This window comes from Shimia sp. (genome assembly GCF_039969785.1).
Taxonomy (GTDB): Bacteria; Pseudomonadota; Alphaproteobacteria; order Rhodobacterales; family Rhodobacteraceae; genus Shimia.
In genome coordinates this window covers 226,088-282,822 of sequence record NZ_JBDVNC010000016.1, presented here as the reverse complement: position 1 = coordinate 282,822, position 56,735 = coordinate 226,088, and the positions used below count along the sequence as shown (strand labels likewise).

56 protein-coding genes (1 of these 56 cut by a window edge) are annotated in these 56,735 nt (G+C 53.8%); 29 read left to right on the top strand and 27 right to left on the bottom strand.

From position 1 onward, the window contains the following. Positions 1-22: 22 nt before the first annotated feature. The 4 genes from ABJI08_RS08030 to ABJI08_RS08015 form a co-directional block, all read right to left on the bottom strand. Positions 23-1,300, bottom strand: coding sequence for a TRAP transporter large permease (locus tag ABJI08_RS08030; RefSeq protein WP_348401295.1), 1,278 nt, complete (start codon positions 1,298-1,300; stop codon positions 23-25). A 1-nt stretch (position 1,301) separates the two neighbouring features. Then, complete coding sequence (locus tag ABJI08_RS08025; RefSeq protein WP_348401294.1) at positions 1,302-1,832, bottom strand: TRAP transporter small permease; 531 nt, start codon at positions 1,830-1,832, stop codon at positions 1,302-1,304. A gap of 84 nt (positions 1,833-1,916) precedes the next feature. After that, complete coding sequence (locus ABJI08_RS08020; protein ID WP_348401293.1) at positions 1,917-2,900, bottom strand: TRAP transporter substrate-binding protein; 984 nt, start codon at positions 2,898-2,900, stop codon at positions 1,917-1,919. Between the two features lie 155 nt (positions 2,901-3,055). Then, a complete protein-coding gene (locus tag ABJI08_RS08015; RefSeq protein ID WP_348401292.1) occupies positions 3,056-3,574 on the bottom strand; it encodes a redoxin domain-containing protein in 519 nt (172 codons plus the stop codon). 156 nt (positions 3,575-3,730) lie between these two features. Here ABJI08_RS08015 and ABJI08_RS08010 point away from each other — a divergent pair, with 156 nt between their 5' ends. Next, positions 3,731-4,150: a heme-binding protein gene (locus ABJI08_RS08010; protein ID WP_348401324.1), complete on the top strand. Its 420-nt coding sequence runs from the start codon at positions 3,731-3,733 to the stop codon at positions 4,148-4,150. 35 nt (positions 4,151-4,185) lie between these two features. On the opposite strand, the gene ABJI08_RS08005 is transcribed toward ABJI08_RS08010, so the two are convergent. The 9 genes from ABJI08_RS08005 to ugpC (ABJI08_RS07965) all read right to left on the bottom strand — a co-directional run bounded on the left by ABJI08_RS08005 (position 4,186) and on the right by ugpC (ABJI08_RS07965) (position 14,571). Further along, positions 4,186-5,064 (bottom strand): NAD(P)-dependent oxidoreductase, encoded by an 879-nt coding sequence (locus ABJI08_RS08005; protein ID WP_348401291.1) that lies wholly within the window; start codon positions 5,062-5,064, stop codon positions 4,186-4,188. Positions 5,065-5,534: 470 nt separating this feature from the next. Further along, a complete protein-coding gene (locus ABJI08_RS08000; protein WP_348401290.1) occupies positions 5,535-6,446 on the bottom strand; it encodes a sugar kinase in 912 nt (303 codons plus the stop codon). A gap of 9 nt (positions 6,447-6,455) precedes the next feature. Then, positions 6,456-6,767, bottom strand: a complete 312-nt coding sequence (locus tag ABJI08_RS07995) for a cupin domain-containing protein (RefSeq protein WP_348401289.1) — start codon at positions 6,765-6,767, stop codon at positions 6,456-6,458. 21 nt (positions 6,768-6,788) lie between these two features. Further along, positions 6,789-7,532 carry a glucose 1-dehydrogenase gene (locus tag ABJI08_RS07990; RefSeq protein WP_348401288.1) on the bottom strand — a complete coding sequence of 248 codons (744 nt, stop codon included), beginning with the start codon at positions 7,530-7,532 and terminating at the stop codon, positions 6,789-6,791. A gap of 45 nt (positions 7,533-7,577) precedes the next feature. Further along, positions 7,578-9,899, bottom strand: a complete 2,322-nt coding sequence (locus ABJI08_RS07985; protein WP_348401287.1) for a DUF4962 domain-containing protein — start codon at positions 9,897-9,899, stop codon at positions 7,578-7,580. An 81-nt stretch (positions 9,900-9,980) separates the two neighbouring features. After that, complete coding sequence (locus ABJI08_RS07980; RefSeq protein ID WP_348401286.1) at positions 9,981-11,546, bottom strand: sugar ABC transporter permease; 1,566 nt, start codon at positions 11,544-11,546, stop codon at positions 9,981-9,983. Positions 11,547-11,580: 34 nt separating this feature from the next. Continuing rightward, on the bottom strand, positions 11,581-12,462 hold the full coding sequence (locus ABJI08_RS07975) for a carbohydrate ABC transporter permease (RefSeq protein WP_348401285.1): 882 nt from the start codon (positions 12,460-12,462) through the stop codon (positions 11,581-11,583). 13 nt (positions 12,463-12,475) lie between these two features. Further along, on the bottom strand, positions 12,476-13,471 hold the full coding sequence (locus ABJI08_RS07970) for an ABC transporter permease subunit (protein WP_348401284.1): 996 nt from the start codon (positions 13,469-13,471) through the stop codon (positions 12,476-12,478). Continuing rightward, positions 13,468-14,571: a sn-glycerol-3-phosphate ABC transporter ATP-binding protein UgpC gene (gene ugpC / locus ABJI08_RS07965; protein ID WP_348401283.1), complete on the bottom strand. Its 1,104-nt coding sequence runs from the start codon at positions 14,569-14,571 to the stop codon at positions 13,468-13,470. Before ugpC (ABJI08_RS07965) ends, ABJI08_RS07970 begins: the two co-directional genes overlap by 4 nt. Positions 14,572-14,826: 255 nt before the next feature. Here ugpC (ABJI08_RS07965) and ABJI08_RS07960 point away from each other — a divergent pair, with 255 nt between their 5' ends. Together ABJI08_RS07960 and ABJI08_RS07955 are read left to right on the top strand one after the other, a co-directional pair. After that, positions 14,827-15,519 (top strand): GntR family transcriptional regulator, encoded by a 693-nt coding sequence (locus ABJI08_RS07960; RefSeq protein WP_348401282.1) that lies wholly within the window; start codon positions 14,827-14,829, stop codon positions 15,517-15,519. A gap of 163 nt (positions 15,520-15,682) precedes the next feature. Beyond that, positions 15,683-16,981 carry an MATE family efflux transporter gene (locus ABJI08_RS07955; protein ID WP_348401281.1) on the top strand — a complete coding sequence of 433 codons (1,299 nt, stop codon included), beginning with the start codon at positions 15,683-15,685 and terminating at the stop codon, positions 16,979-16,981. Positions 16,982-17,023: 42 nt separating this feature from the next. On the opposite strand, the gene ABJI08_RS07950 is transcribed toward ABJI08_RS07955, so the two are convergent. The 5 genes from ABJI08_RS07950 to ABJI08_RS07930 all read right to left on the bottom strand — a co-directional run bounded on the left by ABJI08_RS07950 (position 17,024) and on the right by ABJI08_RS07930 (position 23,218). Continuing rightward, positions 17,024-18,889, bottom strand: a complete 1,866-nt coding sequence (locus ABJI08_RS07950; protein WP_348401280.1) for an ABC transporter ATP-binding protein — start codon at positions 18,887-18,889, stop codon at positions 17,024-17,026. 21 nt (positions 18,890-18,910) lie between these two features. After that, on the bottom strand, positions 18,911-20,137 hold the full coding sequence (gene manD, locus ABJI08_RS07945; protein WP_348401279.1) for a D-mannonate dehydratase ManD: 1,227 nt from the start codon (positions 20,135-20,137) through the stop codon (positions 18,911-18,913). A gap of 417 nt (positions 20,138-20,554) precedes the next feature. Further along, positions 20,555-21,400, bottom strand: a complete 846-nt coding sequence (locus tag ABJI08_RS07940) for an amidohydrolase family protein (RefSeq protein ID WP_348401278.1) — start codon at positions 21,398-21,400, stop codon at positions 20,555-20,557. A gap of 4 nt (positions 21,401-21,404) precedes the next feature. Further along, complete coding sequence (locus ABJI08_RS07935; protein ID WP_348401277.1) at positions 21,405-22,418, bottom strand: aldo/keto reductase; 1,014 nt, start codon at positions 22,416-22,418, stop codon at positions 21,405-21,407. After that, on the bottom strand, positions 22,415-23,218 hold the full coding sequence (locus ABJI08_RS07930) for an IclR family transcriptional regulator (protein ID WP_348401276.1): 804 nt from the start codon (positions 23,216-23,218) through the stop codon (positions 22,415-22,417). The genes ABJI08_RS07935 and ABJI08_RS07930 overlap by 4 nt, the downstream gene beginning before the upstream one ends. Positions 23,219-23,371: 153 nt before the next feature. On the opposite strand from ABJI08_RS07930, the gene ABJI08_RS07925 reads away from it, so the two are divergent. The 9 genes from ABJI08_RS07925 (at position 23,372) to ABJI08_RS07885 (ending at position 31,959) form a co-directional block, all read left to right on the top strand. Further along, positions 23,372-24,694 (top strand): extracellular solute-binding protein, encoded by a 1,323-nt coding sequence (locus ABJI08_RS07925; protein ID WP_348401275.1) that lies wholly within the window; start codon positions 23,372-23,374, stop codon positions 24,692-24,694. Between the two features lie 69 nt (positions 24,695-24,763). Then, entirely contained in the window at positions 24,764-25,657 is an 894-nt protein-coding gene (locus ABJI08_RS07920; protein ID WP_348401274.1) for a sugar ABC transporter permease, read from the top strand. 5 nt (positions 25,658-25,662) lie between these two features. Then, positions 25,663-26,526: a carbohydrate ABC transporter permease gene (locus ABJI08_RS07915; RefSeq protein WP_348401273.1), complete on the top strand. Its 864-nt coding sequence runs from the start codon at positions 25,663-25,665 to the stop codon at positions 26,524-26,526. A 5-nt stretch (positions 26,527-26,531) separates the two neighbouring features. Continuing rightward, entirely contained in the window at positions 26,532-27,626 is a 1,095-nt protein-coding gene (gene ugpC, locus ABJI08_RS07910; protein ID WP_348401272.1) for a sn-glycerol-3-phosphate ABC transporter ATP-binding protein UgpC, read from the top strand. A gap of 3 nt (positions 27,627-27,629) precedes the next feature. Next, positions 27,630-28,742 carry a mandelate racemase/muconate lactonizing enzyme family protein gene (locus ABJI08_RS07905; protein WP_348401271.1) on the top strand — a complete coding sequence of 371 codons (1,113 nt, stop codon included), beginning with the start codon at positions 27,630-27,632 and terminating at the stop codon, positions 28,740-28,742. Beyond that, positions 28,739-29,071: an L-rhamnose mutarotase gene (locus ABJI08_RS07900; protein WP_348401270.1), complete on the top strand. Its 333-nt coding sequence runs from the start codon at positions 28,739-28,741 to the stop codon at positions 29,069-29,071. The genes ABJI08_RS07905 and ABJI08_RS07900 overlap by 4 nt, the downstream gene beginning before the upstream one ends. 4 nt (positions 29,072-29,075) lie before the next feature. Next, positions 29,076-29,825: an SDR family oxidoreductase gene (locus ABJI08_RS07895; protein WP_348401269.1), complete on the top strand. Its 750-nt coding sequence runs from the start codon at positions 29,076-29,078 to the stop codon at positions 29,823-29,825. A 20-nt stretch (positions 29,826-29,845) separates the two neighbouring features. Then, complete coding sequence (locus ABJI08_RS07890; protein WP_348401268.1) at positions 29,846-30,691, top strand: fumarylacetoacetate hydrolase family protein; 846 nt, start codon at positions 29,846-29,848, stop codon at positions 30,689-30,691. Continuing rightward, the gene (locus ABJI08_RS07885; RefSeq protein ID WP_348401267.1) at positions 30,688-31,959 is read left to right on the top strand and encodes an L-fuconate dehydratase; all 1,272 of its coding nucleotides are present in this window, start codon (positions 30,688-30,690) and stop codon (positions 31,957-31,959) included. The genes ABJI08_RS07890 and ABJI08_RS07885 overlap by 4 nt, the downstream gene beginning before the upstream one ends. A gap of 146 nt (positions 31,960-32,105) precedes the next feature. Here the strand turns inward: ABJI08_RS07885 and ABJI08_RS07880 are convergent, their stop codons facing one another. Further along, positions 32,106-32,861, bottom strand: a complete 756-nt coding sequence (locus ABJI08_RS07880) for an IclR family transcriptional regulator (protein ID WP_348401266.1) — start codon at positions 32,859-32,861, stop codon at positions 32,106-32,108. A 215-nt stretch (positions 32,862-33,076) separates the two neighbouring features. On the opposite strand from ABJI08_RS07880, the gene ABJI08_RS07875 reads away from it, so the two are divergent. The 10 genes from ABJI08_RS07875 to ABJI08_RS07830 are packed head-to-tail and all read left to right on the top strand — an operon-like array spanning position 33,077 to position 41,664. Then, on the top strand, positions 33,077-33,913 hold the full coding sequence (locus ABJI08_RS07875) for a cyclase family protein (protein ID WP_348401265.1): 837 nt from the start codon (positions 33,077-33,079) through the stop codon (positions 33,911-33,913). A gap of 60 nt (positions 33,914-33,973) precedes the next feature. Next, positions 33,974-34,318, top strand: a complete 345-nt coding sequence (locus ABJI08_RS07870; protein WP_348401264.1) for a cupin domain-containing protein — start codon at positions 33,974-33,976, stop codon at positions 34,316-34,318. Between the two features lie 3 nt (positions 34,319-34,321). Further along, positions 34,322-35,104 carry an SDR family oxidoreductase gene (locus tag ABJI08_RS07865; protein ID WP_348401263.1) on the top strand — a complete coding sequence of 261 codons (783 nt, stop codon included), beginning with the start codon at positions 34,322-34,324 and terminating at the stop codon, positions 35,102-35,104. Beyond that, the gene (locus ABJI08_RS07860) at positions 35,082-36,032 is read left to right on the top strand and encodes a 3-hydroxyacyl-CoA dehydrogenase NAD-binding domain-containing protein (RefSeq protein ID WP_348401262.1); all 951 of its coding nucleotides are present in this window, start codon (positions 35,082-35,084) and stop codon (positions 36,030-36,032) included. Before ABJI08_RS07865 ends, ABJI08_RS07860 begins: the two co-directional genes overlap by 23 nt. Before the next feature lie 46 nt (positions 36,033-36,078). Next, positions 36,079-37,353, top strand: coding sequence for an ABC transporter substrate-binding protein (locus ABJI08_RS07855; protein WP_348401261.1), 1,275 nt, complete (start codon positions 36,079-36,081; stop codon positions 37,351-37,353). Between the two features lie 52 nt (positions 37,354-37,405). Beyond that, positions 37,406-38,134 carry an ABC transporter ATP-binding protein gene (locus ABJI08_RS07850; protein ID WP_348401260.1) on the top strand — a complete coding sequence of 243 codons (729 nt, stop codon included), beginning with the start codon at positions 37,406-37,408 and terminating at the stop codon, positions 38,132-38,134. Further along, complete coding sequence (locus ABJI08_RS07845; protein ID WP_348401259.1) at positions 38,127-38,834, top strand: ABC transporter ATP-binding protein; 708 nt, start codon at positions 38,127-38,129, stop codon at positions 38,832-38,834. The genes ABJI08_RS07850 and ABJI08_RS07845 overlap by 8 nt, the downstream gene beginning before the upstream one ends. A 1-nt stretch (position 38,835) precedes the next feature. Then, positions 38,836-39,699 (top strand): branched-chain amino acid ABC transporter permease, encoded by an 864-nt coding sequence (locus tag ABJI08_RS07840; protein ID WP_348401258.1) that lies wholly within the window; start codon positions 38,836-38,838, stop codon positions 39,697-39,699. Next, complete coding sequence (locus tag ABJI08_RS07835) at positions 39,696-40,724, top strand: branched-chain amino acid ABC transporter permease (RefSeq protein ID WP_348401257.1); 1,029 nt, start codon at positions 39,696-39,698, stop codon at positions 40,722-40,724. Before ABJI08_RS07840 ends, ABJI08_RS07835 begins: the two co-directional genes overlap by 4 nt. A 1-nt stretch (position 40,725) precedes the next feature. Beyond that, positions 40,726-41,664 (top strand): 3-keto-5-aminohexanoate cleavage protein, encoded by a 939-nt coding sequence (locus ABJI08_RS07830; protein ID WP_348401256.1) that lies wholly within the window; start codon positions 40,726-40,728, stop codon positions 41,662-41,664. 268 nt (positions 41,665-41,932) lie between these two features. Here the strand turns inward: ABJI08_RS07830 and ABJI08_RS07825 are convergent, their stop codons facing one another. Beyond that, on the bottom strand, positions 41,933-42,928 hold the full coding sequence (locus ABJI08_RS07825; RefSeq protein WP_348401255.1) for a LacI family transcriptional regulator: 996 nt from the start codon (positions 42,926-42,928) through the stop codon (positions 41,933-41,935). Between the two features lie 249 nt (positions 42,929-43,177). On the opposite strand from ABJI08_RS07825, the gene ABJI08_RS07820 reads away from it, so the two are divergent. The 6 genes from ABJI08_RS07820 (at position 43,178) to ABJI08_RS07795 (ending at position 49,273) form a co-directional block, all read left to right on the top strand. After that, positions 43,178-44,404 carry an ABC transporter substrate-binding protein gene (locus tag ABJI08_RS07820; RefSeq protein WP_348401254.1) on the top strand — a complete coding sequence of 409 codons (1,227 nt, stop codon included), beginning with the start codon at positions 43,178-43,180 and terminating at the stop codon, positions 44,402-44,404. A gap of 74 nt (positions 44,405-44,478) precedes the next feature. Then, the gene (locus tag ABJI08_RS07815) at positions 44,479-45,372 is read left to right on the top strand and encodes a sugar ABC transporter permease (RefSeq protein ID WP_348401253.1); all 894 of its coding nucleotides are present in this window, start codon (positions 44,479-44,481) and stop codon (positions 45,370-45,372) included. Continuing rightward, entirely contained in the window at positions 45,365-46,270 is a 906-nt protein-coding gene (locus tag ABJI08_RS07810; RefSeq protein ID WP_348401252.1) for a carbohydrate ABC transporter permease, read from the top strand. Before ABJI08_RS07815 ends, ABJI08_RS07810 begins: the two co-directional genes overlap by 8 nt. A gap of 4 nt (positions 46,271-46,274) precedes the next feature. Further along, positions 46,275-47,363, top strand: a complete 1,089-nt coding sequence (locus ABJI08_RS07805; protein WP_348401251.1) for an ABC transporter ATP-binding protein — start codon at positions 46,275-46,277, stop codon at positions 47,361-47,363. Positions 47,364-47,391: 28 nt separating this feature from the next. After that, on the top strand, positions 47,392-48,135 hold the full coding sequence (locus ABJI08_RS07800; RefSeq protein WP_348401250.1) for a sugar phosphate isomerase/epimerase: 744 nt from the start codon (positions 47,392-47,394) through the stop codon (positions 48,133-48,135). A gap of 7 nt (positions 48,136-48,142) precedes the next feature. Continuing rightward, complete coding sequence (locus tag ABJI08_RS07795) at positions 48,143-49,273, top strand: Gfo/Idh/MocA family oxidoreductase (protein ID WP_348401249.1); 1,131 nt, start codon at positions 48,143-48,145, stop codon at positions 49,271-49,273. A 107-nt stretch (positions 49,274-49,380) separates the two neighbouring features. On the opposite strand, the gene ABJI08_RS07790 is transcribed toward ABJI08_RS07795, so the two are convergent. Genes ABJI08_RS07790 through ABJI08_RS07760 form a run of 7 tightly spaced genes read right to left on the bottom strand, consistent with a single transcriptional unit; the run spans position 49,381 to position 56,318 of the window. Continuing rightward, positions 49,381-50,253 carry a sugar kinase gene (locus tag ABJI08_RS07790; RefSeq protein ID WP_348401248.1) on the bottom strand — a complete coding sequence of 291 codons (873 nt, stop codon included), beginning with the start codon at positions 50,251-50,253 and terminating at the stop codon, positions 49,381-49,383. Further along, positions 50,250-51,317: a sn-glycerol-3-phosphate ABC transporter ATP-binding protein UgpC gene (gene ugpC / locus ABJI08_RS07785; RefSeq protein ID WP_348401247.1), complete on the bottom strand. Its 1,068-nt coding sequence runs from the start codon at positions 51,315-51,317 to the stop codon at positions 50,250-50,252. Before ugpC (ABJI08_RS07785) ends, ABJI08_RS07790 begins: the two co-directional genes overlap by 4 nt. Positions 51,318-51,321: 4 nt before the next feature. Next, the gene (gene argH, locus ABJI08_RS07780) at positions 51,322-52,806 is read right to left on the bottom strand and encodes an argininosuccinate lyase (protein ID WP_348401246.1); all 1,485 of its coding nucleotides are present in this window, start codon (positions 52,804-52,806) and stop codon (positions 51,322-51,324) included. Beyond that, positions 52,803-53,237: a VOC family protein gene (locus tag ABJI08_RS07775; RefSeq protein ID WP_348401245.1), complete on the bottom strand. Its 435-nt coding sequence runs from the start codon at positions 53,235-53,237 to the stop codon at positions 52,803-52,805. The genes argH and ABJI08_RS07775 overlap by 4 nt, the downstream gene beginning before the upstream one ends. Further along, the gene (locus ABJI08_RS07770; RefSeq protein WP_348401244.1) at positions 53,234-54,112 is read right to left on the bottom strand and encodes a carbohydrate ABC transporter permease; all 879 of its coding nucleotides are present in this window, start codon (positions 54,110-54,112) and stop codon (positions 53,234-53,236) included. The genes ABJI08_RS07775 and ABJI08_RS07770 overlap by 4 nt, the downstream gene beginning before the upstream one ends. Continuing rightward, positions 54,112-55,005 carry a sugar ABC transporter permease gene (locus tag ABJI08_RS07765; protein ID WP_348401243.1) on the bottom strand — a complete coding sequence of 298 codons (894 nt, stop codon included), beginning with the start codon at positions 55,003-55,005 and terminating at the stop codon, positions 54,112-54,114. The genes ABJI08_RS07770 and ABJI08_RS07765 overlap by 1 nt, the downstream gene beginning before the upstream one ends. A gap of 50 nt (positions 55,006-55,055) precedes the next feature. Beyond that, entirely contained in the window at positions 55,056-56,318 is a 1,263-nt protein-coding gene (locus ABJI08_RS07760) for an extracellular solute-binding protein (protein ID WP_348401242.1), read from the bottom strand. A gap of 123 nt (positions 56,319-56,441) precedes the next feature. Here ABJI08_RS07760 and ABJI08_RS07755 point away from each other — a divergent pair, with 123 nt between their 5' ends. Further along, positions 56,442-56,735, top strand: the beginning of a protein-coding gene (locus ABJI08_RS07755; protein WP_348401241.1) for an ROK family transcriptional regulator. Its footprint extends 891 nt past the window's final position; 294 of the gene's 1,185 nt are visible here — the first part of the coding sequence; the start codon lies at positions 56,442-56,444; its stop codon lies beyond the right edge, outside the window.

The following is a 56,735-nucleotide window of genomic DNA, read 5'->3' as shown; positions in this document are numbered from 1 at the left end:
GCACAGCCCGCCCCACAAATTTTTAGAACAGTGACGGCAGCCAGAGCGAAACCGCAGGTACGTAAGTCACAAGGATCAACGCACCGAGGATGGCCAGATAGAAGGGCCAGATCGATTTCAACGCGTCTTCGATCTTGATCTTACCCACAGCGCAACCGACGAACAGGCAGGTTCCGACAGGTGGGGTACACAAGCCGATGCCGAGGTTCATGAGCATCATGATGCCGAACTGGGTTGGGTCCATGCCCAGACCTTTGGCGATTGGCAGGAAGATCGGCGTACAGATCAGGATCAGCGCGGCCATATCCATGATCATGCCAAGGATCAGCAAGATCACGTTGATCATGAGCAGGATGATGATCGGGTTGTCTGAGACCAGCACCAGCGCGTTGCTCAGGCGTTCAGGTACCTGGTAGAGCGCCAACAGGTACGCAAAAGAGCTGGCAAAGGCGATCAGGATCATCACCATCGCTGTGGTGCGCACGGTGCCTGTCAATGCTGTGATAAAGGATTTCCAAGTCAGGCTGCGATAAAAGAACGTCGTCAGCAAGATGGCATAGATGGCTCCAAACGCGCCGGACTCTGTGACCGTAAAAATACCGGACAGCGTGCCGCCAACAATGATCACGGCGGTGAAGAAGCCCGGAATTGCGTCGCCAGCCGCGCGGCCCACTTCGGCCCAGCCGGGGAACGGTTCGGCTGGGTAGTTATGTTTGACAGACAGAACATAGGCCGCAATCGCAAGGCTGAAGCACATGATCATGCCGGGGATCACACCCGCAAGGAACAGGCCAGACACTGAGATGCCGCCACCTGCGGCCACTGCAAAGATAATCATGTTGTGGCTTGGTGGAATGACGATACCGGCAATGGAGGATGTCACAGTAACATTCACCGCGAAATCAGGGCGATACCCGCGTTCTTTCATCACTGGTACTAGGATTGACCCAAGCGCTGAGATGTCGGCCACGGCTGAGCCGGAAATGCCGCCAAACAACATAGACGAGAAGATGTTGACCGTGGCAAGACCACCCTTGAGGTGCCCGACAAGCGCCGAGGCCAGTTTTACAAGTCGCACAGCAATTCCGCCGTGCAGCATGATTTCCCCGGCCAGAACAAAGAAGGGAATGGCAAGAAGTGAGAAGACAGATACCCCGGCAGTGGCCCGCTGGAAGGTGATCAGCATCGGAAAGCCTTCGTACCAGAAGGCAGAGGCGGCAGCGATGCCCATGGCGAAGGCAACCGGCATCCCGATTACCACACCCACGCCAAAGACAAGCAATAGAATAGTCAGGCCCATCTTAGGACTCCTGTGCTGAATGGGTAGGGTTCCAGGTGCGGAAGGTCAGTATACGGATCAATCCGCGTGACCCCGCGTGCAGGACGATCAGTCCGCCGCACAAAGTGATTGCAAGAGTTCGGAAGCTTTCGGGGATTTCAAGCATGGGCAGAAGCGAATCCCAGCCGAATTTCATCAATTCGATCCCGGCGAGGAGCATGATCACGCCAAAGGCCGCCAGAACGAAATCGATCACCACGATAATGATCTTTTGAATTGGAAGGGGCAGCATATCTCGAAACAGTGTGACCCCAAGATGTGTATCGTCGCGCACGCCGGCTGCTGCACCCAAGAACGCGATATAACAAACGAGCATCAGGGCGAGTTGTTCGACCCATGTTGGTGTTATGTTTAAAACGTAGCGGCCGAACACCAGCCATCCGAACGTAACGACCAGAATAACTAGGGCCATCGAGGCTGTGAATATACTGAGCCATTGAACGCCAGCGAGGAGAGTTTCGCACCGATCAAGCAGGGTTTTGCGTCCGCTCATTGTCGCCTCAAAAAATTATGGAGTGATATTGGAAAAACGGCCCATGCCCTTTTATGGGTCATGGGCCGCCGGGAGTTTGAAGGATTAGCCTGCGTCGCGGATCATGTTGACGAGATCAGCGAGGTCAGGATTGGCCTTCAAGAAACCTTCGTACACGGGTGCCATAGCATCCTGGAAAGGACCTTTGTCAGCGATAGTGTTTACAACAGTACCGCCTGCCTGAACGATCTCCATCGAAGCCGCCTCACGGGCCTGCCATAGTTCACGCTGCAAGTTGGCGCTTGCGCGACCAGCTTCCTTAACGATTTTCTGTTGGTCAGGTGTCAGCTTGTCCCAAGACTTTTTGGACATGCACAGGCACTCAGGAATAATCAGGTGCTCGGTCAGTGAGTAGTAGGACGCAACTTCGTAGTGCGACGTGGATTCGTAAGATGGTGGGTTGTTTTCCGCACCGTCCACAACACCCGTCTGGATCGACTGGTACACCTCGGCGAATGCCATTGGCGTGGCGTTACCGTCCATGGATTCAACCATCTGAACAAACAGATCATTGCTCATCACGCGAATTTTCAGACCTTCAACGTCAGCCGGTGTGTTGATTGGGCGTACAGAGTTGTAGAACGAACGTGCGCCAGCATCGTACCATCCGAGAGGTTCAACGCCACGAGCGCGCATACCTACAGAAATTGCTTCACCAACTTCACCGTCCATCATTTCGTACATCGCTGGGATGCTTGGGAAAATAAATGGCAGGGAAACAACGTTCGCTTCAGGAACAGAAGTCCCAAACGGGCCGAGGCTGAATTCACCAAAGTCGATGACGCCAAGGCGCAGTTGCTCGATGGCGTCAGGCTGGCTGCCTAGTACACCGTTGTGGAAAGTTTTGGCTGTTACTTCGCCATTTGTACGCTCTGCAACTTCAGCAGCGAAAGATTCCATTGCAATGGAAACAGGGTAATCTTCGACGTGGATGTTCCAGCCGCGAAGTTCACCGGCTGTAGCAGATGTAGCAGCAAGTGCCAGACAGCTGCCAAACAGCGCGCTGCGAAGTGTGAAACTTTTGGTCATGTTATCCTCCCAGATACATTTATGGATCGTTTGCCTGCCTGAAGTAAGATGAATCAGGTAGACGCCCTAACAGGTATACTAGTATTGTAGGAAAATCTTAAAGTCAATAAATCCTGATAACTCAATTGTGACCACGTTCGTCGCACGGGATCAGGTTAGACAGTTCCGCGATGCGGGCGGTCGTTTTTCTTGTTAAAAATCATACCATCAAGCAATTCCGCAAGCTCGGGCCGGGCCGCTGGTCCATTTGAAATCGCCGCAACAATCAGGCTCGAATCTCCGCGCAATACGAAAATTCCGGGCTCGGCAAAGCGGCCTTCAGCCTCTTCTGGCGACAAGGGCTCAGTCACATAAACACCGAGTGTCGCCATCTGGTCTTCGCTAAGGCCATAGCCCAAATCGAACCCCCAGTCGAATTCGGCCAGGTCTGCCTGTGCCCTTTCGAGCGAATCCGCTGAGACCACGGCGATGTCAAAACCGGCCTCGGTCCAATCCGTCCGCATTTCGTTGAGGATGTTTAGGTATTTTTTGCACCGTGGGCAATGCTTGCCGCGATAAACGACAAGAAGGGTCCAGTTTTCTTTCTGACCTCCAACGGTGATCTCGTCTCCGTTTACGCTTGGAAACGTCAAAGATGGCAGGATGCTTCCGGGGATCGGTTTGGGTGTCGGCATTTCGAGCTCCAGTGCGCGGCGGCATTGACAAAAGGTTAGTGACAGTCTTTATCTATCCTACTAGGATACTAGCCTTATATCTAGCGCAAATTGTTGCTGCTGCGGCCATTTTTGCATTTTCATTTCATTGCAGCTTATAAAATCAGGAAAGATCCGATGCTTACTCTCTGCCGCCTCGACAGCGCCGATGCTGACCGAATGATTAATGGCGCTCGGGCGAAAGCCGAAGAAATCGGCGTACCCATGTGTATCGCCATCACCGACGAAAGCTGCAATTTGTTGGCGTTCTTGCGGATGGATGGTGCCAAGATTCCTAGCATCACTTTGGCGATTGATAAAAGTTATACAGCCTCCGGTACGCGCAAGCCGACACACGACCTTGCTGAGCCTAGCATGCCAGGAAATCCGGTTTTTGGTCTTACTTCTACGATTGGCGGGCGGATTGTTGTGATTGCGGGCGGTTTGCCAGTTGTTTCTGAGGGCGAAGTCATCGGTGCAATCGGTGTAAGTTCCGGCACACCCGCGCAGGATCTGGCTGTCGCCGAAGCAGGTATGCAAGCGTACAGCGCGGCGTGACCAAAGCAAAGATTGTCGGTCACGCCGTGCGGGTTTTAATTTTTTAATTCAACGAAGTAGTCGAAAATTTCTGGGACATTACCCTGACCATTTCCTGTGTCTACGGCTGCCTGAAGGTTGAGTGACGTGCCTTCGCCAATCACCGATTTCGTTCCCAGATCTTCGAGCATTTTGAGAAAATAGCCGAGGTCTTTGTTGGCGTTTGCAAGGGAAAAGCCCAAATCGCTTACACCGTCGACCGCGTAGTTTTTGCAGAATCCCATGAAGGGCGAATTCGACGGGCCTGTCGACATGATGTCGTAAAGTTGCTGACGATCGACACCGGCGCGTTCAGCGACTGCAAATGCCTGGCTCATGGCGCTAACGGTTGTCATGCCCATAAAGTTATTGATCAGTTTTGTTGTGTGGCCAGCACCTAGATCTCCGAGGTAAAAAACGTTTTCACCCAGGATGTTCAGAACGGGCGTTACCTTGTCAAAGGTGTCTTTGTCGCCAGCGGCCATGATGTTGAGCAGACCGTCTTTTGCGTGAGCAGGTGTCCGACCAAGTGGCGCGTCAATCATGCCAGCGCCTTTGGCAGCAAGATCGGCGCCAATTTTTCGTGTTGAGGCCGGAATGGACGTCCCAAAATCAATAACCACAGCACCGTTTTTGATCCCTGCGAGAATGCCATTATCCCCGTAAACCAAGCCTTCGACCACGTCTGAAGTCGTCAGGCACAGCATGATTATGTCGCATTGTGATGCGAGGTCTTTACCAGAGGTCGCTTCGCTCGCACCCCGACTGACGACAGACGCAACGACGTCTTTGTTCAGATCCATGACAACGGGTTCAAACCCATTTTTTTGCAGGCATTCGACCATATTGCCGCCCATGAGGCCGAGGCCTACGAAGCCAATAACGGGTTGTTCCATGTCTTTTTCCTCCCAAACACGCGCCTTATTTTAGACTCACGATACTAGCCTACTAATTACTAGTATACTAGACTTAACTGTCAGATTGTGCGGGACTTTTAAGCTGATTGGGCAAAAAACAGCGCAACTTTTTGTTACTTCCGAACGCCCTCAGCTTGGGTCCCTGATAATTCTTTGTGGCTCTGTAATTCAGCGCCATTATTCCCGTAAATTGCAAAAAACCGTTTTGCCAGCGGGACTGTGAAAAAACCTCTTTAAGTGTCGGGCGTTTTTGGAGAGATGCCAGCTGCCTAAAACACATAGAGCAATCCGTGGAGACAATTTTGGCCGCGGCGATCTTCATCAACGTAGCCAGCGTTGAGAACTGTGGGCAAGCCACGTTAGGTGTCTCGCCGCCACAGCCCAAGTGCGGAACTTAGCTTAAAAAATCTCGTTGATTTCCGCAAACCAGAGATCAGAGCTTAAAAAGTTTAGACCGAGAAGTCCGTTTGACTGACAGGCACCAGTGCGCCACGTGCCTGAACGACCGCACCAGATAACTTACACGCGGCGGCAATGCTTTTTGGCAGCGAAATACCATCGCTCAACCCGGCAATGATTGCCGCATTAAAGCTGTCACCCGCGGCCGTTGTGTCGACTATTTTGGCAATAGGGGGCACAGAGACCGTGCCTCGTTCTTCAGGGGTGTGATAGTAAATTTCATCTGCGCCGTTTTTGACGACAACGGTTCTGGCTCCGGCAGACAAGTAACGCTGTGCAGTTGCTTCCGGGTTGGCGTCATCGAACCAGGTGGCCTCGTCTTCAAACGACGGCAAGACAATGTCAGACGCGTGTGCGCCTGCCATTGTTACCTTCAGCATGGTTTCCGTGTCGCTCCACAAACGGGGACGCAGGTTTGGATCAAAAGCAATTGTTTTGCCCGCGTCTCGGCCTTCGTGCAAAGCGGACAAAAGGGTCTGTCGTCCATCTGCATCCAGAATCGCAAGCGTTATGCCCGAAAAATAGATCAAATCATGTTCTTCAATCGCGCGCTTGAGAGCGCTTGGGTCGGATGCGAGGCGACGTGCCGCTGACTCCCCGCGCCAATAAGAAAAGCTGCGCTCGCCGTTATCCAGCGAAATCAGATAGAGACCGACGGTTCTGTCTGGCACCTGAACGCCGTATTGGTCGTTGATGCCGGCGTCTTTGATAACGGCCCGCAGCTGATCGGAAATCGTGTCAGTTCCCAAACCTGTAAAGTATGAAACGCTGATGTCGGGATTTATACGGCGCAGATACCACGCCGTATTAAAAGTATCGCCAGCGAAACCCAGGTGAAATGTCCCGGCTTCGTTTTGTGGGGACATTTCCGCCATGCACTCGCCGATAGAGAGGATTTTCATGATAGGAACCTATAGGAAATCATCACGGCGTGGCGTGAAACAGTCAATCAATGTTCCCGGCTCAAGACACACACACCCGTGGATCAATTCGCTTGGAATAACAAAGCTGTCACCCGGGCCAACTTCTTTTTCCTCATCTCCCAGTGTGAAGCGAAAACGCCCGTTCTCGACATAGGTCGATTGCACATGAGGGTGATTGTGCAATGCACCAATCGCCCCTTCAGCCGCAAAACGGAACGCAACGACCATCATCTCGGGATGATCAGAGAGAACCTGCCGCGTTACGTTTTCGCCGGTGGAAACAACAGGGAAGTTTGTCATTTTTAGTCCTTTGATGAGCGATTAGCTGAACAGCATTCCGCCGTTGAGATCGATATTGGTACCGGTGATAAACGCGCTGTCGTCACAAGCCAAGAACAACACCAAGTTTGCGGCGTCATCTACATGACCCTGCCGCTTTAACGGCGCATTGGCTTCGAAGCCACGGCGGCCTGCGTCAGGTGTGTGGATATTGTGAAAGTCCGTATCGATCATGCCGGGGCACAGCGCGTTGACGCGGATATCCGGACCCACTTCTTTGGCCAAACCACGTGTCATCGTCATCACGGCGCCTTTGGATGTGGCATAAGCAACCGCGCCCGGCCCGCCACCATCGCGACCTGCCTGGCTGGCAAGGTTGACGATTGCGCCGGTCTTGATGTGGGCGAGGCACGCTTTGGTCATCATGAACGTGCTTGTCAGGTTCAATGTCATGACCGCATTCCAATGGTCGACATCCATCTCGGCAATCGTTTTGCGCGCAATCAGACCGCCTGCGTTGTTAACAAGCACGTCGATACCTCCAAAAGCGTCGATTGTTTTTGAGATCAGCGTGTCGACATCTGCTTGCTTGTTCAGATCGCCTTGCACGGCAATCGCATTGCCGCCGTCCGCTTTGATCTTAGCAACTGTGGCGTCCGCGCCTGCAGAGCTAGCAAAATAGTTGATGGCGACATTTGCGCCCTCGGCGGCAAGTTTGGTGGCAATTGCGCTGCCGATGTCACGGCCGCCACCTGTCACGATGGCCGTCTTTCCCTTGAGTTTCATGGTTGTTCTCCATTTAGTTTTTGCCGGCCGTTGCCGGATGTTAGTTTACGTGTTGGCCAGTTTTTTCATGACGACCTTGAACGTGTTTTCGTCTGCGTCGGTAAAGTAGAGGTCGGCGTCATAGCCCTGATCGTCGAGGAAATTGAAAATCCGCTTCGGCGCATCAAGTTTATACGGCACCAGAAGGGTGGCGATCCGGTGGCGGGTCGACGCGGGGTAACGCGCCGTCAGAAAGGTGCTGACTGGAAGCCCGTCGTAATCCTCAGGATCGACATCTGGAAAGCCGGTTTCCTGCATCATTTCGGGCTTGCCCGCTTCGGACCAGACGACCTGCCCGTAAAAACCCGCTCGCTCGCCCGCATTGCGGAAGGATGTTTTGCCCAGTTCGAACGGATTGTTGGCGTGAAGGAGCCAGTCGATAGTCACAGGGGTTTGCGCGTCTATTTCATCGACGATGACAAAATAATCGTTGCGCACAAAGTAGATTTTGCGCTCTGCACGGGTCACTTCGGGAGACGTGCTTTGATAGGCCGGGGTCGCGTCGCCCTGAATAAAGATGTGATCCTCGTGCGTTTCGGCGGCAACGATTTTTCCTGTCGCGGCCATTGCTTTGGATTTGTCTTTTTCGGCGTACTGGCCTTTCCCATTGATCAGGATTGCGTTCTTTGACCGTGTCTGGCGCCGCCACTTACGGTGCATGGACGAATTAAACGCAACATAATGGCCCGACTGGATCGCGAGGTCTTCGCCGTAAGCGGACATGCAAAAAGCGTTTTGGTCACCATGGCTGTGGCTGATTGACCCAAAGGGTGAGGACTTGAACACGAATTGTATGTGATTGTCCGGATCGTCCATTGCGTGTTGAACGCCGACCCAGCCGATCCCCTTAAAGTGGCGCAATCCGCCTTCAGGTGCCGTCGGTTCAACCACAGGGAAATCGGTCTGAAATACCAATTCGTCGAAATTGGTGTCCCACCAGCCCCAGTTATAAAACGCCATCTCGGTGCCGGGGTTCAGCCGCATGTTTTCTTCGCAGTACCATTGGTATTCGCCCTTGCCGGTCGCACCGGCAAACTGGCGCATGTTCAGACCGGTTTTGATGCCCGGCAGATCGCCTTGGGTGCTGTCATCGCCAAACGTGGCGCGGCGCGTGTTGGGCGCTTTGCAGAAGAGTGCAAAATCGCCGGTATTCTGAAAGAATGGCCGCTTGTAGAGGTCAAGCCCGGTGTAAGATTTCAACCGGTTTGCGGCGTCGATCAGATAGGCCATGCCCATCATCCAGTAATTCGAGCCTTCGGCCCAACCGCCATCGCTGTCGCCCCAAGGGGAATAGACCGTAAACAGGAATTCGATGCTGTAATTGAGCCAGTCCAGAGCCTCGTTTTCGGGATCGTCACCCAACAGGGCAATACATGCAGGGATGATTGTCAGTGACACCGAACGCACGGCGTGGCTGTCATATGGGAACAGGTGAATTTTGGCATTGATGATCGCGTGTTCGGCAATGTCACGGGTTCGTTCCAGCAGCACTGCGCGCACAGTCTCGCGTTCATCCTCGGAAAGGTCGTTATAAAGCCAGTCATAGCCCCAAGCGAGCGCGTTGGTGACACGATAGGCCCATTCGTCCGTATAGGCGCGTGATGTCACCCCGTTTGGGTCCCATGATGCAACTTCCAGCAACCATTCTTTGGCGCGGGCGGTCATTTCCGCATTGCCGGTGACGCGGCCTCCGATGGCAAGATGACGAATGGCGTACCATGCTTCCTGCAAGTCGATGTAAGTTTGTCGCCAAACCGGTGCCACGCGGACGTTGTTGGGATACCCTGCCGGTTCTTTCATGACCTCGCGGTCCATCCATGGCAGCACAGATTTCTCGTAGAACGTTGACCAGGTGCAGTGGTCCGGGTTTGTCTTAACGGACTCACAAAACGCATCGAGCCGATCTGTCGTCATCCACAGGCGCGGATGTGTTTGCGCGGCGCCCTTAAGGCGGGTGTCACGTGCTGGCAGGGGCGTTTGTGGCAACCCGTCCTGAATGGAGAAGGTTCGGGAGCTGCTCCACGTGGTGACGGGCTTGCCCGTCGTCGGGTCGCACACGGCATAGGCCCAATGATACTCACCCGCGGCCAAGGCCACATCAGGGGTGAAAAAATTGAGCGCGATCGGGGCAAAGAGCTGAGTGTCTTTGACGGGAAATTTTGGGTCGGTTGAGATACGCACCACATAGGTGGCCTCATCCTCGATCACTGGAATCCACGAAAAACGCGGCGGGTTCTCAACAATTTGAGTGGTCGCAACAGGTGCGTACTGGATCGTCAAGCGCCCGGCCTTGGGTTCATCAAGTAATGGAAGTGGCGTAGCGGGCATCGGACATCCTTTGGTCGGTTATTCTGTTGAAAACGTGCTGATGGCCGAGACAAACCCGGCCATCAGTGTAGAGTTTGAGTGTCAGCCGTACTGTCGCTTGTAAGCCGAGTTGATGACTTCGATTACGTCCGAGTAGCCCATTTCGTTGAGCGTCTCGATATAGGCATCCCAGTCTTTCACAACATCGCCAGTGCCAAGGATCCAGGCTTGGTTGCGCTCCAGCATATAGGTGCGCAGCGATGGCCAGTACCGATCATAAACCGCCTGTTCGTCTTCGGTGAAAGCAACGCCAAGGAACTGGTCTACAAGCAAATCCTGAGTGTCATAGAGTTCAATGCCTTCGCGAGCCGCCTGTGCGGTCCACTGCCATTCATAGCGGTAATCCTGGAAGTACCCGCGCTGAATTTGCGCACCTTCAAGATACATCTGGCTATTGATCGCGGCATCCGCGTTCAGAACTTCGGGCTTAAAGATAGGTTCGCCGTCGACCATGTCCCAAGTTTTGCCTTCAACACCGAAGTTGGCCAGCAAGCGACCTTCTTCTGTGAACCAGAAGTCAAAATACTTGATCGTTTCGACCACGTTGTCGTTCGTGTGGCTGATTGCCCAACCGTCCGGCTTAACCGGAATGCGGCGGTGCTCTTCCATACGCACACCGTTTGTCGAGGCGGGCGGCAGGAAGGGGATAAAGTTGAACCCATCAATTTTATCCGCAAGTTTGCCGTTATAGCCGGAAGTCGACGCAAACCAGTCATGGGTCAGACCACCAAGGTTTTCCGACAGCAAGAAGTCACGAGAAGACGACCCACGTGTGAAGATTTCCGCATCAATGAGACCGGCTTCGTACCAGCGCGCAATATTTGAAATACCGTCGCGATAAGTATCCTGAGCATAAGGATGCGCAATCGATCCATCTGCCGTGATGTAGAAATCGTGATACGTGTCAGAGCCGGAAGAGCGTGCATCCCAAAGTGTCAGCAAGCGGTTCACTTCTTCCCACTGACGCGCAAAATACGGAACTTCATCCGCCGCGCCGTTCCCGTTCGGATCATTGTCACGGAAGGCAATAAGGGTTGCCTCCAGCTCTTCGACGTTTTGTGGCTGCTCCAGCCCCAACGCATCAAGCCAGTCCTGACGGATGAACCAAGCCCGGCCATATTTCCCGTCGGGCAGGTAGGGAATGTAGTAGTAATTGCCGTCATAGGCAGTAATGGACGCCAACACCTCAGGACGAGAATCCCAGTATGCCTGAATGTTGGGCGCATGTTCTGCAACGAGATCGTTCAGCGGTACAAATGCACCTTGCGGGCCGAATTCGTTGACCGGCTGTTTGATCAGGTGGCCGCCAACAATGTCGGGCATGTCGCCTTGGGCGATCAACAGGTTCATCGCTTCGGCGCTATCGGTGCTGTTACGACCGGCTGTCGCGTCTGTCAGCGAAATCCCTGTCATTGCGCGCGCGGCTTCTTCGACCGGGTAAATCTCGCTGGGGGAACCGCCAACTCCATAGCCCTGAGCGCGAGGCCAGTGCATGTGAATCGTCAGCTCCAGCGGGTCGTCAACAATTTTTAGGTGTCCGTCTGCAAAGGCCGGTGCCGTAATGGCGGTGGTCCCGAGCATGGCCAGTGTTAGTGTTAGTTTGCGCATAATATCCTCCCTGATTGCGACTTTCTTATTGTGGTCATTCCTTCACTCCGCCCAGCAAGATACCTTTGCTGAAGTACTTTTGAAGGAAGGGGTAAATGAGCAAGATCGGAATGATCGAGCATATGATAATTGCGGCGCTGACAGTCTCGAACGAATAAGCTGATGTCAGCAAAGAATTGGCAAATTCTTCGTCGTCAGAAAGCTCAACAATGACATGGCGCAGATAGACCTGGAGCGGGATTTTGTCTTCGTCCTGCAACAAGACCATGGCCCAAAAGAACCCGTTCCAGCGCGACACGATACAGAATAATGCGACCGTTGCGATGGCAGGCTTAGAAAGCGGCATGTAAACTTTCCAGAGTACCTGAAATTCATTGGCGCCATCCATTCGGGCGGCTTCCTCAAACGACTGTGGGATTGCTTCAAAAAAGTTGCGCAGCAAGATGATGTTAAAGCCGTTGACCGCGAACCCGATGATGATGCCGATGTAGCTGTCCAACAGGCCCAGATCGCGCATGTTGAGAAAGAACGGGATCAGACCGGCGTTAAACCACATGGTAAAGGCAACCATCAGGTTCCAGAACCGGCGGCCGTATAGTTGTGGGCGCGACAATGCGTAGGCGCCGGGAATGATGAACACGAGGCTCATCAATGTGCCAAAGAACGTATAGATGAAGGTGTTCTTGTAGCTGGTCCAGAATTGGGCCTCGCTCAGCACCTGTTTGTAGGCTTCAAGTGTAAAGCCCACAGGTGTCAGGATGACGTTGCCTGCGCGGGCCTCAAAGCCGGTGCTCATTGAAAGTGACGCGATATAGATGAAGGGATAAAGCGTTGAGATCGTAAAGATCCCAAGCAATATCATGTTCACTATGACGAAGAGCTTATCACCACGAGAATAGAGATTCATATTAGCCATTGCTTCAATTCCCCTACCAAAGTGACGTGCGCGAGTAGCGCTTTGAGATTGTGTTGGCCGTCATCACCAGGATGAAGGCGACGACTGCATTGAACAGGCCCGCTGCCGCAGCGAAATCATATTGCCCACCCTGAAGACCCTGACGGTAAATGAAGGTGTTCACGACGTCGGCAGTTTCGTAAGTGGCGGGCTGATACAGCAGGATGATCATCTCGAACGAGATCTCGAGGATGTTGCCGATACGAATGATCAACATGATGATGATCGTGGCCATGATCGATGGGATTGTGATCTTCCACATCATCTGCCAGCGCGATGCCCCGTCCACCACGGCAGATTCATACAGCGTAGGTGAGACACCGGCGATCGCCGCAAGATAGACGATGGATTGGAACCCGGCCTCTTGCCAGATGCCCGTGCCGATAAAAATCGGTCGGAACCATTCTGGTTTCGTCAGAAAGTAGATCGCGTCGATCCCAAACCATCCCAGCATGGTATTTACGATACCTGCCGAAGGCGAGAAGGACGTGATGACGATACCCGCGATGATCACCGACGAAATGAAGTGCGGCAAGTACACGATGGTCTGAGCGGATTTCTTGAAGGTCTGGTTCAGAACTTCGTTGAACATCAGCGCCAGAAAGATTGGCACAGGAAAGCCAAACAGCAGACCATAGGCGCTCATGATGATGGTGTTTTTCAACGCGCGTAGAAACTGATCATTGTTGAACAGGTTTTCGAAATGTTCCAAGCCAATCCAGGCGCTTCCCGCGACTCCGCGGAAGATCGAGTAGTCTTTGAACGCGATCTGCAGTCCGTACATCGGCTTGTAAAGAAAGACCAAAAGCCAGATTATTGTGGGGAGCAGCATCGCGTATAGCTGCCATTCCCGTTTCAGGTGATCGATAACGCGGCCAACTTTGCTTGGGTGGCGCTTACGTTGGGCTTCGGCTGCATCAAAAACCAACTGCTCGGTTTTTGGGCCGGTAAAGTTGGGATCGTTTGTCATTGCACTGTCACCTGATCAGGTAGTGCTGACCCGGTTTCGGCGTCAAAGACGCGGATCAGATCCGGTTTGATTTTGAAGCCGGATATGCCGTCCAGTACATCCATCTGACCAACAGTTTCGGTGCGGATGACAAAAGGTTCTTTCTGCAGGCTGCCGTGGATCAAAGCTTCGGAACCAAGCGTTTCAATCAGGTCAACATCGACGGGAATAGCTCCATCGTCTTTTGTGCGTGACACAGTGACAAATTCCGGTCGGATACCCAGAATTACGTCTTTGCCAACGGCGTTTTGCAGGGACGGAAGCTGTGCAAGAGGCAGTTTATTTCCGTCAAATTCTGCTACCGGTCCGGTATCGCCAGAGCCGATGCGGGCTTTGACCATATTCATCGGGGGCGATCCGAGAAATCCCGCAACAAATGTGTTAACCGGATTGAGGAACAGTTCCATCGGAGTTCCGACTTGTTCGATCCGTCCGTCATGCATAACGACAATCCGGTCCGCGAGGGTCATCGCCTCAACCTGATCGTGTGTTACGTAAATTGACGTTACGCCAAGCCGTTTGTGGAGTCTCTTGATCTCGGCGCGCATCTGAGTACGCAGCTTAGCATCAAGATTGGACAGGGGCTCATCGAACAAAAAGACCTTTGGGCGACGGACAATCGCGCGCCCCATAGCGACGCGCTGGCGCTGACCACCAGAAAGATCGGCAGGGCGACGCTCAAGGTAGGGTGTCAGCCCCAAAATCTCGCCAACTTCCTGAACCGAAGAGGCGATGACATCTTTGCTTTCCTTGCGAATACGCAGGCCAAAGGCAATGTTTTCAGCGACATCAAGGTGAGGGTAAAGGGCGTAGTTCTGGAAGACCATCGCGACATCGCGATCTTTGGGGGCCACTCGGTTCACAAGTCGACCATCGATTGTCAGATCGCCATCGCTGATCTCTTCAAGGCCGGCAATCATGCGAAGCGTCGTTGACTTACCACAACCCGATGGGCCAACTAGGACGACAAATTCCTTTTCTTGAACTTCCAGGTCAATCCCGTGGACAACCTGTACAGCGCCGTAGGCCTTAACGAGCCTTTGTAAGCTGACACCTGACATTCTTACCCTCCCGTGCTTTTAGCGACTGACTATGTCGAATGGCCGTGACTCCGACGATTCGATAGCGGTCTATACTAGAATACTAGTTATTTTGCTGGCATACTAGTTAAAAGTTCAGTAGAACGAATGAAGCGAGCCTGTTGTCCAGTATGCAACTTGTGTATTGGGTAGCGTTTGTAAGGCTTTATCGACAACGCACTGCGTTTTGGGAGCAGCCTAATTGACGTTGCAACCATCTTAAGAGGAGATGATGACATGGCAAATTTAGTCCGAACAACCGAGCGACGCACAAGTGTTGATGAGGTTTTTGACTATCTTCACGACCAGATAGTCTCTTTGGGATTGCGTCCTGGTGACAAGATTTCCGAGGCTGATATGGCCTCTCGATTTGGCATTTCACGCCAGCCTGTCCGTGACGCCTTTAGCCGATTGGCAAACCTTGATTTGCTGTTGATCCGGCCTCAGCGTGCGACGGAAGTCAAAAAATTCTCTATGCGTGAGATCGAGAAATCGCGCTTTGTGCGCGCTGCGGTTGAAATGGAAGCTCTGCGCCGTGCGGCCAAAAAATGTGATGATGACGGTGCCGCGCGTTTAGATGCGGCGATTGAGGATCAGGCCAAGGCCATTCAAGATCGCGATGTCGATGGCTTTGGGAATCTGGATTATGAGTTCCACAGAACATTGTGTGAGATTGCCGAAGCCGATTTTGCGTTTGATGTGATTATGGCGGAAAAGGCCAAGGTTGATCGCCTTTGCCGGCTGGGCTTGTCAAAAGAGCAACGCATGCCGGACCTGATGGCCGATCACAAAAATATTGCTGACGCCGTCAAAGCGCATGATGGCGATCTGGCTGTGGAAGTCGGGATGTTCCACCTGTCACGGCTGGACGAAACGATCGAGAGAATTACGGAAACAAACGCGAACTATTTCGAAGCGGCAGACGGCTAAGCGCCTTCGCTTTTTTTTATCGCCCTTTCTACGTTGCGCGCCAAACGTACAGCCTACCGGTAAGGAAATCGGTTCTATTCGCATGTCTAAATTTTCGCCAGATTCAGTAAAGACTACTGCGCTCCAACACAACTGGAGAAGCGTCCTTGGATTGGCGTGGCCGATGACGCTCAAGGCTATTATCCTTCATGGTACAGTGGTCATTGACGCCTACCTGGTTTCGTCTTTGGGCGAGGCAGCGCTTGCGGCCATGGGGCTTGCGGCCGCAATTGCCGGGTTTATTTTGGGGGCGATATTAGCATTTTCCAACGCCATGCAGATCAGAACAGCGCAGGCGTTTGGCACAAAAAATGCGGTTTTCTTGAAATCGGCGCTGGTATCGGGCCTGACGGTAAGTCTGGTTGTTGGCGGCGTTGGTTTGGCCGTGCTCGCAGTTTTCGGCGGGTCGTTGATTGGTGCAATGGCGCCATCGGCGGAGGTGGCCGAGATGGCAAAAGGCTATCTGGCGGTCTTTTCAATTGTCATATTGGGCGAAGCTATCGGGCAATGCCTGTCGAGCTATTTTAACGGTTGTGGCCGAACGAGATTGCCACTCTACAGTTTTTGTCTGTCGCTCCCGATTAATGTGTTCACAAGTATTGTGTTTATTCATGGATATCTGGGGTTGCCTGCCTTTGGTGTCACTGGTGCTGCCATGGGGAGCGCGCTTGCAATATGTGTTCAGGTAGGGTTTCTGATCTATCAATTGGCGCGTGTGGACGGACATCTGGCACGAATACCGGGTTGGCGTCAGGTGACGTTTGCCAAAACACTGTTTCGTCATATCAGCTTTTCGTTGCCAATCGCGGCGACCTTCATCAGCGCGACCTTTGCGGCCCATTTTTGCACGCTGATTTATGCCAAGCTGAGCTTGAATGAGTTTGCGGCGATGACTCTTATTGCGCCGTGGATCATGGTCGCGGGCACAATCGGAATGCAATGGGCGCAGGCGACAGGGATTATCGTCGCCCAATTGTTGGGGCAAAACCCGTCCGAACACGTACTTGACCGTTTCCTGAGCAGTGCGTGGCGAGGGGCATTTGTCGCCGCCAGCATCGTTGCTGTTATCTACCTTATTATTTGCGTGTCAGCGACGTATCTTTACACCGATCTCAGCATCGAGACGCGCGCGATCCTGTTTGGTTTTCTGCCTATTTTGCTTGTGTTGCCGTTTCCAAAGCAATCGAACGCGATCTGTGGGAACACGTTGCGCGCCAGCGGCGACACTATCTATGTGATGCACATTTTTGTCTGGTCTCAATGGCTTTTCCGAGTTCCGGCAACGGCACTGGCCGTGATGTATTTTGATGTGCCTGCGTTTTGGGTGCTCTCGATCCTGTTTTTTGAAGAAGTAATCAAATTCCCGCTGTTTCATCGGCGGTTGTTTCAGGGTGCGTGGAAAAGGGCCGAAGTCGCGAGCTGACTCTGCTCAGGTCGTGTGGCGGCGTCTTTCCTTTGTGCAGGGTTAAGTGTCCGACGACTGAACGTCGCCTATAAAGCCGCCAGACTGACGTTCCCACAAACGGGCATAAAGCGCGCCGTGTTTAAGTAAGTTCTGATGGGTTCCACTTTCCACAATCGCACCGTCATCCATAACGATAATGCGGTCCATCTCGGCAATGGTCGAAAGCCGGTGCGCAATTGCGATCACTGTTTTGCCTTCGATAATGGTTCTCAGCGCTGTGTGAATGTCTGCCTCGACTTCACTGTCCAGCGCGCTTGTGGCTTCATCCAGGATCAAAATTGGCGCGTCCTTTAAGATCACTCTCGCAATGGAAATACGCTGGCGTTGCCCGCCCGAAAGCTTGACCCCGCGTTCGCCGACATGCGCGTCATAGCCCGTGCGCCCGTTGCTGTCTTTTAAGTCGAGAATAAAATCATGGGCCTGTGCTTCGCGCGCCGCCGCTTCGATTTGCTCTTGCGTGACCTTGCTGTGGCCAAGCGAGATATTGTCCCTGACGGATCGATTCAAAAGCGCTGCTTGTTGGCTGACCATACCGATGGCATGACGCAGGCTCTCTTGTTCAACCGTGCAGATATCCTGATGATCAATCAGAATTTGACCCTCTTCCGGGTCATAGAACCGCAATATCAAATTAACCAAGGTTGATTTTCCGGCACCTGATGGTCCAACCAATCCGACCTTTTCGCCGGGTTCGATGGTCAGGTCGATCCCCTCAAGCCCGCCCTGTCCTTTGCCGTAATGATGCCGAATACCTTTGATTGCGATACCGCCTCCGTTCAATTCGAGCTTAGCCTCGTTGCCCGTCATCGGGATCGTCAGGGGCTGTGAAATTGTGCGCAGTGCTTCGCGGACCGAGCCCACTTGCTGAAAGATCGACCAAATAGATTCTGATACCCAATCGGCCATTGTGGTAATGCGCAAGCTCATCGCAACGGCGGCGCTTACAAGGCCTATCGATGCAGCCCCCTGTGACCAGAGCCAGACACCGTACCCGACAAAGCCCACTATAATCACGCCTTCAAGCCAGACCGTCAAAGTGCGCATCCCGACGCTGATCTGGCGCGACCGAAACAACATCTCGCGCGTGTTTTCCAACCACGTCCGGTGATCGTTTTCGATGTCTTTGCGGCGGGCAAACAGGCTTATTGTGTCGAAGTTTGAAAATGTATCGACAACCCCACCCAACAGCGCGGATTTTGACGCCATGAACGTCTCCATCGCGTTAACCATGCGTGGAACAATCAGCACCATAATCGTGATGTAAAGCACGAGCCATACCAGCAATGGCAACGCAAGTCGGATGTCTATTCCAGCCATAAAGGTCACAACGCCGATCATGTAGACCAGCCCAAACGCAACCGCATTTAACGAGTGATAGATCACGTCGGTGGCGTAGTTGCCCATCAGAACCAGGCGAGAGGCTGTGCGACCGGCAAGGTCTTCCTGAAACCATCCGACGGATTGCCTGGTCAAATGGGCGTGCGCGCGCCAGCGAAACAGGTTGGCGGCATTGCATTGCAGGGCGATGTCATTTGTTGCGTGGCGCAGAAACTGCGACAGAGGTCGAAACAGGATTACCATCAAGGCAGCCCCCAGCAGGCCGCCGATGTGACGATGCCAGATTTCTTCGCGCGGGGTGTCGGCGAGCATGTCGATCAATCGGCCCGCGTAGCTAATGAGCCAGACTTCGACGCTGGCTGACAACACGGTGACGCATAAGCTGAGGACCAGAACCCATCGCAGAGGCTTGAGGTGCGATCTCAGGTATGGCCAGACGTGACCGGAAGGTTGTCCGCCTGTCCCGTCCACATAAGGGTCGGCCAGATTAAGCGCGAGCCGTGTTACCCGATTGTACAATTTAAACATGGTGTACCCGGTTGGAGGTGCCTAGTAGTCCCATAGAGTGCCATCTTCCAGTCTGACAACTGGATGGCTTCCCGGCTTGTAGCTGTAGTTTTGGGCCTCGGATTCATCAAAATCCACACCCAACCCCGGGGCGTCGCTGACATAGACCATCCCGTTTTTCATTCGATGCTCCGACGGAAACAACGCGTCGCATTCGGGCGTGTCTAACACCAAATATTCTTGAATGCCGAAATTTGGCGCCCATGCGTTCAGGTGATGTTGCGCTGCCATACTGATAGGGGAATGGCTTGGCGCTCCATGAAACCCGGTGCGGACGTGATGCAGACCGGCGAGATCAACGATGCGTTTCACATGTGTGATGCCCCCGGCATAGGTCACAGCCACGCGGATAAAATCAATCAGCTCCTGTTCAATGAGCTTGTTGCATTCCCAGATCGAATTGAACACTTCGCCGATGGCGACAGGCACGGTTGAATGCTGACGCAAAAGTTTAAGCGCGCTCTGATCTTCGGCAGGTGTAGGGTCCTCTAACCAGTATAGGCCAACCGGCTCAACAGCCCTGGCAAATTCTGCGGCCTCGCGCGGGGTCAGACGGTGGTGAACATCGTGCAAAAGTTTGAGTTCTGGTCCAAACCGCGCGCGTATTTCGGCCAGCGCGCCGGGCATGTAGCGCAAGTAGCGATCCGAATTCCAGATCTCGACTTTGGGTCGTATGCCGCTGAAATCGCTCATGTAGTGTTCATTCTCACCGGGCTTATCCGGTACCGCATAGCTGGCGGTAGGCATGCCCGGAATGCCGCATTGCACCCGCACGGCGCGATACCCCTGTTCGACATATTGTGAGATGCTGTCCATCAGGTCTTCTAAATCGGCGCCGGTTGCATGTGCATAGACCATGGCCCCGTCACGGCTCTTGCCGCCAAAAAGCTGGTAGAGAGGCATGTTCGCCAATTTGCCTTTGATATCCCAAAGCGCCATATCGATGGCGCCAAAGGCCGCCATAGCGATCGGTCCACGTCTGAAATACGCGCCGCGATAGAAAAACTGCCAGATATCTTCGCTATTGCGGGGATCCATACCAATCAGGTTTGGGATGAGGTAGTCCTGCAAGTATTTTGCTGGCAACGTTTCGCGATTGTTCAGCGTCGCATCACCAAGTCCATATATGCCTTGATCCGTGATGATCTTTAGCGTGACGTAGTTTTTCCCCGGGCCCCCGACAAATACTTTTGCGTCAGTAATTTTCATATCAGGTTCTCCTGTGAGCGGGTGGTCGCGTAGTTTGGAGCGATGCGAAATCTGTGGGCAAAACTGCTTAGACCGACTCTGAAAACATGTTTTGATCCCGACAAGACATACCGCTTAGTTCAGATTTTACATCATCGCGTCTCATTTGGATGACTAGTATACTAAGATGAAAGAAGGAGATTCGCAACTGGCTTCACGCATTTGAAAATACAAAACCGTAACCAAAATAAGGCCACATGCAGAAAGTTAGGCTTCAGATCTTGTACGGAGTGCGACGTGAATTTTGCGAGATGTTGCAGAGTCTTAAGGACAGAATACGATACGTGCACAATCAAACTGGCATTTTCCAATCCCAAGTGTAATCAAAAGACCGACCTGAAGTTCCATTTTGTCGGGCGGCCGGGAAGCTGATTCAGTTTAGGACGATTTGACTTCTCGAAGGCGCGGATAGGCTTTGATTGCTGCTCGTGCGGAGAATGACCGCTGGTCGGTTTGAGAAATATCCGCAAGGACAGATTCAAATGCGCTGTTCCATTGGGAATAGTCAGATGCAAGGTTCACGACGGGCCAATCGCTCCCAAACATTGTGCGGTCGGGGCCGAACATGGTTTGGACATGGTGGATGTAGGGCGCAAGATCGGTGATGTCCCAATCATGACTGGCCTCTGTTGCAAGTCCCGAAATTTTGCAAAACACATTTGAAAACGCGGCAATGACGGCGATTTCATCAGCCCAAGGTTGGAATAGGTTGTTGCGGATTTCCGGTTTGGCGCAATGATCGACCACCGTCGTTAAATTGGGGTGTCGTTCCAAAAAGGTTTTCAGGTGAACAAGGTGTTTTGGCAGGACCAGCGCGTCAAATGTCAGATTGTGAGCTTGCATTGCCTCTATTGCAGGGAGGATTTCCCTTTTCAACATCCAGTCGTCTTCAGGAATGCTTTGGATCATTGGGCGCAGACCAACAAGGCGAGAGTGCTGAGCAAGCCGCTCAATGGATTGAACTGCGTGAGGAGCCTCCATATCGACCCAACCTACAACACCTAAGATCCAGTCATACTGATCCGTCAAAGACAGAAGATATTCTGTTTCGGCTTCGGTTTCGGCCGCTTGCACGACGATTGTACCGTCAACACCGTTCGCCTTTAGCAGCGGGGCAAGGTCGTCGGGAAGAAAATCTCTGAAAATCGGCGCCAGATCGGGGGTGAGCCAGTCATAATCGCCACGGTCCAGTTTCCAGAAATGTTGGTGTGCATCTATTTTCATTTTCTCAGCCCAGTTTGAATGGGTTTTTTGGGGGTGTCGGCGCATCGCCATGCAGCAGGTTTTGATCCCTGAGAGCCTGCCAAAACTCATCCGGAATTGTGTGTGAAGCCCATTGCAACGTTTGCGTAAGCTCTTTGCGACTGCGAAGACCCGGAATTACAGAAGCTACACATTCATGTCCCAACGGGAATTGCAGCGCGGCTGCGGGTAACGGCACTCCAAAGGATGAACAGATATTCTTCAACTGACGAACCTTGTTGACGATTTCATCTGGCGCAGCGCCATAATTCCATGTGTCACCGCCAACCAGAATGCCCGAATTGTATGGCCCACCAACCACAATGGACACGTTGTTGGCCACGCATTGTGGCAGTAGATCGTCGAGCGGATCTTGTTCAAGCAATGTATAGCGCCCAGCCAAGAGAAAAACGTCCCATTGTCCGTGATTTAAAGCTGCGCTGCAGACGTCTGCCTCATTTACTCCCAGACCGATGGCTTTGATCAGACCGGCGGTCCGAAGCTCGTCAAGTGCGCGGTAGCCGCCCGTCATCAATGCGTTAAAATGCGCTTTGTTGTCTGACCCATGTGTCACTTCTCCAATGTCGTGCACATAGAGAATGTCAATTCGATCCAGACCCAGCCGCTGCAAGCTGTCTTCAAAGGACCGCATGATCCCATCGTACCCATAGTCATACTCCGGGTGGAAGGGCAATGGATCGGGCCAGCCCATACCGGCAGGGTCGGCTGGAAGACCGGGCTTCAAAAGCCGCCCAACCTTGGTGGACAAAACATAGTCTTTGCCACGGAGTTCATTTCCGACGACGTGTTCGGACTTGCCGAACCCATAGAATGGCGCTGTATCGACATAGGTCATACCGCTCGAAAGCGCATCACCCAAGGTTGCGAGCGTTTCTTCGCTGTCTACAGCTTCCAGAAGCCCCCCCAACGGTGCACCGCCAAAGCCCAGTGTCGGAATCTTAAGTTGCGTCTTTCCGACGACCCGTTTCGTAAACGTCATTGGTTTTGTCCCTTGCCTTCGCTTGGTGATTTTCCGCAGTACAAATCAGTCAGTTCCTGGGCGAGAGATTTGAATAATGTGACAACTTCTTCCTGTGACGGAACTTTCAGGTCATCAACGCGTTTGAGATAGGGACAGCTGAGAACGGCGGCGACGTTGCCGGAAGGGCCGAAAATCGGGAATGCCAAATTGGTCACCCCGATCAGAGTCGCCGAAGGCATCAGTTCGAAACCTTCGTTGCGAATTCGCTCCAGATGTCCCTCAAACTCGGCGCGATCCAGCTCGGGCTCTCCAATGGCTCGACGATGTTGGTCAATTAAGTCGTCAACTTCTTCATTGGATCTAAAGGCGGCCAAAACCCGCCCGGTTCCTGTGTTCCAAAGCCCGACCACCGTACCGGTCCTAAGCGCCAGTCCCCAATTTCCGGGAGATTCTGCGGATGCAACCACGACAATGTCTCCGCTGCTTTCCATGCCCATGTGGCAGGACTGCCAGGCAACCCGTGTGATTGCCCGCATCCGGGGCAAGGCGGCCTCGATAACGCGCCCTATCGGGGGGTGGCGCTGGCTTAACGAGAACATTTTCAGGCTCAGTGAATACCGATCACCAGACGCTGAACGCACAACATAACCGCGACGCACAAGTGTCGACAACATCCTGTAGATCTCACTTTGTGAGCGTTCCAGCGATTTTGCGATTTCCCCCTGCGGCAACCCCTCTCCATGACCAGCCAAAAGTTCAATTATGTCCAGCCCTTTTTCCAGTGCGGGGGCTCTGTATTTGTCGTTTGCGCTGTCCATTTCTCTCCGCCGGGTGGTTTTCTATCCGTTTCACCAAGTCTCTCAATGATGCCCCCATTGTCAAGCTTGATTTATTTATGAATAAATGTTTTACATACAAATGTTGCTGCACGTTAGATACGCGATGCTGTCATCGCACCAAGGGAGGAAATGATGAAAAACACTAAGGTTTTAAGGGCTTTGTTTGCCAGCGCCGCAATTGTTGCTGTTGGCGAATCAGCTCTTGCTTCGGATTGGGGGAGCTATGAAGGCATCACCGTCGAGGCTAAATTGATCGGTGGCCAACAGTATGAAGGTCTGTACGGCCGGATCGCGGATTGGGAGGCCGCCACCGGTGCCAAAGTCGACATCATTTCCAAGAAAAGCCACTTTGAAATCGACAAGGAAATCAAGTCGGACATGGCTGCGGGCACAACGAAATGGTGTGTGGGCTCCAACCACTCATCCTTTGCGCCTCAGTATGAGGGACTGTACGTAAATCTGAACGATCACGTGTCGAAAGACGACGTCGCCGGATTCGTTGGGGGCAACATCAATGCCTCGACAGTAGGTGGTGAGCTGCTGATGCTGCCACGTGCGCAATTCGACGTCTCTGTTTTGTATTATCTGAAGTCAAACTACGAAGACGCAGATAAAGCCGCGGCTTTTAAAGCAGAGTATGGTTATGATCTCGCCGTGCCGGACACCTGGGACCAGGTCAAGGATCAGGCAATCTTTTTTGCAGACCCTCCAAATTTCTATGGCACGCAATATGCCGGTAAAGACGAAGCCATTGTAGGCCGTTTTTATGAGATGGTTGTTGCCGAAGGTGGGAATTATTTGGACGAAAACAACAAGCCGATCTTTAACTCTGACGCCGGCCAGCGTGCGTTACAGTGGTTTGTCGACCTGTATGCGGCCAAGGCGGTTCCAGCCGGGACCACCAGCTATGTTTGGGACGATTTGGGTCAGGGCTTTGCCTCTGGTACGATCGCGCTGAATTTGGATTGGCCAGGTTGGGCCGGGTTCTTCAATGACCCTGAATCGTCCAAAGCTGCAGGAAACGTAGGTGTTGCGGTGCAACCAAAAGGAACTGCAACGCGCACTGGCTGGTCGGGTCACCACGGTTTCTCGGTTACCAATGACTGCGCCAACAAAGACGCGGCCGTTTCCTTGGTTCAGTTCCTGACAAGTGAAGAAAGTCAGCTGGCTGAATCTGCTGGTGGGTCGCTGCCAACGCGGACGTCAGTTTGGGAAGCGAATGTGGCCGCTGCCAAAGCCGGCGACGATCCATTCCGTGCCGAATCTTTGGCAGCCTTCGCTGAAGGTGCGAAATACGCATTCGCTGTGCCGCCAATCCCGGAATGGGGCGAAACCACCAACATCGTCTTCCCAGAATTGCAGGCCGCAATCGTCGGTGACAAAACTGTTAAGGAAGCCCTTGATGACGCCGCGGCTGAAGTCGACGAACTGATGCGCGAATCCGGTTACTACTAAGTTCAAGAAAATGTCTGGGGCGGGTTCTTCCGCCTCAGCCTCCCAAGTCAACTCCCCGATAGGTGTAAAATGAGCCGTCGCCGCTTGCCCGAGTGGTTTGTCCTTCTGTTGCCTGCATTCATCGTAATTGCGGCAGTCGTGCTGATCCCTCTTATATTTTCGCTGTATTCCAGCTTTACGCCGTACAAGCTGACCCGCCCGTCGACGCTCTGGAAATGGGTCGGAACCTACAATTACGAAAAGATATTGACCGACGCGAAGTTCTGGGCCGCGTTTGGCCGGACCGTGTTGTTCCTGACTATCGTTTTGAACCTGGAATTGCTCCTGGGCCTTGGCATTGCGTTGATGGTCAACAAGGTCACGTGGGGTCAGCGCAGCCTGCGGACTGTGTTGATGTTCCCGATGATGTTTTCGCCTATCCTGGTGGGCTTTCAGTTCAAATTCATCTTCAATGATAACATCGGACTTGTGAATAATGTGCTCCAGTCAATGGGCTTCAATGCTGCCTTGCCTTGGTTGGTTGATGGCAAACTGGCAATGTTTTCAATTATGTTTGCGGAAATCTGGATGAGTACATCGGTGTTCGCAATCCTGATCCTTGCAGGTTTGTTTGCGATGCCACGTGACCCGCTTGAAGCGGCCAAGGTTGACGGGTGTACAGCATGGCAAACGTTCCGTCACATCACGCTGCCGTTTTTGATGCCCTTTATCTATATCGCGATGACGATCCGGTCGCTGGATGTGGCCCGTGCTTATGACATCGTACAGATCATGACTGGCGGCGGGCCAGCAAGACGTACCGAGCTGTTGTGGACCTTGATGAGCCGGACGGGATACGTCGATGCGCGCATGGGGCTCGCGAATGCGATGGGCTATGTGTCGATCCTTTTGTCGATCCTGTTCACCGTCTACTTCTTCAAAAAACTCAGCGCGGCACGTGCTGAAATTGGCATGGCAGGGTGACTGAGATGGATCGAAATCAAAGCCATCGCAACCGCAAACGTATGCTTAAGGCGCTGCATTTCGCAGCCCTGTTTATGACGATGTCGATCATCTGCATTCCCGGTTTGTGGATCGTGCTGAACTCTTTCCGCCCCACGGTTGAGATTATGGCAAAACCGCCGGTCTGGACACCATCGTTTACGTTGGAACACTACCGCGCCATGTTTGGCGGTGCGGGCGAGGGCGGCGTTCCCGTGTTCAGTTATTTCCGAAACTCGATTATCGTTTCCGTGGTGTCGACCTTGATAGCTATTCTAATAGGTATGTCAGGTGGCTATGCGTTCGCGCGGTATCGCTTTAAGGGTAAAGCGGGTTATTTTGTCGGGCTGATGTTGTTCCGTGCCGTGCCCGGTGTGGCTCTCTCTTTGCCGCTGTTCATCGTTTTTGCCCGAGTTGGTATCATTGACACGCATCTTGGTCTGATCCTCGCTTATGTGGCGATGAACGTGCCATTTACAATTTGGCTGACCGACGGATTTTTCCGACAAATCCCCAAGGAATTGCATGAAGCTGCCGAAATCGACGGGTGCAATCGCTGGCAGGCATTCTGGCGGGTGGAATTCCCTGTCGCTCGCTCGGGCGTTGCCTCTGCTGCGATCTTTGCCTTCCTGACATCATGGAATGAGTTTGCTCTGGCCTCACAGCTGACACGCTCTGTTGGCTCCAAGACAATGCCGGTTGGATTGCTCGATTTCACAGCTGAATTCACCATCAACTGGGGTGGCATGTGCGCGTTGGCAGTGCTGATGATTGTGCCCGCCTTAATTCTGACCTTCCTGGTTCAGAAACACCTGATTGCCGGCCTCACGTTCGGTGGCGTCAAAGGATAAATGAGATGACCGAAGTTACCCTTTCAAACGTAGTCAAACGCTATGGTAAGCATCAGGCCGTGCACGGTATTGATCTGGGCATCGCGGACGGCGAATTTGTTGTTCTGGTTGGCCCTTCGGGCTGCGGCAAGTCGACGACGCTGCGCATGATTGCCGGCCTGGAAGACATTTCCGGAGGCGAAATCTCGATCGGGGGGCGGGTCGTAAATGACCTCCCGCCGCGCGAGCGCAATATCTCGATGGTGTTCCAGAATTACGCGCTTTATCCGCATATGACAGTGCGCGAGAACCTGGGGTTTTCTTTGTCTATTGCCAAGAAACCCGTGGCAGAAATTGAAAGCGCGGTCAGGCAAGCAGCGGAAATTTTGGGTCTTGATGAGCTAATGGAACGCAAGCCTGCGGAATTGTCTGGGGGTCAACGCCAGCGGGTCGCGATGGGGCGGGCCATTGTGCGCCACCCGGATGTGTTTCTGTTTGACGAACCGCTCTCAAATCTGGACGCAAAACTACGCACTCAGATGCGCGTGGAAATCAAAAAGCTGCATCAGAAAGTCGGCAATACCATCATTTACGTGACCCACGATCAGGTCGAAGCGATGACGTTGGCGGATCGGATTGTGTTGATGCGGGACGGACATATTGTTCAGGTCGGCACGCCGTTGGAGTTGTTCAACAAACCTGTGGACACGTTTGTAGCAACCTTTATCGGGTCCCCTCCGATGAACTTGATTAATGGCACTGTGATGGGGGCCGAAGTGATCCAACTTGCAGACGGTGTTAGCGTTCCGGTTCCGTCAAGCGCGCGCGGTTTGGTGACGGATGGACAAAAGGTTCATTTTGGTTTTCGGGCAGACAATTTGATGCCAGAGGGGCACTCAGTACAAGAGGAGGGTGAAAAGGCCAGTCTCGATCTGTCGGTCACTTTGACCGAACCTTTGGGTACAGAAACACTGCTTTTCACCGAAATTGCCGGCACTGAAGTGCAGGCCAAAATGTTGAACCCACGTCCTGTCCGGCCCGGCGAAAAACTGACATTCCAATTGATGCTGGACAAATGCCACGTGTTCGACGCGGCCAGTTCCAACGCTATTCGGAGCTAAGTCATGGCCACAATCGAACGCGTAGAATTGCAGATGATTGACCTTGTCCCCAAGGTTAAACGTGTTGACGCCATCCAGTCCTTTGTGTCTCAGGAAACGCCGTTTGTTACGATCACTGACAGCGATGGAGCCGTGGGCACGGGGTATTGCTATACGATCGGCACGGGTGGACCATCTGTGATGGCGTTGCTTGAGCATACCTTAGCACCTGCCCTGATCGGTCGTGATCCCGAACGGATCGAGGGAATCTGGCGCGACCTGATGTTCTTGACACATGCCACCGCTGTCGGGGCCATCACATCTTTGGCGCTGGCGGCGATTGATACAGCCTTGTGGGACCTAAAGTGCAAGAAGGCAAAAATACCCTTGTGGAAGGCGGCTGGAGGGGTTCGAGATCGGATTCCGCTTTATTCCACTGAAGGTGGTTGGTTGCATCTGGAACAGCAGGCGTTGGTCGATGATGCCTTGGCCATGCAATCCAAGGGGTTTCGGGGTTCGAAGATCAAGATCGGTCGTGAGCATATCAGTCAGGATGACGCGCGACTTGGGGCAGTTCGCGCCGCGGTTGGCGCGAGCTACGAAATACTGACCGATGGCAATCAGAGCTTTGTTCTGTCTGAGGCGATCCGGCGGGCGCAGGTTCTGGAGGAGCATCGGATCGGTTGGTTCGAAGAGCCGCTGCCTTCCGATGATATACAGGGCCATGTTGAACTGGCACGACGCACATCGGTGCCGATTGCAGTTGGCGAAAGCATGTATTCTATCAGCCAGTTCAAGGATTACTTGCAAACCGGGGCGGCCTCGATTGTGCAGGTTGATGTGGCGCGGATTGGTGGGATCACGCCGTGGCTCAAAGTGGCGCATATGGCCGAAGCCTTTAACGTCATGGTCTGCCCGCATTTCTTGATGGAGCTGCATTTGCCACTGGTATGTGCCGTACCGAATGCGAAATGGCTCGAATACATTCCTCAACTGGATGCTGTGACTTCGATGGGTATGCGGATCGAAGATGGGTTCGGTGTTCCGTCTGATGCGCCGGGGTTGGGCATTCAATGGGACTGGGATGCCATTGACGCTATGTCTTTGGGATCGCGAACAATTACCGAGGGTGCATGATGCAACGGATGGGCATGGTTATCGGGATCAAACCTGAAAAAATAGACGAATACAAACGGCTGCATGCTGACACTTGGCCTGACGTTCTGGCGCAGATCAAGAACAGCAATATCCGAAATTACAGTATTTTTCTGCGAGAGCCCGAGAACCTGCTCTTTGGATATTGGGAATATCACGGCACCGATTTGAATGCCGATCTTGCAGAGATGGCCAAGGATCCCAGAACACAGGAATGGTGGAAACTCACCGATCCGTGCCAATCACCCCTGGCCAGTCGTGCGGACGGAGAACAATGGTCAATGATGGAACAAGTTTTTTTTACGGATTGAGAACATGACACAAACGAAAGGCCGGCTGGCCGGAAAAAAAGTACTGATAACGGCAGCAGGCCAAGGCATCGGTCGAGCGACGGCCGAGCTGTTCGCGCAACAAGGGGCACATGTTTTCGCAAGCGACATAAACGATGAGAGCCTCGCAGAGCTGGACGTGATTGATGGCATCACCGCAGTTAAACTGGATGTGACCAATGCCAAGGCCGTCGAGGTGGTGGTTGCGCAGCTAGGCACATTGGACGTTCTGTTCAACTGCGCGGGTTATGTCGCCAGTGGCTCTATTCTGGAATGTGCGGAAAAGGATTGGGACTTTAGCTTCGATCTCAACGTCAAGGCCATGTATCGGCTGATCGCTTTGACGCTGCCTGCGATGCTGGAAAACGGCGGCGGGTCGATCATTAATATGTCTTCGGTCGCCTCGTCGATCAAAGGTGTGCCGAACCGGTTTGCCTATTGCGCCTCCAAAGCAGCCGTGATCGGTATGACCAAATCGATTGCTGCGGACTATGTCACGCGAGGCATTCGTTGCAATGCGATCTGTCCGGGCACAGTCGACAGCCCATCGATGCATGACCGGCTGCGTGCAACGGGTGACTATGAGAAAGCCCTATCTGACTTCATTGCCCGCCAACCTATGGGGCGGATTGGAACTGCCGAAGAAATGGCGGCTCTGGCTCTCTATCTCGCAAGTGATGACAGCGCATTTACCACAGGCCAGACACATAACATTGATGGCGGCTGGTCCATCTGAATTCTCAGGAGATACAAACGATGAAACTTTTGCGTTTTGGCCCGAAGGGTGCCGAGAAACCCGGATTGTTGGATTCCAACGGTGGAATCCGTGATTTGTCTGGTGAGATTCCAGATGTCGCGAATGGTGCCCTGAGCGATGCAGAGCTTGATAAACTGCGTGCTTTGAACATCTCGGACCTGCCTTTGGTTGATGGTTCTCCGCGGATTGGTCCTTGTGTCGGGCAGGTGGGCAAATTCATCTGCATCGGTCTAAACTATGCGGATCACGCTGCCGAAAGCGGCATGGCGCTACCCGAAGAGCCAGTTTTGTTTTTCAAGGCGACTTCGGCCATCACTGGCCCGAATGACCAAGTGGCAATTCCACGGAACTCTGTAAAAACCGATTGGGAAGTCGAATTGGGCGTGGTGATCGGAAAAGACGCGAAATATGTTTCGGTAGAAGATGCATTGGATCACGTTGCCGGATATTGTGTGGTCAATGATCTGTCAGAGCGTGATTTCCAACTTCACCGGTCGGGGCAATGGGTCAAGGGCAAGTCTTGCGATACCTTCGGTCCCATCGGCCCATGGCTTGTAACGCGCGACGAAGTCGCCGATCCGCAAAATTTGGCGATGTATCTTGAAGTCAACGGGCACCGCTATCAGGACGGATCGACCAAGACGATGCATTTCGATGTGGCAACGGTGATTTCGCATGTTTCGCAGTTTATGAGCCTGCAAGCTGGCGATGTGATTTCCACCGGGACTCCCCCCGGCGTTGGCATGGGGCAGACTCCAGAGACCTATCTGAAACCCGGCGATAGGATTGAATTGGCTATCCAGGGATTGGGTACGCAAGTTCAAACCGTGGTGGCTGACCAATGACCCTAATCACAGGGCTCCGCACGCACGACCTGCGTTTTCCGACGTCTGAATCTTTGGATGGGTCAGATGCAATGAATCCGGACCCTGACTATTCCGCTGCTTATGTTATTCTGGAAACCGATGGTGATCACGAAGGTCACGGACTGACATTTACGATCGGGCGCGGCACGGAAATTTGCGTCGCCGCTATCGAGGCGATGCGTCACTTGCTGGTCGGTGTAGATTTAGATTGGGTGCGCCAAGATATGGGGCGTTTTTGGCGTCACGTGACAGGTGATAGCCAGTTGCGTTGGATTGGTCCCGACAAGGGCGCTATTCATTTGGCCACCGGAGCTGTTGTCAATGCCGTGTGGGATCTTTTGGCCAAAGAAGCGGGCAAACCGGTTTGGTTGTTGGTTGGCGAAATGTCACCGGAAGACTTGGTTCAACTGGTAGACTTCCGTTACATGACGGACGTTTTGACCCGTGATGAAGCGCTGGCATTGTTGAAGGCTGCAGAGCCGGGCAAAGCAGAGCGGATCGAAAAACTCAAGGCTGAGGGCTATCCTTGCTACACGACTTCGGCTGGATGGCTGGGCTATTCGGACGACAAACTGCGACGTCTGTGTCGCGAAGCGCGCAATGCTGGGTTTACTCATACCAAGTTTAAAGTCGGGCAGAATTTGGATGATGATATTCGACGTCTGACAATCGCTCGAGAGGAGCTGGGCGACGACATGAATATCATGATCGATGCCAATCAGGTTTGGGAGGTCGATGAGGCTGTTGAATGGGTGAAGGCGCTCGCTTTTGCTAAGCCACTTTTCATCGAAGAACCCACGAGTCCGGACGATGTTTTGGGACACAAGGCGATCCGGGACCGGGTGGCCCCAATCAAAGTCGCAACAGGTGAAATGTGTCAAAATCGCATAATGTTCAAACAATTCATCGCTGGCGAAGCGGTTGATTTTGTTCAGATTGACAGTTGCAGGCTGGGTGGGTTGAACGAAGTTCTGGCAGTCCAATTGATGGCTGCCAAGCACGGTTTGCCCGTATGGCCGCATGCTGGTGGCGTCGGTCTGTGTGAATATGTTCAGCATCTGTCAATGATCGATTATGTTGCCATAACGGCGGAAAAAGACAGCAAGCGCATTGAGTATGTTGACCATCTTCACGAGCATTTTGTTGACCCTTGTGTGGTAAAAAATGGCGCCTACCAAGCCCCGTCTAACCCAGGGTTCTCGATCCAGATGAATGCAAAGACAATCCGCGACTTCCAATTCGAGTGAACCTTTGTGTTTAAGCAGATCCGGCCCGTACAAGGTGGTCTCTCGCCTTGAACAGGCTGGGTCGCGCCCAAGGCTCATTTGTGAATGCTGCGGGCGCAATCACGGTTGTTTTCAAGAGCATTGGAATTGGGCGCTACCTTAACCCGTCAATCGAACGTGCTTTGAATATTCGCTGCCGTTTCTTTCAGTGCCGCCTCGATTACTGTTTTTTGTTTTGAATAGCGCGACGATGGGACAGGTACAGAAATTGCATGCAATTCACCGCCCCAGTCGCGAAAGCAAAAGCCGATTGCGGAAACACCTAACGAGTGTTCGTCATGGTCATAGGCGAGCCCAGTTTCGCGAACTGTATCAAGTTCTCGAAAAAGGTCGGCAATGTCCGTTTCAACGCCGTTCCGATCCCATTCATTTTTGATGAGTTTCACAGCGGTAGCTTTGTCCAACGCGGCAAGGCAGGCTTTGCCATTTGCGGTTGTCGTGAGCGGAAACACTTCGCCGACCTTTGATACAGTGGTCAGTCTGTGCGTTCCTGGAACCTGATCCAGAAAAACCATTCCGATCCCGCGCATTGACGCCAAATCGGTGGTTTCGCCGGTTTTTTGCGTTAACTCGGTCAACAGCAATCGGCAGTGTTCGACAATATTGTACTGTGCAGCGCCGGCCAGAGCGCTGATTTCTGGCCCAAGTCGCAATCCCCCGCCGTTGGCATCGGATATAACAAACTTTTCCTCGGCCAAAGCGCGGGTGATTCTCTGTACCGTAGAGCGGGGCAGATCGACCTGATCGGCGATTTTCCCCAAACTCAGGCCGGATTGCGTTTCCTTCAAAAGACGTAGGATCGCGGCGGCGCGGCTGATGACCTGAATACCAGAGCGGTCATTTTTTTCTTTTTTATCAGGCATATGAGGAGTGTTTCTTTCGATTCGCCGTTGGGTGCAGGGACAGGATACAAGTAAACTGAGTGTTCCGCAATGCGGTACAGTTGGGCCGTATTGCGATTTTTTCTTGACCGCAATGCGGTGCACGTGCATCACTATGTGAGACAGGTGGGAGGAGCCACCCTGACATTTTGATATCACTAACGCCGGGTTTTCGGCGAACAGAGGAGATATGCGCGATGGTTGAAATACGTGGCATTGAGTTTCAGGCAAACACCGACAACGACATGGGATTGGAGTTCTATAACCTGAGCCATCGATTTGGATTTCAGAATCCAAACTGGCCGTATTTTCAGGACACCAAGATCGAGCGCATCCACTATATGGCCAAGTCTGGTGTGTTGAGCCAACGCATCACAACAACAATGCATGCCACAACGCATATCGATGCACCCGCGCATGTGGTGCAGGGAACACCATTCATTGACGAAGTACCGCTACCGCATTTCTTTGGGACCGGGATCGTGGTGTCGATCCCCAAGAAAAAGTGGGAGCCGATTACCGGCGAAGATCTGGAAAAGGCGTGTGGGCACGCGATCCGCAAGGGGGATGTTCTTATCCTCAACACCGGCTGGCATCACGATTATGAAGACGGTGACTATTTTGCGTATTGCCCGGGGCTTGTCGCATCCGCCGGAGAGTGGATGGTCGAAAAGGGCGTTAAAGTTGTCGGCCATGACACGCAGGCCAATGATCATCCGCTTGCAACCGCGATCGGTCCACAACGCAACGGTCCTTTGTTGCCGCATCTGGAAGACGAATATCGCGAATGGTCCGGCGGCAACGATTGGAAAGACGATTTTCCGGATTGGGAACCTGTGCACAACATCTTGTTTAAGAACGGTATTCTGGGCATCGAGAATGTAGGCGGTGATCTGGACGCAGTCACTGGCAAACGATGTACATTCGCCTTTTTCCCATGGAATTGGGATCGCGGCGACGGGTGCATCATTCGCCTGGTGGCGATGATCGACAAGAGCCAGAGCTTCCGGATCGATGACGGATCAGAATTTTAAGTAATCTGGTTGGCCGCCGGGCAACTGGCGGCCTCATTTTCGCCGAGCGGGAGTATCCGAATGCATCTGAAAAAATTCAATGACGCTGTCCCTTATGAAGCACCAAATCACTTTGGAGTGGTTGGTTTGCGACTTCAGGGGTTTGAAGAGGGCGGTCCAGACAATCAATGGGTTGGGCTGAGCCAATTCTTGCCCGGTGGCGGCGCAGGGCCGGATTCGACACCGTTCGAGAAGGTCTATGTAGTCCTTGAGGGCGAAATGACCGTCATCGTGGATGGCGTGGAGACAACATTGGGCAAATACGACAGTTGCACAATTCCTCCCAACGAAATTCGCAAGATCGAAAACCGTCGTAACGACGTGTGCACGATGCTTGTGGTTATTCCATATACTCCGGAGGCTTAAGATATGACACCTCATGCGATGTTTGATGTGCGTGACAATGTGGCGTTGATCACTGGTGCGTCCGGTGCTTTTGGGATGGTTGCAGCGCGTGTGCTGGCAGGGGCGGGGTGCCGGTTGGTGCTTGTGGCTGGAAATCAGGCGTCGCTCAATGAAATTGCAACCGAATGTCGCGGGATGGGGGTGGAAGTCACAACGATCAATGCGCGCCCTATAGACGAAGATACGTGCAATGGGTTGGTTGCGAAAGCTGTGCAAACCTATGGGCAACTCGACATTCTGGTGGTGGCATCGGGCATGAACAAAGTAGCCCTGATCAATGACATGCCACCGGAAACATTCAATGCGGTGATGGATGCCAATGTGACGCAAACCTGGCTTTTGGCCAGAGCGGCGGCGGCTCAGATGAAGCAACAGGGCCATGGCAAAATCGTTTTGGTGAGCTCTGCGCGTGGGCTGCTGGGACATCCGGCTGGGTATACAGCTTATTGCGCGTCCAAGGCCGCAACGGACGGCATGACCAAAGCTTTGGGGTGCGAATTGGGGGGGGACGGTATCACGGTCAACGCGATCGCTCCAACAGTGTTCCGTTCGCCACTGACGGCATGGATGTTTGAAGACACCGAAGAGGCCACAAAAGTGCGCAATGGTTTCTTGAGCCGCGTCCCCAAGGGGCGATTGGGCGAACCAGAAGACCTTGCCGGACCGCTACTGTTTCTCGCATCCAAGGCGTCTGATTTCTACACCGGCCATATTTTATATGCCGATGGCGGTTATACGGCGGGCTGATCAGATGGTGACGAAAAATCAAAATATCGCAATGGTTGGCGCCGGGCTTATGGGGCACGGGATTGCGCTGATCCTGGCACGTGCTGGTCAAAACGTTGCGATCACAGATCCGAACGCCGAAGCGCGGGACAGCGTGATTGATCGAATACACCAAAGCATGCAGGATCTGGGTGAAGACGGCACATCCACCGCCAATGCGCTGAAACGGATCAGAGTTGATGACAGCATTGCAGCGGCGGTGCGCGATGCACATTTTGTGTTTGAGGCGGCCCCAGAAAAGCTGGGCCTAAAGCAACAGCTATTTGCCGAAATCGAGGAGCATGCACCACAAGACTGCATCCTGGCGTCCAACACCTCTGTGATACCAATCACTCAAATCATGTCAAAACTGCGCAACAAGGCGCGGGCCGTTGGAACACATTGGTGGAACCCGCCGCATATGATCCCGCTGGTCGAAGTGGTGCGGACCGAATGGACTGATTCAAACGTGGCGCAGTCTATGTACGACCTGTTGCAGGATGCTGGCAAAACACCGGTTATGGTACACAAGGATGTGCCTGGCTTTATTGGCAATCGCTTGCAGCATGCATTGTGGCGCGAGGCTGTAAGCCTTGTGGAAAACGGGATTTGTGACGCCCAATCCGTTGATACGGTGATCAAGGCAAGTTTTGGCCGTCGGCTGGCAGTTCTCGGACCGTTGGAAAACGCGGATCTTGTTGGAACTGATCTGACGCTGGATATCCATGAAAACGTTTTGCACGACTTAGAAGATAGGCAAGGCCCGTCGCCTTATTTGGAACAACTGGTGAAAGAGGGGCGGCTGGGCATGAAGACAGGCGAAGGGTTTCGCACTTGGACAGAGGCCGAAGCACAGGCCGTCCGTGACCGGGTGACTGCCCACCTGAAGAAACTGGACAACATTTTGTAGCACGAAACGGAGGCTGGGAAAGGTACCAGCGCAGGGAGGACCAGACATGAAGAAGAAACAAACGACTCGCAGATCATTCCTATTGGGGGCAAGTGCACTTGTGGCGACACCCGCCATTCTCAAAAGCTCGCGCGCCTATGCCGCGACGCCGACACTGCGCATTGGCCACGTCAGCCCGCGCACCGGTCCATTGGCCGGTTTTGCCGAAGCGGACGAATATGTGTTGGCAGGCATTGAGAAAGCCTTTGCCGGTGGCATTGAAAACAATGGCAAAAGCTGGAGCGTCGAAATCATTTCGAAAGACAGCCAGTCAAACCCAAACCGTGCCGCCGAAGTGGCCGCCGATCTGATCCTTGGCGATGAGGTGGACATCATTGTCGCCGCATCAACGCCTGACACCGTTAACCCGGTTTCAGATCAGGCCGAGGTCAACGAAGTGCCGTGCATCACCACTGATTGCCCGTGGCAGCCTTATTTCTTCGGTCGCAACGGGGTGCCGGGCGAAGGGTTTGCCTCGACCTATCATTTCTTCTGGGGCCTGGAGGACGTGATTGGCGCGTTTCTGGATATGTGGGGAAGCACCGGTGTGCCAAAGACCGTTGGCGGGTTGTTCCCAAATGATGCGGATGGCAATGCGTGGGGTCATGCAGAGCTGGGATTGCCCAAGCCATTGGCCGCAGCCGGATACAATCTGATCGATCCGGGCCGGTACCAGCCGCTTTCGGATGACTTTTCGAATTATATTGCAGCGTTCAAGGACGCAGGATGTGAAATCGTTACCGGTAACATGATCCCACCTGATTTCGCGACTTTCTGGTCTCAGGCGGCTCAACAGGGCTTCAATCCCAAGATAGTCACTATCGGCAAGGCGTTGCTCTTCCCGTCGGTCATTGCATCGCTGGGCGATCGTGGCGACGGGTTGTCGTCTGAAGTTTGGTGGTCGCCCAATCATCCGTTTGCGTCTTCGCTGAGCGGGGCGTCATCAAAAGAGCTTGCAGACGGATATGCGTCATCAACCGGACGTCCCTGGACGCAGCCGATTGGGTTCAAACACGCGTTGTTTGAAGTGGTGGCGGATGTCGTGTCTCGCGCGGAAGACCTTGAAGATCCCGAGGCCATCGTTTCGGCGATAACCGGAACCAATCTGGACACGATCGTTGGGAATGTGAATTGGGCCAATGGGCCAATCAACAACGTCACGAAAACGCCGTTGGTTGCCGGTCAGTGGCAAAAGGAAGGCGACGCGTTTGACCTTAAGATCGTGGCAAATTCCGCGGCACCTGACATCCCGGTAACGGCAGAAATGAAACTGTTGGCGTAACGCACAAAGCGGCGCCGGTTCAAGGCGCCGCACTCTCATTCCTGAGGCGAAAATGAGCACTCTTTTAAAACTGGATTCTCTGAACAAAGCTTTCGGGGCGGTGACTGTTGCCGATGCGCTAAGCTACGAGGTTCAGCAGGGCGACGCGCTGGGCGTGATCGGACCAAACGGCGCGGGCAAAACGTCGATGTTTAATCTGATCACCGGGACGCTTGGGCCAGATGCAGGGCAGGTTCAGTTTGACGGACAAAACGTAACAGGCTGGACAGCTGCGCGCCGAAGTCACGCCGGGATCGCAAGGTCGTTTCAGGTACCACAGCCATTTTCGGGCATGACGGTGTTTGAAAACGCAATGATTGCCGCCACGCAGTCGGCCGGAATGCGCGGACATTCGGCCGAAATGTTTTGTCTGTCGGTGCTGGAGAAAACCGAATTGCTGGCCAAAGCAAACGTGCTGGCAGGCAGCTTAACACTGCTCGAGCGGAAACGACTGGAGCTGACACGCGCCTTATGCGCCAAGCCAAAACTGTTGTTGCTGGACGAAATCGCGGGTGGCCTGACCGAGGCCGAGTGCCAGTCTTTGGTACAAACCATCAGGGAAATTCACGCAGGCGGCGTCACGATTATATGGATTGAACATGTCGTTCACGCTCTTTTGGCAGTGGTGGACAGGCTTATCGTGATCGATTTTGGCAGAAAAATTGCCGAAGGCGACCCACATGTCATCATGGACAGCCCGGAAGTCAAAGAAATTTATCTGGGGATCGAAGCGGATGCCTGACACAATTCTGCAAATATCGGATCTTGATGCTTTTTATGGCGATTTCCAAGCGCTCTATGGTGTCGAACTGGACGTGAAACCCGGTGAGATTTTGGCCATTATTGGCGCTAACGGAGCTGGTAAAACCACGCTGATGCGCTCGATAACCGGGTTGTTGGACAACGGCGCGAACCAGATCAAATATCGCGGAAAAGATATCAGCAGCCTGCGGGCCGACGAAGTGGCCATGCGTGGCCTGGCAATGGTGCCCGAAGGCCGGCAGCTTTTCCCGTCTCTTTCTGTGCGTGAGAACCTGATGATCGGGGCGCAGGTTGGGCGGTCTGGTCCATGGGATTTGGATGCGGTTTACCGGCTTTTTCCAATTCTGAAAGACCGCAAGGATCAAGGGGCGACATCGTTGTCGGGCGGCCAACAGCAAATGGTTGCGATTGGCAGGGCCCTGATGGCGAACCCGGATTTGATCTTGTTTGACGAGATCAGCCTTGGGTTGGCGCCGATCATTATCAAGGACATCTACAAGGCTTTGCCTGACATCATCGGAGAAGGGATGAGCGCCATGATTGTCGAACAGGACATCACAAAGGCGCTGTCCGTTTCTTCCCGTGTCTATTGCCTGCAAGAAGGGCGCGTGTCCCTTGAAAGCGCGTCTGACACGGTTTCCCGCGAGGACATCTCGCGCGCTTATTTTGGGATCGAATGACATGGATTGGCTGAATGCTATTGTTCAGGGCACTTTGCTGGGCGGGCTTTACGCGCTGTTTGCAGCTGGTTTGTCGTTGATTTTCGGGGTGATGCGATTGGTTAATATCGCCCATGGTGATCTTATTGTGCTTGCGGCCTATTTGGGGCTGACGGTGACATCGGCAACCGGGATACACCCGCTTGTTGCCTTGGTCCTTGTGGTGCCGACGATGGGCGCCATTGGCTATGTGCTGCAGCGGGGCTTGTTGAACCAGACATTGGGAGACGACCTGCTGCCCCCTCTTTTGGTGACTTTCGGGCTGAGCGTGATTTTGCAAAATGGACTGCTGGAAGTGTACACTGCCGATCCGCAAAAAATGGATGCAGGGGCATTGGAAACGGCAAGCTTTGCGCTGGGTGATCTAACACTTGGTGTGCTGCCGGTCCTTACGTTTTTGGTCGCCCTTGTTGTGATCTGGGGATTGCAGTGGACCTTTTACCATACGAGCCTTGGGCGGGCTTTCCGTGCTGTTTCGGACAATCAGGATATTGCGCAGTTGATGGGCTTGAACAGACGTCACATCTTCGGGCTGGCCATGGCGCTTGCATTGGCGGTGACGGCCATTGCGGGCATCTTGCTGGGCATTCGCACAAGCTTTGATCCCTCCATTGGCGGTGGGCGCCTGATCTTTGGGTTTGAAGCCGTGATAATCGGCGGTCTTGGAAATCTGTGGGGAACGTTGGCAGGCGGTGTCATTTTGGGCGTGGCCCAGACCGTGGGCGCAAAAATTGATCCCGGATGGCAAATCCTGTCCGGACATATCGTCTTTCTGGTGATCCTTGCCATTCGGCCAAACGGCCTGTTCCCGAGGATCGCAGCATGAGCATTCAGGACTATTCTGTAACCCGTTCGTCCCGCGCTGCCCAGGTATCTGCAGTGTTGGGCGCGCTTGTCTTGATCACTTTGATCGCTGCCCCATGGTGGGCCGGGCGAGCCGATATGCGCCTTATGGGGGAGCTGTTTTTGTATCTCGCCCTTGCAAGCCTTTGGAACCTTATGGCGGGGTATGCCGGGCTGGTCTCTGTCGGACAGCAGGCTTTTGTCGGGTTTGGCGGCTATATGCTGTTTGCCCTGACGATGTTAGGTGGGCTGCACCCTGTGGCTGCGATCGCGTCGGCAGGTGTTTTGGGCGCGCTGATTTCGGTTCCGGTGGCGGTGCTGATTTTCCGGTTGCGCGGTGCCTATTTTGCGATTGGAACATGGGTGATAGCCGAAGTGTTCCGGCTGGGGTTTGCGCAGATTTCGGCGCTTGGCGGCGGGTCAGGTTCCTCGTTGCCCGTAGCCATTGTCAAATCACTCGCTTCCAAGCGCGCGATGCGGGAGTCGTTAAGCTACTGGCTGGCACTAGGGGCCGCAGTGTTGGTCGTGACGGCGGTATATCTTTTTCTGAGATCGCGAAAAGGACTGGCCTTGACTGCGATCCGCGACAACGAACTCGCCGCAGGGTCACTGGGCATCGACATCTGGCGCACTAAGTTCACTGTCTACGTTGTTACTTCGGCGCTGACGTCGATGATCGGCGCGCTGATTTTCCTACAAAAACTGCGCATTTCACCCGATGCCGCATTCAGCGTAAACGACTGGACAGCATTCGTAATATTCATCGTTGTAATCGGAGGTATTGGAACCATCGAGGGGCCAATCATCGGGACGCTGGTATTTTTTGCGCTGCGCGAAACACTTGCTGACCTTGGCACGACTTATCTGATCGTTCTTGGAGTGGTGGCCATCGTTATGATGTTGAAAGCCCCCAAGGGCATTTGGGGACTAATCCGCAGCCGATTTGATTTGCAGCTTTTTCCACTGGGGTATCGCGTGATTGCCCCGAAACAAGAAAAGGGAGTCTGACATGGGACGTCAAAAGAAAACAATTATTACATGTGCCGTTACCGGTGCAATCCACACGCCAACCATGTCTGACGCGCTGCCATATACGTATGACGACATTGCAAAGCAGGCGATGGATGCAGCCGAGGCGGGCGCGTCGATCCTGCATCTTCATGCGCGCAATCCCAACGACGGATCTCCCTCAGTTGATCCCCGCGATTTCGCGCCATTTTTGCCACGCATTAAGCAGGCATCGGATGCCGTTGTGAACCTGTCGACCGGGGGGTCGCTGACGTTGTCCATTCAGGACCGGATCACCCCGGCCAAAACCTTTAGCCCCGAGATGTGTTCGCTGAACATGGGGTCAATGAACTTTTCATTCCATCCCCTGGCAAACCGATACAAGGATGACGACTGGAAATTCGATTGGGAAAAGGACTATGTGGCCGGGTCAGATCAGAATATTTTCCGCAACACATTTCGCGACATCAAAGAGGCGGCGGAAACGCTGGCGCCACACGGTATCAAGTTCGAACATGAATGCTACGATGTCGGGCATCTGTATAACCTGAAGTTCTGTATGGACATTGGACTGTTCGAAGCACCGGTCTTTATTCAGTTCATTTTTGGGATACTGGGCGGGATCGGGCCAGAGGTCGATAACCTGCTATTCATGAAGCGCACTGCCGACCGGCTTTTTGGCGATGACTATCGCTGGTCTGTCCTGGGGGCCGGGGGGGCTCAGATGTCGCTGGCAACGACGGCCAGCCAGATGGGCGGCAATGTTCGGGTCGGATTGGAAGACAGCCTGTTTATCAGCCGGGGCCAACTGGCCGAGAGCAATGCCCAACAGGTCGCGAAAATTCGTCGGATCGTCGAAGATTTAGGATGTGAGGTCGCAACGCCGGACGAAGCGCGCGAAATTCTGGATCTGAAAGGCGGGCATAAGGTGAAATTTTGAGGCTCTGATGGGTCTCAAATAGAACAGTTAGGTTTCATGCATGCGTTCAAAACTGGAGGTGTCTGAGTTTCCGGGTTTAAGCGATACGATTGTGTTCTGGTCGTACCCAACGTCCGGGAAAGATCATGGTGCGGATGATTGCGCCCAGAATTGATATCCGGCATGATCTCGCGTGTGGAAATTTGCAGGTATTTTGGCGCATCATGCGAGTCATTCAGACAATGTAAAATCCGCACAATACACGGGCACCATTCACAGTCTATTTTCGTCAGCACTCTTTGCGTTTTGCGACTTCTATGACTTGCATCGGCGCAGCTTGAGGCTCGCGTGCCGCTTGCACCGCCGCGTGAGCCAGAAACTCGCCCGCCCGGGCAATGTCTTCGTGTTCTGTGAGAATGCCGGGCCTGAACATGGACAGAAACGGCACGGTCTCTTTCGAAAAAAGATCGACATCTTCCATGACTTTCAGACCCACAGATTCCAACCCGGCAATCGCGGCCATGGTTGCGTTCGCGGACCCTGAGATAATCCCGTCATAGGCATCGTCGGTTTTCTGGGCCTGCGCAATCGCGTCTGTGATCAAGTCACGATGACTGTCGCTGGTCACAGTTTCTGCGATACTCAGCCCAACATTGCAGTCTTCGGCAGCACGTTTTGCCCCGCCAATCATCTCAAGCGCATAACTTTGATCCGTCGGAGGCGCAACCAAAAGCAAGTTCTTACGCCCTTTGGCGGCCAGAGTTCTAACCGCGTTTTCAGCAAAGATGCCATTGTCGTAGTCATAGTACGAATGCTTGTCTGACCAGACTGACCGACCATGTGTCGCAAAGGGGAAATTACGCTCCATCATATATTTAATGCGGGGATCGTGGGGGCGAATCCGGTTAATGATAATTGCGTCCGCCGACCCGGTTTCGACGATGTATTTGATCGGCTTTAACAGATCGTCGCCGGGGAATTCTGGTGTTACCACAAGATGATAGGGCGTGTCGCGAAGCCCTCCTGCCACGGATGAGATCAAACGTGCCGTCAGGTTCATAACATCATGGTCTGTCGACAATACCAAGCTGATAACGTTGGTACGCCCAGTGCGCAGCCGGACCCCGGCGCGGTTGGGAATGTATCCGATTTCATCCGCAATTTGACGTACGCGCAGCTTGGTTGATTCGCTGATATCCGGTGCATTGCCCAATGCGCGTGACACAGTCGGAACAGCAAATCCACTGATCTTGGCGATTGTTTTCAAGGTGGGCTTCTCTGTCATCGGCTTCCAGTTCTAAAGCGACATCTCGCTTTTTAACGTCGTCGGCCCACTGTTTGCAACCGCAGCAAGCGTTTGAGACGGCGGAGATAATTGGCGCAGATGTTCGCCATATAGCAGGTTAAATTGATCATAATCACCACCGCCAAGATTTGCACCCCGCCTTGCAGATCTACGAAAAAATGTCTTGTCAGGTCAATCTAAAACGTTATAGGCGTTTCTATAACGATTTAGTTCAGGGAGGAGAGAACTATGAAGATTGCAAAGAAACTGCTCTGCACGGCGGCACTTGTTGGTGCGACCAGCGCGCATGCGACCGAATTGGAAGTCATGCACTGGTGGACATCAGGTGGCGAAGCCCAGGCGGTAAGCGAATTTGCCAAAGCATTCGATGCTACGGGTAACACGTGGGTAGACGCAGCAATCGCGGGCGGCGAGGCGGCGCGTGCGGTGATGGTCAGCCGTTTGACCGGTGGCGACCCGATGGGCGCATTTCAGTTCAACCACGGCCGTCAGGCGGAAGAGTTGATCGAGGCAGGTTTGCTACGTGACATCACCGATATCGCCGAAGCCGAAGGTTGGGCCGATTTGGTGAACCCATCGTCGCTGCTTGACGCGTGTACCGTGGACGGCAAAGTTTATTGCGCTCCAGTGAATATTCACTCATGGCAGTGGCTCTGGGTTAGCCATCAGGCGTTCAAGGATGCCGGTTTGGAAGTCCCAACAACTTGGGCTGAGTTTGTCGCCGGAGCAGACGCTTTGGAAGCGGCAGGCAAAATTCCTCTCGCGATGGGTCAGCAAGGCTGGCAGCAAGGCGGCGCATTCAACGTGATGATGGCAAGCCTGCTTCCAAGCGACGTTTTTGTCGGCGTTTATGGCGACAAGAATGCGGAAATCGCTGCTGGCGAAGATGTTGCGTCGGTTTTTCAGGCCGCAGCCCAAGCCCGCGACATGTCGGCCAAGTCAACTGTTCAAAACTGGAACGATGCGACAAACCTCGTGATCACTGGCAAAGCAGGCGGACAGATCATGGGCGATTGGGCTCAGGGTGAATTCGCTATCGCTGAGGCGGTCGCAGGCGAAGACTATAGCTGTCTGGCAGGATTGGGCGCGAACCCACGACTGTCCACTGGTGGCGATGCATTCTACTTTCCGGTTCTAACCGACGATGCTCAGATTGCCGCGCAAGCAGAGCTGGCCGCGTTGTTGCTGAAGCCAGAAACACAAGTCGCCTTTAACCTCAAAAAAGGCTCGTTGCCTGTTCGGGGTGACATCGACCTCTCCACTGCAAACGACTGTATGAAAAAGGGCCTCGCATTGTTGGCCGATGGGGCGTTGCTGCCTGACGTAAACATGCTGATCACACCAGATACGAACGATCAGGTCAGCACGTTGTTCACAGAGTTCTTTGCGGATCCATCGATCAGCGCAGAAGATGCTCAGGCAAACTTCGTGAGCATCATCGAAAACGCTGAATAATCGACTCCTCCTGGTCGAACCGGCTCCCTACGGGGGGCCGGATAATCTCACTCAACTGAAAATGGGACAAGCCAATGGCTTCGCATCGCCCTAACCAGTTGTTCCAAAACATGAACGCCAAGATCGCCTCGATCCCCATGATCGTTACTGCGCTCTTTGTTTTTGTTGGGGGCACCGTCTGGACCGTTGTCTACAGTTTCACCAAGTCGGGGCTTCTTCCGCGACTGAAATGGGTTGGGCTGGATCAGTACGAACGTCTCTGGAGCACTAAAAAATGGCTCGTGTCCATCGAGAACCTCGCGATCTACGGGCTGAGTATGCTGGTGCTGGTCTTTGTGATCGGGTTTATTCTGGCCGCCTTAATTGATCAAAAAATTCGGTTTGAGAATACCATACGAACGGTCATTCTGTATCCCTACGCCTTGAGTTTTGTTGTCACCGGTCTGGTCTGGCAGTGGATTTTGAACCCAGAGTTTGGTGTCCAGAATATCGTGCGTGGTTTGGGATGGGAGAATTTTACATTTGACCCTCTTTACTCTGCAGACATTGCGATTTTTGGCGTCCTGATCGCCGGTTTATGGCAGGGCAGCGGGTTGGTAATGGTTCTGATGCTCGCAGGCTTGCGTGGCATCGATCAAGAGGTATGGAAAGCCGCGCGTGTCGACGGCATTCCGGCATGGAAGACGTATCTTTTGATTGTCATTCCGATGATGCGCCCTGTGTTTGTCACCACGCTGGTCCTGGTGGTCACTGGCATTGTCAAACTCTACGACCTGATCGTTGCGCAAACAGGTGGCGGGCCGGGTATCGCCACCGAAGTGCCCGCCAAATACGTTTACGATTCAATGTTTAGGGCAAACAACCTGGGTCAGGGCTTTGCGGCCTCAACGATGATGCTTCTCACCGTGGCGCTTGTCGTTATCCCCTGGGCAATTCTCGAATTCGGAGGCTCGAAACGCAATGGTTGATGTTTCAACATCCATGCTTGAGGGACCACGTGGCCCAAAACCCGGAAAGGCTTTGTCGCGCAAAAATATCTTTCTCTATGGCACGTTGCTGATCGTCACGATTTACTATGCGATCCCGCTATACGTCATGGTGGTCACGTCGCTAAAGGGAATGCCCGAAATTCGCATGGGCAACATTTTTTCGCCGCCCATGGAAATCACGTTTGCCCCTTGGGTCAAGGCGTGGTCCGAGGCCTGCACCGGCCTGACTTGTGAGGGTCTGAGCAGCGGTTTCTGGAATTCTGTCAAAATCACAATCCCGTCGGTTTTGATCTCGATCGTGATTGCATCGGTTAATGGTTACGCGCTGGCAAACTGGCGTTTCAAAGGTGCCGATATCTTTTTCACCATCCTGATCTTTGGCGCGTTTATTCCTTATCAGGTCATGCTCTATCCAATAGTGATTATGCTGCGCGAGATTGGTCTCTACGGGTCTCTTGGCGGGTTGGTGCTTGTGCATTCCGTGTTTGGCATGCCGATCCTGACACTTTTGTTCCGGAATTACTTTAGCTCGCTGCCCGAAGAGCTGTTCAAGGCGGCGCGCGTGGACGGCGCGGGGTTTTGGGGCATCTATTTCCGTATCATGCTGCCGATGTCCGTACCGATTTTTACAGTTGCGGTCATTTTGCAGGTCACCGGGATCTGGAACGACTTCCTTTTTGGCGTCGTTTACACCGGGCCGGATGCCTATCCAATGACGGTTCAGCTGAACAATATCGTCAACACAACGCAGGGTGTGAGAGAATATAATGTCAACATGGCTGCAACGATCATCACTGGCCTTGTGCCGCTCTCCATTTACTTTGTCTCAGGCAAACTCTTCGTACGCGGTATTGCCGCTGGCGCTGTGAAAGGCTGACCCAATGAGCAACAGCAATTCTTCCGTCGAAATCCGCGATCTCGACCTGCATTTCGGAGAGGTGAAAGTTCTCCAGAAACTGAACCTCGACATCAAGGAGGGCGAATTCCTCGTCCTGCTGGGGTCTTCGGGGTGTGGCAAGTCAACCTTGTTGAACTGTATCGCTGGTCTGTTGGAAATCACCGACGGTCAGATTTTCATAAACAACCAAAACGTAACCTGGAAAGAGCCATCCGAACGCGGCATCGGCATGGTTTTCCAGTCATACGCGCTTTATCCGCAGATGACGGTCGAGGGAAACCTGTCCTTCGGGCTCAAAAATGCGCGCATGCCCAAAGATGAAATTGCCCGGCGGATTTCAAACGCGGCAGATATTCTTCAAATTCAACCTCTTCTGAAACGCAAGCCAGCCGCATTGTCTGGCGGACAGCGTCAGCGTGTTGCCATCGGGCGGGCGCTGGTGCGTGATGTCGATGTTTTCCTGTTCGATGAACCTCTGTCAAATTTGGATGCCAAGCTGCGAACAGATTTGCGGGTAGAGCTGAAACGGCTGCATCAACGGCTGGAAAACACGATGATCTATGTGACGCATGATCAGGTCGAGGCGATGACACTTGCCGACCGGATTGCGATCATGAAAGGCGGAAAGATCATGCAGCTTGGCACGCCGGATGAAATATATAACCGCCCCCAAAACCTCTATGTGGCAGATTTCATCGGCAGCCCTTCAATGAACTTTTTCAAGGGTCACCTGAAAGGCAACACTGTCGAGGCAGCCGGCATTACGATGCCTATGGATGGGTATGAATTTGCCGATAACCAAGACAATGCGGGTGAGGTCACCATCGGCATTCGCCCAGAGCATCTGATCACAGGGGAACTTGCCAGCAAGGCACCAGTCAAATCTTCGGTAACGGTCGAACTGGTCGAACCCATGGGCTCTGACACGCTGGTTTATGCGGCACTAAACGGCAATCAAATGCGGATTCGCATGGAAGGCAACGCCAGGGTTCAGGCCGGTGACAATCTGGCCATTGGTATTGACCCTTCCCGCGCGTCGCTATTTGATTCCGCAACCGAACTGCGGCTGTAAGCCGAACACAATATCAGGATTGTTAATCATGACTTCTATATCTTATCAGCTTTACGGTTCGCGCAATTGGCCTTTGGATGAAACCATGTCGATGGTTTCCAGGGCCGGATATACACAGGTCGAGGGGTATGGCGCTCTTCTGGAAACGCCAGACCCGGTTTTGGCTGCCCTGGACGCATCTGGTTTGCGCATGACAACCGCGCATTTTGGTCTTGAAACACTTGAGAGCGACGCAAGCGGACCAATTGCTTTGGCCAAGCGGTTGGGGCTTGAAGCGATTTTCGCACCCTATATCGCTGCGGAAGATCGCCCTGAAGACCTTGCAGGCTGGCAGGCATTTGCGGCACGGCTTGTCGAGGCCGGTAAGCCGCTTCAGGACGCCGGGTTGACCTTTGGATGGCACAATCATGATTTCGAGCTGGTTGATCTGGGAAATGGTATAACGCCGTTGAATGTTATCGCAGAGGCGTCGCCTGATCTGTGCCTTGAGCTTGATCTGGGCTGGGTCATCCGTGCCGGCGGTGATCCTTTGGATGCAATTGGCAAGTTCGCCGGGCAGATTAACGCCGCGCACATCAAGGACATTGCCCCGCAAGGTGAAAATCTGGACGAAGACGGATGGGCGGATGTCGGACATGGCACGGTTGATTGGGCGCCGATCCATGCTGCTTTGCAGAAGGCAGGTGTCAAACGCTATGTTGTTGAGCATGACAATCCCAATGATCATCAGCGTTTCGCTGAGCGGTCATTGAAAACAGTTTCAGATTTTTGAGGGCGTCATGAGCGAACTTGGTATTGGTATTATTGGCTGCGGCAACATTTCGGCGGCCTATCTGCGGCTTGGCCCGATGTTTCAGGGTCTGAACATGCGTGCGGTGGCGGACATCAACATGGATACGGCACGCGCGCGGGCGGAAGAGTTTAAGGTGCGTGCCGAAACTGTCGACGGTTTGCTGGCGGCCGACGATATTGACGTAATCGTTAACCTCACGATCCCGGAAGTGCACTACGACGTGTCGCGGCGTGTTTTGGAAGCGGGCAAGCATGTCTATTCGGAAAAGCCATTTGTGTTGACTCTGGAAGAAGGAAAGGCGCTGCGCGATCTGGCCACCGCACGCGGCTTGCGTATTGGCTCAGCGCCGGACACGTTTCTGGGCGGAGCGCACCAACTGGCGCGCGCTGCAATTGACGAAGGGCAGATTGGCGAAATTATCGGTGGCACCTGTCATGTGATGTCGCATGGCATGGAACACTGGCACCCGAACCCGGACTTTTTCTTTCGCCCCGGAGCCGGTCCGGTTTTGGACATCGGCCCATATTATATCACCAATCTTATTCAGTTGATTGGACCGGTCCGCGCCGTTAGCGCGATGACCTCAGCCAGCTTTCCTGTGCGCACGATCACCAACGGTCCCCGAAATGGCGAAACCGTGCCGGTTGAGACGCCAACCAATATTCACGCGCTTCTCGAATTTGAAAACGGTGCGATCATTACCTTTGGTGCCAGCTGGGATGTCTGGACAAGCTCTCATCCAAATATGGAGCTTTATGGTTCTGCAGGCAGCATGAATGTGCCGGATCCAAATTTCTTTGGCGGTGACGTGAGCGTGTCGGACAAAGGCGGCGATATGCAAGTTGTCGCAGAGCGCGCCCATCCTTTTGGTATTCCTAATGAAACACATGATAACGGTGAGCAGGCAAACTACCGGTGTGCCGGGCTGGCGGACATGATCCTGGCCATCGGCGAAGGGCGGCCGCATCGATGCAGTCTGGAGCTGGCTCTGCATGCGGTTGATGTCATGACGTCGATCTTGCTTTCTGGGGAAACCCGGTCTTGGGTCGCCATGACCACAACTTGCGAACGGCCTGATGTTTTGGGTCCGGATCAAGCGGCAGCGCTGTTGCGTTGAACGGGTAATAATGAATTTGGAATAGTTGAAAGCTCTCGCCTTTTTTCGGGCGGGGTCTTGTACTTTTGTCGCTAATCAGCGGGGATCATTTGCCAAGCCGAGCGTGGCTATCCCGCACTTTCCAGCGCACATGACGGCATTCCGCCGCGAATTGTGGTTGCTTTTGCTCCCGCCAGATTACCCGCCAGCACACAATCGTTAAGTGCGGCGTTTTCCGTCCATGCCTTTAAAAAACCGGCGTTGAACGCATCTCCGGCACCGGTTGTGTCGACGATTTCGGTTTTGATTGCGGGGCGATAAACTCTGCCCTGCGATCCGAACGCCATTGCGCCCGCGGCCCCTTGTTTCACCACAGTTAATTTGCCGAATGGGTCCTTTAGACCAAGCTTCTTCAGCATCTGGAATTCAGCCTCATTGGGGAGAAAAACGTCTACTTCTCTGAGAAGTGGTGCCAGTTTTGAGGCGTTAAGGTCATCATCCCAGCTGCAGTCAAGGGACAGCGTCGCGCCGATATCCTTTGCAATATCAATGAGGTTCGGGTGATCTGTCAGGGTGGTTGCTTCGCCAATATGTATGTGGCAAATTCCGTTGTCGCGCAGATCGTCAGCACGGATTTCAGGTAGCGCAGGGCCCGCGCGATGGGACACAAAAGCCCGTTCCCCCTGATGGACAAGCGCCATTGTCACCTGGGGTTTGCTATCTTGTTTGGCTGTCTGGCAGAGGTTCAGATCTACGTTTTCTCTTTCCAGCCTTTGGCGCACGATTTCGCCAAAGGGTGGAGCGGGCAAGATCGATGCCAGCGCCGACGGATGGCCAAGGGCCGACAGGTGAGCGGCAGTGATGGGGGCGCCGCCGCCGGGGTGCAGGCCAACGTCGCCTGCAAAAACTTCGGTGCCCAATGTGGGCATGCGCGGCAGGTCTGTGAAGATCAGATCACAATAGAGGCGACCCACGCAGAGTATGGTTGAGGGCGCGGTCATGCAGAGGATTTCACCACGGCGCCAGTGGCCGCATCAAACAGATGAAGGTTTTCCGGCAGCGCGCCAAGTTCAACGGTCTGACCAACAGCAGGCGGTGTGCGCCCGTCGGCCTTAGCCACATATTCTCCGACGTCTGTTTCGACGTAAATCAGCGTCTCGTGGCCCAGGGGTTCGCTGACCGCGACCTTGCCTTTGAGCAACGTCGCCGGTGCGTCGGGCAGGAAATCTTCGGGCCTGACGCCCAGTGTGATTTGTGTACCCTCAGGCAGGGACGTTTTCATATCCACCCGCCCACCGGTGTCGAGCTGAACGACGCCTCCGGCGACAACTGAGCCGGGGATCATGTTCATGGAAGGCGCGCCGATAAATTGCGCGACAAAGGTATTGGCCGGGGAGTGATACACCTCGGATGGGGTGCCAACCTGTTGAATATGCCCATCTTTCATGATCACGATGCGATCGGCCATGGTCATGGCTTCGACCTGATCGTGGGTGACAAAAATGATGGTAGACCCGACGCGCTGATGCAGTTTCTTAATCTCAAGACGCATTTGCGTGCGCAGTTGAGCGTCAAGATTGGACAGAGGTTCGTCAAAGAGAAACACAGCCGGATCGCGCACCATGGCGCGCCCAATCGCCACCCGTTGGCGTTGTCCACCAGACAGCTGGCTGGGCTTGCGATTCAGCAAATCGGTCATGCTCAGAAGCGCGGCGACCTCGTCGATGCGCTGTTCTTTTTCGGCCTTGGTGGCAGATGAACTGCGCAACCCGAACCCGATGTTTTTGCGCACAGTCATATGGGGATAGATGGCGTAGTTCTGAAACACCATCGCGATATCGCGGTGCTTTGGTTCTAGATTATTGACGGTCCGACCTGCAATTTCGACTGTGCCAGAGGAGACCTCTTCCAGCCCTGCAATCAGACGCAGGGTGGTGGATTTTCCGCACCCCGACGGTCCGACGAACACAACAAATTCACCGTCCTGAACGTCTAGGTTGATACCGTGCAGCACTTCGGTTTTATCATATGTTTTTACGAGATCACGGAGGGCTAGATTGGCCAAGGGGTCAGGTCTCCAACAGGGATTTGAAGGCCGCGTCGCGTGCCGTGTCGGCCGCTTGAATGCGCGAAATTCGGGTTCGGTATTGCGTCTGTATTGCGTCGGTATCGCGTCGGTACTGTTTAAGCGCTGCGTCCAGTGCTGTTGGCGCCGGGCCGCCGGGGCGGTCGCGACGGGCGACAAAGGTTTCGGGGGCCGTGGCATCCGAAAATTCCGCCGCGCTCAGATTGGTCTGGCGTCCGGTCTCGGCCTGAAACGCCCCGGCAAAGGCGGCGTAGCCCTGACCAAGCGCCAACCCCGTCTCGATCACCGCGCGGGATGTGCGCGAGGCGACATCATGCGCGGCACGAAAGCTGAGACCTTCCTGACGTACCAGCGTATCGGCCAGTTCGGTGATGGTGATACAGGCCGCGTCAGTTGTTATCTTTACGCGGTCTGGATTGATCGAACAGGCGGGCAACAAGGCGGTCATCAGGCTCAGCACGCGCGCACCGCTATCGAAGGCGGCATATCCGGCCTGCTGGACCTCGCCCTCGCTGTCGTTCATGTCGGTGAACGGGGTGTTGTGCATTGTATTCACCACCATGTCACAACGTCCGACAGTGACCGAGGAAAGGTGGCGCAGGTGTTCGATGGGCACCGGATTACGTTTCTGCGGCATAATCGAAGAGACCTGCACCATGGCGTTGGGCACATAAAGCTGGCCAACCTCAAAGGCGGACCAAAACGCCATGTCCTGAATAACGCGGCCCAGATGCAGGAAGATCAGTTTCATGCCTGAGTAAAGCCCGGTGACATAGTCGACCGATGCGATACAGCCATATGCGTTAAGCTTTGGACCGGCAAATCCCAGCAAGTCAGCCACACGGGTACGGTCGATGGGAAAGCCTGACGTGGTGATCGCAGCCGCGCCCATGGGGCAATGATCCAGCCCATCCATGGCGGCCTCCAGCCTTGTGGCGTCGTTCAGCAGCACTTCGATGGCGGCAGAGAGGTAATGCCCGAATGTCGACGGCTGGGCCGGTTGGCCGTGGGTGTAGGCGACGATCAGCGTGTCACGTTCGGCCTGTGCCTTGTCCGTCAGCGCGCGCGTTAGGTCGAGCACTTGAACCATCAGGTCGGACGCTTTTTGGCGCAGCGTCATTTTAAAAAGCGTGTGGTCCATATCGTTGCGCGACCGGGCCGTGTGCAACGCGCCGCCAAGATCACCAAGGCGGGATTTGAGCTGGGCCTCGACCCAGAAGAAATAGTCTTCGTGTTCGCCTGTATAGGAGAGTGCAGCGAGATTGGTGTTGGTCTGAATGTGGCTGAGCGCCTCGGCGATTTTCTGGCCGTCCTTGTCAGACAGGATGCCGGTTTCGACCAGCATGACCAGATGGGCTTGATTGATCCGGTCCATTCCTGCCGCATAGTGGGCTTTGACGCCCTCAAACAGCGGGGCCAACACAGTGTCCCGGTAGACCGGGTCGGGGAATTTGGACGTGTCGGTCATGGTGTGCCCGGTTTGTTGGAGGTGACCCAATCGCGCACGGGCGTGTGGTCATAGGTGGTGACTTCCAGATGATTGCCATCAGGGTCCTGAAAATAGAATGAAAAGGCCAGCTGATGGTCTTCGGCGTCTTGTACCCGAAGCGGCCTTCCATTTCGGGCAATAACGTCTGGGTGGGGCAGGGTTTGGGCGAACTGAATGAAGGTCTGGCCTGAGACACGGAAAGCTGTGGTGTGATCTCCGTCCGAGGGCGGTTTGCCGACAAAGATCGTGGCGCAATACTGGCCGCCGGGGGTGGCCATGTATTTGCCATCCTTCAGGCGGCGCGACGATGGCAGCACACGCAGACCCAGAACACGTCCGTACCAGTCTGCGGCCGCGTCGGTATCGGCGGCATAAAGGTGTACATGATCCAGAGCTTCGACCTTGATCATCCTTTGAGCCCTGCCATAACCACACCGCGGATAATGAACCGCTGGAAGATCAGAAACACGATCAGCGTGGGGATTGTTGAGATGGCCGCGCCGGTCATGATCAGTTCCCATGCGACGTCAGCCTCGTCACCAAAGGAGGAAAGCCCAACCGGCAACGTGTACATTTCCACCGAGTTCGTAACGATCAGCGGCCAGATAAAGGCAGTCCAGTTGCCCAGGAAGACAAAGATGGCCAGCGCAGCAAGCGCCGGTTTGACCAGCGGCATGGCGACGGTCCACCAAATTTGCAGTTCGTTCAAACCGTCAATGCGGGCGGCCTCGATGAAATCGTCGGGGACGGTTTCAAAGAACTGCTTCATCAGGAAGGTGCCAAAGGCGGTCATTAACCCCGGGAACATGATGCCCCAATAGGTGTCGAGCCAGCCGAACTGTTGGCTCATCAAATACCAAGGGATCACCAGCATTTCGGTCGGGATCATCAGCGTCGACAGGATTGCGATGAACACGATGTAGCGCCCGGGAAAACGGAATTTGCACAAGGTGTAGCCGACAAGGCTGTCAAACAGCACATTCGAGATTGTGGTGACTGTGGCGATCACGATGGAATTTGAGAACCATCCAAAGAACCGGCCATCTTCCAGCACATAAGTATAGTTTTCGATGGTTGGTTCGTCGGGGATCAGTTTCAGATTATAGACCTCGTGCGGCCATTTGAGCGAGGTTGAAAACATATAGGCGATGGGCATGACCATCAGGATGCCGCCCAGAAACAACAGCAGAAAGCGGATGATCTGTCCCATGTTTGCGGGGCGTCGGGGTGGCTTGACGTTCAGCAAGGTGTCAGAGCTGGCGCGGATGTCTTCGGTCACAGCCATCAGCGGTCCCTCATCAGGCGCAGTTGCAGCAGGCTGACGATCAGCAACACAACGAATAGCACCACCGTCTGGGCAGCAGCATAGCCCATGTCAAACGAGCTGAAGGCGGTTTCATAGATCATCAGAACCAACGGTTTGGTAGAATTGAGCGGTCCGCCGGGGTTCAGCGTGGTCATGTTGAAGACGTGGTCAAATATGCGCAGGAAACCAATTGAGGAGAACACAACAATAAACACGATGGTGGATTTCAGCAGCGGAATGGTGATCTCCCAAAGGACGGTCCACGAAGATACACCATCGATATGGGCGGCCTCGTAGTAGCTTTTGGGGATCGCACGCAGACCGGCCATGAAGATGATGATCTGAAAGCCGAGGCCCGCCCAGATGGCAGGGGCAAGGATCGCCGGGAGCGCATTGGTGGTGGAGTTGAGGAAATTGATCTGCGGTATGCCGAATGTGGCCAGGAAATTGTTAAAAAGGCCGATGGGGACGGGTTGATAGAACCAGCGCCACACCCAGGCCATCGCCACCGCACTGGTCATGAATGGCAGGAAATAGAGCAGGCGCAAAAAGCCGTGCATGAAACGAAGCTTGTCCAGATGGTAGGCTATGACAAAGGACACAACGAGGCTGATCGGAGTGCCGAGCAGGAGATAGACAAAGGTGTTCTTGAAGACCTTCCAGAAGACGGGGTCAGAGAACAGCTTGACATAATTGTCCAGACCCGTCCAAGTGCGCGCGCCCAGCAGGTTCCAGTCCTGAAAGCTGATCAGGATGGCGTTACCGGTTGGGTAGAACCGGATCACGGAATAAAACAGGACCGGCAGAGCGAGGAAGGACCAGGCCCAGACAATCTGTTTTTGTTTTATTGTAAGGTTGCGGTAGAATTTCATGCCGCGCTCCGAAGGGAAGGGTCCCGGCGACAGTGCCGGGACCAATCGGGTTAGTCGGCGTAGTATTCGTCGAGGATCTTCTGCTCAGCTTCGGCGGCAATGGCGAGGCTGTCTGCGGCTGACATGCCCTGAAGCGTGATCCGTTCGACCATTTCCACCATCAGCTGACGCTGCGCGCTTTCATTGGCGAACTTGGTGGTGTTGGCATAGGCCAGACCGCGAATGAAGGGGCCGTAAACTTCGTTGTTGGCGTTCTCATCCGTCAGACCAACAGAAGGTTTTGCGGGCAGTTCACCAACCACATCAAGCCAGACCTGCATCGCCTCATCCGAGGTGACATATTGCATGAACTTCACCGCAGCGTCGTATTTTTCGTCAGTCGCTTTGGTGGTGATGGCGTTAACCCAATAAGAGGAATAATTGGACCGGGTGCCGTCTGCTGTGGCGGGGAGTTCGGTTACGCCCCATTTCAGCCCACGTGTTTTGTTGAGCGAACCAATCCGGAACGAGCCGTCGATATGCATGCCTGCGCGGCCCGCTTTGAAAGCGGCCTGAGGTTCATCCATAAAGCCAAAGGCCGTAATCGCGTCGTCGCCGTCAGCCATGCCAACATACATTTCCAATGCTTTTAGGCCTGCTTCTGAATTGTAGGCTACGGTATGGTAATCATCCGTATAAGGCTCGCCGCCCATCTGGCGGATCAGACCTTCGCGCCACCAGTGGTGATCTTGCGCGGTCATACCGGCCGTCATGCCAACCTGAGTGATGTTGCCAGCGCCATCGCGCTTGGTCATTTTGGCGGCAGCTTCCTGCAGTTCTGCAAAATTGGTCGGGGGCGCTGTGACACCGGCCTCTTCCATCAGGCGGGTGTTATAGAACAACGCAAGGGACCGAACGGCGGTCGGCAAAGCCCAATACTGATCGCCATCTTTCATGGCCTGAACCATTGGGAAGAATTCTTTGTCCACCATGCTGGCCGGGAACGTATCTGCGGGCAGGGGCTGGATCAGGTCAGCCGCCACATAGTCGTTCAGCCATCCGTAAAACAGCTGTACCACGTCGGGCCCTTCGCCTGCTGGAATCGCAGCGGCGACCTTGGTGCGGTAGTCCGCATAAGGAAAGTGGGTCATTTTGACGGTGATGTCGGGATTGGCCGCTTCGAAGTTTTCGATGAGCTGATCCATCGCCGCAACGCGGGCATCGAAGAAATATTGCCAATACTCAATTTCCACAGCGTTGGCGACCGAGCCAACCAGTGCCATCGTGCTTGTGACTGCGCCCAGCGCAATCGCCTTGAACGTACCGAATTTCATAGATTGTCTCCCTGCTGTTCTCGCCAGCCCAAGCTGAAATCCAGCTTTGGGCGGGGCCGCATGTACCCGAAGGATTAGCTCAACTGTATTGAATTATCAAGTAAGTTGAGTTAATCGAATAACATGATCACCCAATCTGACAGTATAGTCGGCGCGAATGCCGGACGGTCCCGCGGCCACAACCGGCAGGTCGTGCTGGGTCGCATTCAGAATGCCGTGAAAATTGGCCGTGCCGAGATCGCGCGCGCATCCGGGCTGTCTACGCAAGCGGTGTCAAACATTATTGCAGACCTTCTGGCCGACGGGTTGATCGTGGAAAAAGGCTATCGTGCGGCCTCTCGCGGGTTGCCGGTGGCGCAATATGCGCTGAACCCCGATGGCGGATTTGCGGTTGGTATTGAGATCAGGCCGGATGCC

Coding starts and splice junctions, on each gene's coding strand:
- ABJI08_RS08030 (WP_348401295.1), bottom strand. CDS start 1,300: ATGGGCCTGACTATTCTATTGCTTGTCTTTGGCGTGGGTGTGGTAATC.
- ABJI08_RS08025 (WP_348401294.1), bottom strand. CDS start 1,832: ATGAGCGGACGCAAAACCCTGCTTGATCGGTGCGAAACTCTCCTCGCT.
- ABJI08_RS08020 (WP_348401293.1), bottom strand. CDS start 2,900: ATGACCAAAAGTTTCACACTTCGCAGCGCGCTGTTTGGCAGCTGTCTG.
- ABJI08_RS08015 (WP_348401292.1), bottom strand. CDS start 3,574: ATGCCGACACCCAAACCGATCCCCGGAAGCATCCTGCCATCTTTGACG.
- ABJI08_RS08010 (WP_348401324.1), top strand. CDS start 3,731: ATGCTTACTCTCTGCCGCCTCGACAGCGCCGATGCTGACCGAATGATT.
- ABJI08_RS08005 (WP_348401291.1), bottom strand. CDS start 5,064: ATGGAACAACCCGTTATTGGCTTCGTAGGCCTCGGCCTCATGGGCGGC.
- ABJI08_RS08000 (WP_348401290.1), bottom strand. CDS start 6,446: ATGAAAATCCTCTCTATCGGCGAGTGCATGGCGGAAATGTCCCCACAA.
- ABJI08_RS07995 (WP_348401289.1), bottom strand. CDS start 6,767: ATGACAAACTTCCCTGTTGTTTCCACCGGCGAAAACGTAACGCGGCAG.
- ABJI08_RS07990 (WP_348401288.1), bottom strand. CDS start 7,532: ATGAAACTCAAGGGAAAGACGGCCATCGTGACAGGTGGCGGCCGTGAC.
- ABJI08_RS07985 (WP_348401287.1), bottom strand. CDS start 9,899: ATGCCCGCTACGCCACTTCCATTACTTGATGAACCCAAGGCCGGGCGC.
- ABJI08_RS07980 (WP_348401286.1), bottom strand. CDS start 11,546: ATGCGCAAACTAACACTAACACTGGCCATGCTCGGGACCACCGCCATT.
- ABJI08_RS07975 (WP_348401285.1), bottom strand. CDS start 12,462: ATGGCTAATATGAATCTCTATTCTCGTGGTGATAAGCTCTTCGTCATA.
- ABJI08_RS07970 (WP_348401284.1), bottom strand. CDS start 13,471: ATGACAAACGATCCCAACTTTACCGGCCCAAAAACCGAGCAGTTGGTT.
- ugpC (WP_348401283.1), bottom strand. CDS start 14,571: ATGTCAGGTGTCAGCTTACAAAGGCTCGTTAAGGCCTACGGCGCTGTA.
- ABJI08_RS07960 (WP_348401282.1), top strand. CDS start 14,827: ATGGCAAATTTAGTCCGAACAACCGAGCGACGCACAAGTGTTGATGAG.
- ABJI08_RS07955 (WP_348401281.1), top strand. CDS start 15,683: ATGACGCTCAAGGCTATTATCCTTCATGGTACAGTGGTCATTGACGCC.
- ABJI08_RS07950 (WP_348401280.1), bottom strand. CDS start 18,889: ATGTTTAAATTGTACAATCGGGTAACACGGCTCGCGCTTAATCTGGCC.
- manD (WP_348401279.1), bottom strand. CDS start 20,137: ATGAAAATTACTGACGCAAAAGTATTTGTCGGGGGCCCGGGGAAAAAC.
- ABJI08_RS07940 (WP_348401278.1), bottom strand. CDS start 21,400: ATGAAAATAGATGCACACCAACATTTCTGGAAACTGGACCGTGGCGAT.
- ABJI08_RS07935 (WP_348401277.1), bottom strand. CDS start 22,418: ATGACGTTTACGAAACGGGTCGTCGGAAAGACGCAACTTAAGATTCCG.
- ABJI08_RS07930 (WP_348401276.1), bottom strand. CDS start 23,218: ATGGACAGCGCAAACGACAAATACAGAGCCCCCGCACTGGAAAAAGGG.
- ABJI08_RS07925 (WP_348401275.1), top strand. CDS start 23,372: ATGAAAAACACTAAGGTTTTAAGGGCTTTGTTTGCCAGCGCCGCAATT.
- ABJI08_RS07920 (WP_348401274.1), top strand. CDS start 24,764: ATGAGCCGTCGCCGCTTGCCCGAGTGGTTTGTCCTTCTGTTGCCTGCA.
- ABJI08_RS07915 (WP_348401273.1), top strand. CDS start 25,663: ATGGATCGAAATCAAAGCCATCGCAACCGCAAACGTATGCTTAAGGCG.
- ugpC (WP_348401272.1), top strand. CDS start 26,532: ATGACCGAAGTTACCCTTTCAAACGTAGTCAAACGCTATGGTAAGCAT.
- ABJI08_RS07905 (WP_348401271.1), top strand. CDS start 27,630: ATGGCCACAATCGAACGCGTAGAATTGCAGATGATTGACCTTGTCCCC.
- ABJI08_RS07900 (WP_348401270.1), top strand. CDS start 28,739: ATGATGCAACGGATGGGCATGGTTATCGGGATCAAACCTGAAAAAATA.
- ABJI08_RS07895 (WP_348401269.1), top strand. CDS start 29,076: ATGACACAAACGAAAGGCCGGCTGGCCGGAAAAAAAGTACTGATAACG.
- ABJI08_RS07890 (WP_348401268.1), top strand. CDS start 29,846: ATGAAACTTTTGCGTTTTGGCCCGAAGGGTGCCGAGAAACCCGGATTG.
- ABJI08_RS07885 (WP_348401267.1), top strand. CDS start 30,688: ATGACCCTAATCACAGGGCTCCGCACGCACGACCTGCGTTTTCCGACG.
- ABJI08_RS07880 (WP_348401266.1), bottom strand. CDS start 32,861: ATGCCTGATAAAAAAGAAAAAAATGACCGCTCTGGTATTCAGGTCATC.
- ABJI08_RS07875 (WP_348401265.1), top strand. CDS start 33,077: ATGGTTGAAATACGTGGCATTGAGTTTCAGGCAAACACCGACAACGAC.
- ABJI08_RS07870 (WP_348401264.1), top strand. CDS start 33,974: ATGCATCTGAAAAAATTCAATGACGCTGTCCCTTATGAAGCACCAAAT.
- ABJI08_RS07865 (WP_348401263.1), top strand. CDS start 34,322: ATGACACCTCATGCGATGTTTGATGTGCGTGACAATGTGGCGTTGATC.
- ABJI08_RS07860 (WP_348401262.1), top strand. CDS start 35,082: ATGGCGGTTATACGGCGGGCTGATCAGATGGTGACGAAAAATCAAAAT.
- ABJI08_RS07855 (WP_348401261.1), top strand. CDS start 36,079: ATGAAGAAGAAACAAACGACTCGCAGATCATTCCTATTGGGGGCAAGT.
- ABJI08_RS07850 (WP_348401260.1), top strand. CDS start 37,406: ATGAGCACTCTTTTAAAACTGGATTCTCTGAACAAAGCTTTCGGGGCG.
- ABJI08_RS07845 (WP_348401259.1), top strand. CDS start 38,127: ATGCCTGACACAATTCTGCAAATATCGGATCTTGATGCTTTTTATGGC.
- ABJI08_RS07840 (WP_348401258.1), top strand. CDS start 38,836: ATGGATTGGCTGAATGCTATTGTTCAGGGCACTTTGCTGGGCGGGCTT.
- ABJI08_RS07835 (WP_348401257.1), top strand. CDS start 39,696: ATGAGCATTCAGGACTATTCTGTAACCCGTTCGTCCCGCGCTGCCCAG.
- ABJI08_RS07830 (WP_348401256.1), top strand. CDS start 40,726: ATGGGACGTCAAAAGAAAACAATTATTACATGTGCCGTTACCGGTGCA.
- ABJI08_RS07825 (WP_348401255.1), bottom strand. CDS start 42,928: ATGACAGAGAAGCCCACCTTGAAAACAATCGCCAAGATCAGTGGATTT.
- ABJI08_RS07820 (WP_348401254.1), top strand. CDS start 43,178: ATGAAGATTGCAAAGAAACTGCTCTGCACGGCGGCACTTGTTGGTGCG.
- ABJI08_RS07815 (WP_348401253.1), top strand. CDS start 44,479: ATGGCTTCGCATCGCCCTAACCAGTTGTTCCAAAACATGAACGCCAAG.
- ABJI08_RS07810 (WP_348401252.1), top strand. CDS start 45,365: ATGGTTGATGTTTCAACATCCATGCTTGAGGGACCACGTGGCCCAAAA.
- ABJI08_RS07805 (WP_348401251.1), top strand. CDS start 46,275: ATGAGCAACAGCAATTCTTCCGTCGAAATCCGCGATCTCGACCTGCAT.
- ABJI08_RS07800 (WP_348401250.1), top strand. CDS start 47,392: ATGACTTCTATATCTTATCAGCTTTACGGTTCGCGCAATTGGCCTTTG.
- ABJI08_RS07795 (WP_348401249.1), top strand. CDS start 48,143: ATGAGCGAACTTGGTATTGGTATTATTGGCTGCGGCAACATTTCGGCG.
- ABJI08_RS07790 (WP_348401248.1), bottom strand. CDS start 50,253: ATGACCGCGCCCTCAACCATACTCTGCGTGGGTCGCCTCTATTGTGAT.
- argH (WP_348401246.1), bottom strand. CDS start 52,806: ATGACCGACACGTCCAAATTCCCCGACCCGGTCTACCGGGACACTGTG.
- ABJI08_RS07775 (WP_348401245.1), bottom strand. CDS start 53,237: ATGATCAAGGTCGAAGCTCTGGATCATGTACACCTTTATGCCGCCGAT.
- ABJI08_RS07770 (WP_348401244.1), bottom strand. CDS start 54,112: ATGGCTGTGACCGAAGACATCCGCGCCAGCTCTGACACCTTGCTGAAC.
- ABJI08_RS07765 (WP_348401243.1), bottom strand. CDS start 55,005: ATGAAATTCTACCGCAACCTTACAATAAAACAAAAACAGATTGTCTGG.
- ABJI08_RS07760 (WP_348401242.1), bottom strand. CDS start 56,318: ATGAAATTCGGTACGTTCAAGGCGATTGCGCTGGGCGCAGTCACAAGC.